This window comes from Streptomyces sp. NPDC046915, from assembly GCF_040644935.1.
Taxonomy (GTDB): domain Bacteria; phylum Actinomycetota; class Actinomycetes; order Streptomycetales; family Streptomycetaceae; genus Streptomyces.
The window spans coordinates 652,380-697,579 of record NZ_JBEYXB010000003.1; the positions used below are offsets into that span (position 1 = coordinate 652,380).

35 protein-coding genes, 2 tRNA genes, 1 pseudogene and 1 riboswitch are annotated in these 45,200 nt (G+C 72.3%); of the genes and pseudogenes, 24 read left to right on the forward strand and 14 right to left on the reverse strand.

Going from position 1 to position 45,200, the window contains the following annotated elements:
• The 6 genes and pseudogenes from ABZ915_RS11210 to ABZ915_RS11235 all read left to right on the forward strand — a co-directional run.
• Positions 1 to 261, forward strand: a pseudogene (locus ABZ915_RS11210) (RNA helicase); the annotation flags it as partial.
• A 130-nt stretch (positions 262 to 391) separates the two neighbouring features.
• Positions 392 to 1,927 (forward strand): amino acid permease, encoded by a 1,536-nt coding sequence (locus tag ABZ915_RS11215; RefSeq protein WP_361799321.1) that lies wholly within the window; start codon positions 392 to 394, stop codon positions 1,925 to 1,927.
• A 98-nt stretch (positions 1,928 to 2,025) separates the two neighbouring features.
• A tRNA-Lys gene (locus ABZ915_RS11220) sits at positions 2,026 to 2,098 on the forward strand.
• A 224-nt stretch (positions 2,099 to 2,322) separates the two neighbouring features.
• Complete coding sequence (locus ABZ915_RS11225) at positions 2,323 to 3,960, forward strand: histidine kinase (RefSeq protein WP_361799324.1); 1,638 nt, start codon at positions 2,323 to 2,325, stop codon at positions 3,958 to 3,960.
• Positions 3,951 to 4,637 (forward strand): response regulator transcription factor, encoded by a 687-nt coding sequence (locus tag ABZ915_RS11230; RefSeq protein ID WP_361799327.1) that lies wholly within the window; start codon positions 3,951 to 3,953, stop codon positions 4,635 to 4,637. The genes ABZ915_RS11225 and ABZ915_RS11230 overlap by 10 nt, the downstream gene beginning before the upstream one ends.
• Positions 4,638 to 4,646: 9 nt before the next feature.
• Entirely contained in the window at positions 4,647 to 5,849 is a 1,203-nt protein-coding gene (locus tag ABZ915_RS11235; RefSeq protein WP_361799330.1) for an acetylhydrolase, read from the forward strand.
• A 46-nt stretch (positions 5,850 to 5,895) separates the two neighbouring features.
• Here the strand turns inward: ABZ915_RS11235 and ABZ915_RS11240 are convergent, their stop codons facing one another.
• The 4 genes from ABZ915_RS11240 to nac all read right to left on the reverse strand — a co-directional run bounded on the left by ABZ915_RS11240 (position 5,896) and on the right by nac (position 9,788).
• The gene (locus ABZ915_RS11240) at positions 5,896 to 6,921 is read right to left on the reverse strand and encodes an L-idonate 5-dehydrogenase (RefSeq protein WP_361799333.1); all 1,026 of its coding nucleotides are present in this window, start codon (positions 6,919 to 6,921) and stop codon (positions 5,896 to 5,898) included.
• A 52-nt stretch (positions 6,922 to 6,973) separates the two neighbouring features.
• A complete protein-coding gene (locus ABZ915_RS11245) occupies positions 6,974 to 7,744 on the reverse strand; it encodes an SDR family oxidoreductase (protein WP_361799336.1) in 771 nt (256 codons plus the stop codon).
• Positions 7,741 to 8,730 carry a D-glycerate dehydrogenase gene (locus ABZ915_RS11250; protein WP_361799339.1) on the reverse strand — a complete coding sequence of 330 codons (990 nt, stop codon included), beginning with the start codon at positions 8,728 to 8,730 and terminating at the stop codon, positions 7,741 to 7,743. The genes ABZ915_RS11245 and ABZ915_RS11250 overlap by 4 nt, the downstream gene beginning before the upstream one ends.
• A gap of 128 nt (positions 8,731 to 8,858) precedes the next feature.
• Positions 8,859 to 9,788, reverse strand: coding sequence for a nitrogen assimilation transcriptional regulator NAC (gene nac, locus ABZ915_RS11255; RefSeq protein WP_361799342.1), 930 nt, complete (start codon positions 9,786 to 9,788; stop codon positions 8,859 to 8,861).
• A 284-nt stretch (positions 9,789 to 10,072) separates the two neighbouring features.
• On the opposite strand from nac, the gene ABZ915_RS11260 reads away from it, so the two are divergent.
• From ABZ915_RS11260 to ABZ915_RS11290, 7 genes are all read left to right on the forward strand, one after another.
• Entirely contained in the window at positions 10,073 to 10,861 is a 789-nt protein-coding gene (locus ABZ915_RS11260; RefSeq protein WP_361799345.1) for a 5-oxoprolinase subunit PxpA, read from the forward strand.
• Positions 10,858 to 11,571 carry an allophanate hydrolase subunit 1 gene (locus ABZ915_RS11265; RefSeq protein ID WP_361799348.1) on the forward strand — a complete coding sequence of 238 codons (714 nt, stop codon included), beginning with the start codon at positions 10,858 to 10,860 and terminating at the stop codon, positions 11,569 to 11,571. Before ABZ915_RS11260 ends, ABZ915_RS11265 begins: the two co-directional genes overlap by 4 nt.
• Entirely contained in the window at positions 11,564 to 12,598 is a 1,035-nt protein-coding gene (locus ABZ915_RS11270; RefSeq protein ID WP_361799351.1) for an allophanate hydrolase, read from the forward strand. The genes ABZ915_RS11265 and ABZ915_RS11270 overlap by 8 nt, the downstream gene beginning before the upstream one ends.
• 102 nt (positions 12,599 to 12,700) lie before the next feature.
• Positions 12,701 to 14,011 (forward strand): MFS transporter, encoded by a 1,311-nt coding sequence (locus tag ABZ915_RS11275; RefSeq protein ID WP_361799354.1) that lies wholly within the window; start codon positions 12,701 to 12,703, stop codon positions 14,009 to 14,011.
• A 42-nt stretch (positions 14,012 to 14,053) separates the two neighbouring features.
• Positions 14,054 to 14,797: an SDR family oxidoreductase gene (locus ABZ915_RS11280; RefSeq protein WP_361799357.1), complete on the forward strand. Its 744-nt coding sequence runs from the start codon at positions 14,054 to 14,056 to the stop codon at positions 14,795 to 14,797.
• 5 nt (positions 14,798 to 14,802) lie between these two features.
• Complete coding sequence (locus tag ABZ915_RS11285) at positions 14,803 to 16,029, forward strand: aspartate transaminase (RefSeq protein WP_361799360.1); 1,227 nt, start codon at positions 14,803 to 14,805, stop codon at positions 16,027 to 16,029.
• A 9-nt stretch (positions 16,030 to 16,038) separates the two neighbouring features.
• Positions 16,039 to 16,713 (forward strand): 4-carboxy-4-hydroxy-2-oxoadipate aldolase/oxaloacetate decarboxylase, encoded by a 675-nt coding sequence (locus ABZ915_RS11290; RefSeq protein ID WP_361799363.1) that lies wholly within the window; start codon positions 16,039 to 16,041, stop codon positions 16,711 to 16,713.
• 270 nt (positions 16,714 to 16,983) lie between these two features.
• On the opposite strand, the gene ABZ915_RS11295 is transcribed toward ABZ915_RS11290, so the two are convergent.
• Positions 16,984 to 17,694 carry a TetR/AcrR family transcriptional regulator gene (locus tag ABZ915_RS11295; protein ID WP_361799365.1) on the reverse strand — a complete coding sequence of 237 codons (711 nt, stop codon included), beginning with the start codon at positions 17,692 to 17,694 and terminating at the stop codon, positions 16,984 to 16,986.
• A gap of 125 nt (positions 17,695 to 17,819) precedes the next feature.
• Between ABZ915_RS11295 and ABZ915_RS11300 the strand changes: the two genes are divergently transcribed.
• Positions 17,820 to 18,440 carry an NAD(P)H-dependent oxidoreductase gene (locus ABZ915_RS11300; protein ID WP_361799368.1) on the forward strand — a complete coding sequence of 207 codons (621 nt, stop codon included), beginning with the start codon at positions 17,820 to 17,822 and terminating at the stop codon, positions 18,438 to 18,440.
• Positions 18,441 to 18,456: 16 nt separating this feature from the next.
• A complete protein-coding gene (locus ABZ915_RS11305; RefSeq protein ID WP_361799371.1) occupies positions 18,457 to 19,875 on the forward strand; it encodes a DHA2 family efflux MFS transporter permease subunit in 1,419 nt (472 codons plus the stop codon).
• Here the strand turns inward: ABZ915_RS11305 and ribA are convergent.
• Both ribA and ABZ915_RS11315 read right to left on the reverse strand, forming a co-directional pair.
• Positions 19,862 to 20,503 (reverse strand): GTP cyclohydrolase II, encoded by a 642-nt coding sequence (gene ribA / locus ABZ915_RS11310; protein ID WP_361799374.1) that lies wholly within the window; start codon positions 20,501 to 20,503, stop codon positions 19,862 to 19,864. The two genes, ABZ915_RS11305 and ribA, sit on opposite strands and share 14 nt — an antisense overlap.
• Before the next feature lie 104 nt (positions 20,504 to 20,607).
• Complete coding sequence (locus ABZ915_RS11315; protein ID WP_361799377.1) at positions 20,608 to 21,123, reverse strand: MarR family transcriptional regulator; 516 nt, start codon at positions 21,121 to 21,123, stop codon at positions 20,608 to 20,610.
• A gap of 89 nt (positions 21,124 to 21,212) precedes the next feature.
• Here ABZ915_RS11315 and ABZ915_RS11320 point away from each other — a divergent pair, with 89 nt between their 5' ends.
• The 4 genes from ABZ915_RS11320 to ABZ915_RS11335 all read left to right on the forward strand — a co-directional run bounded on the left by ABZ915_RS11320 (position 21,213) and on the right by ABZ915_RS11335 (position 25,049).
• Entirely contained in the window at positions 21,213 to 22,343 is a 1,131-nt protein-coding gene (locus tag ABZ915_RS11320) for a dihydrofolate reductase family protein (RefSeq protein ID WP_361799380.1), read from the forward strand.
• Between the two features lie 55 nt (positions 22,344 to 22,398).
• Positions 22,399 to 22,472: transfer RNA gene (locus ABZ915_RS11325), tRNA-Met, on the forward strand.
• Positions 22,473 to 22,792: 320 nt separating this feature from the next.
• Positions 22,793 to 22,959, forward strand: a riboswitch (cyclic di-AMP (ydaO/yuaA leader).
• Between the two features lie 10 nt (positions 22,960 to 22,969).
• Positions 22,970 to 24,001: a M23 family metallopeptidase gene (locus ABZ915_RS11330; protein WP_361799383.1), complete on the forward strand. Its 1,032-nt coding sequence runs from the start codon at positions 22,970 to 22,972 to the stop codon at positions 23,999 to 24,001.
• A gap of 103 nt (positions 24,002 to 24,104) precedes the next feature.
• Entirely contained in the window at positions 24,105 to 25,049 is a 945-nt protein-coding gene (locus tag ABZ915_RS11335; protein ID WP_361799386.1) for an aldo/keto reductase, read from the forward strand.
• A 31-nt stretch (positions 25,050 to 25,080) separates the two neighbouring features.
• Here ABZ915_RS11335 and ABZ915_RS11340 read toward each other — a convergent pair whose 3' ends face one another.
• From ABZ915_RS11340 to ABZ915_RS11355, 4 genes are all read right to left on the reverse strand, one after another.
• Positions 25,081 to 26,424: a PrsW family intramembrane metalloprotease gene (locus ABZ915_RS11340; protein WP_361799389.1), complete on the reverse strand. Its 1,344-nt coding sequence runs from the start codon at positions 26,422 to 26,424 to the stop codon at positions 25,081 to 25,083.
• A 10-nt stretch (positions 26,425 to 26,434) separates the two neighbouring features.
• Entirely contained in the window at positions 26,435 to 27,268 is an 834-nt protein-coding gene (trmB, locus tag ABZ915_RS11345) for a tRNA (guanosine(46)-N7)-methyltransferase TrmB (RefSeq protein WP_361799392.1), read from the reverse strand.
• Between the two features lie 54 nt (positions 27,269 to 27,322).
• Positions 27,323 to 28,546 carry an L-2-hydroxyglutarate oxidase gene (gene lhgO / locus ABZ915_RS11350; RefSeq protein ID WP_361799395.1) on the reverse strand — a complete coding sequence of 408 codons (1,224 nt, stop codon included), beginning with the start codon at positions 28,544 to 28,546 and terminating at the stop codon, positions 27,323 to 27,325.
• Between the two features lie 69 nt (positions 28,547 to 28,615).
• A complete protein-coding gene (locus ABZ915_RS11355; RefSeq protein WP_361799398.1) occupies positions 28,616 to 30,040 on the reverse strand; it encodes an MFS transporter in 1,425 nt (474 codons plus the stop codon).
• A gap of 705 nt (positions 30,041 to 30,745) precedes the next feature.
• Between ABZ915_RS11355 and ABZ915_RS11360 the strand changes: the two genes are divergently transcribed.
• Together ABZ915_RS11360 and ABZ915_RS11365 are read left to right on the forward strand one after the other, a co-directional pair.
• Complete coding sequence (locus ABZ915_RS11360) at positions 30,746 to 32,830, forward strand: asparagine synthase-related protein (protein ID WP_361799401.1); 2,085 nt, start codon at positions 30,746 to 30,748, stop codon at positions 32,828 to 32,830.
• A gap of 210 nt (positions 32,831 to 33,040) precedes the next feature.
• Entirely contained in the window at positions 33,041 to 36,358 is a 3,318-nt protein-coding gene (locus ABZ915_RS11365; protein WP_361799403.1) for a BTAD domain-containing putative transcriptional regulator, read from the forward strand.
• On the opposite strand, the gene ABZ915_RS11370 is transcribed toward ABZ915_RS11365, so the two are convergent.
• Together ABZ915_RS11370 and ABZ915_RS11375 are read right to left on the reverse strand one after the other, a co-directional pair.
• A complete protein-coding gene (locus tag ABZ915_RS11370) occupies positions 36,334 to 38,265 on the reverse strand; it encodes a sigma-70 family RNA polymerase sigma factor (RefSeq protein ID WP_361799406.1) in 1,932 nt (643 codons plus the stop codon). The genes ABZ915_RS11365 and ABZ915_RS11370 overlap by 25 nt on opposite strands.
• A gap of 203 nt (positions 38,266 to 38,468) precedes the next feature.
• On the reverse strand, positions 38,469 to 39,245 hold the full coding sequence (locus tag ABZ915_RS11375) for a helix-turn-helix domain-containing protein (protein WP_361799409.1): 777 nt from the start codon (positions 39,243 to 39,245) through the stop codon (positions 38,469 to 38,471).
• Positions 39,246 to 39,624: 379 nt separating this feature from the next.
• Between ABZ915_RS11375 and ABZ915_RS11380 the strand changes: the two genes are divergently transcribed.
• Positions 39,625 to 41,001, forward strand: coding sequence for an NAD(P)/FAD-dependent oxidoreductase (locus ABZ915_RS11380; RefSeq protein ID WP_361799412.1), 1,377 nt, complete (start codon positions 39,625 to 39,627; stop codon positions 40,999 to 41,001).
• A gap of 130 nt (positions 41,002 to 41,131) precedes the next feature.
• Positions 41,132 to 42,784, forward strand: coding sequence for a SpoIIE family protein phosphatase (locus ABZ915_RS11385; protein WP_361799415.1), 1,653 nt, complete (start codon positions 41,132 to 41,134; stop codon positions 42,782 to 42,784).
• 31 nt (positions 42,785 to 42,815) lie between these two features.
• Here ABZ915_RS11385 and ABZ915_RS11390 read toward each other — a convergent pair whose 3' ends face one another.
• On the reverse strand, positions 42,816 to 44,075 hold the full coding sequence (locus ABZ915_RS11390; RefSeq protein WP_361799536.1) for an MFS transporter: 1,260 nt from the start codon (positions 44,073 to 44,075) through the stop codon (positions 42,816 to 42,818).
• 134 nt (positions 44,076 to 44,209) lie between these two features.
• Between ABZ915_RS11390 and ABZ915_RS11395 the strand changes: the two genes are divergently transcribed.
• Positions 44,210 to 44,764 carry a MarR family transcriptional regulator gene (locus tag ABZ915_RS11395; protein WP_361799418.1) on the forward strand — a complete coding sequence of 185 codons (555 nt, stop codon included), beginning with the start codon at positions 44,210 to 44,212 and terminating at the stop codon, positions 44,762 to 44,764.
• Positions 44,765 to 45,200: the final 436 nt, after the last annotated feature.

Consider the following 45,200-nt stretch of genomic DNA (forward strand, 5'->3'; position numbering starts at 1 on the left):
GAGCGTCGTGACAACGACCGTGGCTTCGAGCGCCGTGACGACGACCGTGGCGGGTTCCGCCGGGACGACCGTCCGGCCCGCCGTGACGAGCGTGGCGGCCACCGCGCCGGCGACCGCCCCTTCAACCGCGACCGCCGCGACGACCGTCCGGGCTTCCGCTCCGGCCACGACCGCCCGTTCGGCCGTCGTGACGACCACCGCGGCACCGGCGGCTCCTTCGGCCGCCGCGAGGACAAGCCCCGCTGGAAGCGCAACGGCTGACGCCGAGTGACATGAGGAAGGGCCCGTACGACTCCGGTCGTACGGGCCCTTCCTCATGAGGGCATCTTTTGGCCACACCGAGTCCTTGAGTGACGCATGTCACGCCTCCGGCGAGGGAATCGCTGGGGGCATGACAGATGACGCGACAGAGAGTGGGCTGTCGGACGAGGAACGGCTTGCCCAGCTCGGCTACACCCAGGTCCTCGCCCGCCGTATGTCGGCGTTCTCCAACTACGCCGTCTCCTTCACGATCATCTCGGTGCTGTCCGGCTGCCTGACCCTCTACCTCTTCGGGATGAACACCGGCGGCCCCGCGGTGATCACCTGGGGCTGGGTGGCGGTCGGCCTGATGACGCTGTTCGTCGGCCTGTCGATGGCCGAAATCTGCTCGGCGTATCCGACGTCCGCGGGCCTGTACTTCTGGGCGCACCGCCTGGCGCCGCCGCGTTCGGCCGCCGCCTGGGCCTGGTTCACCGGCTGGTTCAACGTGCTGGGCCAGGTGGCGGTGACGGCGGGAATCGACTTCGGCGCGGCGTCCTTCCTGGGCGCCTATCTGAACCTCCAGTTCGACTTCGTGGTCACCCCGGGCCGGACGGTCCTGCTCTTCGCCGGGATCCTGCTGCTGCACGGCCTGCTGAACACCTTCGGCGTCCGGATCGTCGCTTTCCTCAACAACGTCAGCGTGTGGTGGCACGTCCTCGGGGTGGCCGTCATCGTCGGCGCGCTGACCTTCGTACCGGACCACCACCAGTCGGCGTCCTTCGTGTTCACGAAGTTCGTCGACAACACCGGCTGGGGCAACGGCCCGTACGTGGTCCTCCTGGGACTCCTGATGGCCCAGTACACCTTCACCGGCTACGACGCCTCCGCCCATATGACGGAGGAGACCCACGACGCGGCGACGGCGGGTCCGAAGGGCATCGTCAGATCGATCTGGACGTCCTGGATAGCGGGCTTCGTCCTCCTGCTGGGCTTCACCTTCGCGATCCAGTCGTACGACAAGGAGCTCGCGTCCTCGACGGGCGCGCCCCCCGCCCAGATCCTCCTCGACGCGCTGGGCGCGACCTCCGGCAAGCTGTTGCTGCTGGTGGTGATCGGCGCCCAGCTGTTCTGCGGCATGGCGTCGGTGACGGCCAACAGCCGCATGATCTACGCCTTCTCCCGTGACGGCGCGCTGCCCTTCTCACACCTCTGGCACACCGTGAGCCCGCGCACCCGCACCCCCGTGGCGGCGGTCTGGTTGGCGACGGCCGGTGCCCTGGTCCTCGGCCTTCCCTACCTGATCAACAACACGGCGTACGCGGCCGTCACCTCGATCGCGGTGATCGGCCTCTACATCGCCTACGTCGTCCCCACCCTGCTGCGGGTCCGCAAGGGCGCCGCCTTCGAGCGGGGCCCCTGGCACCTGGGCCGCTGGTCGCAGCCGGTCGGGATCGTCTCGGTGGTGTGGGTCGGCGTGATCACGGTCCTCTTCATGCTCCCCCAGGTCTCCCCGGTCACCTGGACGAGCTTCAACTACGCCCCGGTCGCCGTCCTGGTCGTCCTCGGCTTCGCGGCGGCCTGGTGGCTGGCCTCGGCCCGCCACTGGTTCCTGAACGCCGACCACGAACGCAACCGGGCCCGCGAGGCATCCCGCGCGGGGGCGCCCGAACCGGTCGATCCCTGACGGTTCCGCCGCGTTTCACCGCCCGACGCGGCCGCGTCGCCGATACCCGATCGGCGACACGGCCTCGTCCGGCTATGCTCGGGGAGGCAACATCGCCTGGGCCCTTAGCTCAATTGGCAGAGCAGTGGACTTTTAATCCATTGGTTGTGGGTTCGAGTCCCACAGGGCCTACCGGTTGCAGGCGGAGGCTGACCCCTCCGACCTGCCGCGCAGCGCTCGATCCGGCTTCGGCCGGCTCGGGCGCTGCAATTGTGTTCGGCTCGGGACTTCCCGTCCTGGGTAGGTGTTTGCCTACCCCAGAAGTAGGTTCCGGCCCATGGCGCCTGCCTTCTCCCTCGCAGCAGCATGATCTCCAGGTCACAGCGTGTGGCCCGGATGACGAGGCGGGGGCTGAGATGTGGCCGATTCCGGTGGGCGGGGCACCCTGGCCGGCGGGCGTGCTCGTGGCGTTGACCGCGGTCTGCGCGGTGCTGGCCTTCAGGGCGGAGCAGGCGCGGGACCGGCCGGGGCGTACCGTGCGACCGGCTGGGCGCTTGGGCCGGCCGGTCGTGGCGGGGCTGGTGGGTGTGGCCGCGTACGGCAGTGTGCCGACCCTGCTGTTCGCCCTGCACAACTCCGCCGGATCGGGCGGCTACATCGTCACCGTGCCGGATCTGGAACCCGACGGGCTGCTCGCGGCGGCGCTGCTGATGGCCGGCCTGCTGGCCACCACGCTGCTCACCCCGGCGAGCGAGCCCAGGCGGTGGGTGCTGCCCGTGGTCGCGGCGGTGACCGGCGAACTGCTGGAATGGACGTACTGGCTCACGCATTCCGCTGCCGGCTATGGGCCGACACTGCTGAACGTCCTGGTGGGCTGCGTGAGCGTCCCGGTACTCGCCGCCCTCGCCGGTGCGGCTCTGTTCCGGCCGGCGAACGGCAGGTCCGTGCGGTCGGCCGGAGCCGGCGCGTCCAGGTCCGGGCGCTGGGCCCTGCTGCTGCCCGCCGTCGTGGTGATGACCGGTGACCTGCTCGGTCTCGATCTGTGGCGGTTCGCGTCACCGGGCACCGGGATCGGGCCGGCAGTGGTGGGTTACCTGGCGGGACTGGCGCTGCTGGCGGCCGTCGTGGCCGGGCTGGTGCGGTGGCCCGGGGTGGCGGCGAACCTGGCTGTCCTCGGGCTGGTGGGGATCGGGGCGTACGACGTCGCCCAGAGCGGGTTCGGACAACACCTGGTGGTGGTACGGAAGTTCGGCTCCCCGTCCGGGTCGGCGCCGACCCTCCCCCTGGAGATCGCCCACCATGCGTCGGTCCTCGGCGGCATCCAGGGGGCGGTGCTGCTGGCCCTCGGGCTGTGGCTGCTGCCGAGGACCGTGCTGGCGGATGCCGGGCGGGTGTTCGGGAAGGGGTCTGACCCGGCGCTGACCCGGCGGGTGCGGGAGCTGACCGAGACGCGGGCCGACGCGGTCAGTTCCGCGGCCGCGGAGCTGCGCAGGATCGAGCGGGACCTGCACGACGGCGCACAGGGACGGCTGGTCACCATCGGGATGAACCTCCGGGTCGCGGAGGAGATGATCCACAGCGATCCGCACGAGGCCGCCGCACTCGTCGTGGAGGCCCGCGTCGCCTCGGCGGCGGCACTGGAGGAACTGCGCGGCCTGATCAGGGGGATGCACCCGCCGATGCTGGCCGACCGGGGCCTCGGGGAGGCGGTCCGGGCCCTCGCACTCGACCTGCCCCTGCCGTGCGAGACCGAGATCGATCTGCCCGAACGGCTCGCCGCCCCGCTGGAGTCGGCCTGCTACTTCGCCGTCGCCGAGGTGGTCACCAACGCCGTCCGGCACGCCTCGGCGCACGGCCTCCAGATCCGCATGGCCCGGACGGACGGGCTGCTGCGCATCGAGGTGGTCGACGACGGGGTGGGCGGCGCGGATCCCACCAGGGGCACCGGGCTGGCCGGGGTGGAGCGACGGCTGGCGGCCTTCGACGGCATCCTGGCGGTCAGCAGCCCGCCCGGCGGGCCGACGATCGTGGTCATGGAGGTGCCGTGCGCGTAGTCGTCGCGGAAGATCTCTTCCTGCTCCGGGAGGGGCTGGTCAGGCTCCTCAAGGCACGTGGGTTCGAGATCGTGGCGGCCACCGACAGCGCGCCGGGCCTGCTCGACGCACTGCTGGAGTTCCGGCCGGACCTCGCGATCGTGGACATCAGGCTGCCGCCCACCCACACCGACGACGGACTCCGTGCGGCGCTGACCGCCCGGGAACGGATACCCGGGCTGCCGATCCTGCTGCTCTCGCAGTACGTCGAGCAGATCTACGCCCAGGAACTGCTGGCCGACCAGGCCGGCGGGGTCGGCTACCTGCTCAAGGACCGGGTGTTCAGCGACGACCAGTTCATCGATGTGATCCGTACGGTCGCCGCGGGCGGCACGGTCATGGACCCCGAAGTGGTCACCAAGCTGCTCGGCCGCCGCGGCCGCGGCGAACGCGAACCGCTCGCCAGGCTCACCGAGCGGGAACGCCAGGTGCTGGAGCTCATGGCCGAGGGACGCTCCAACAGCGCCATCGCGAACCGGCTCTTCATCAGCGAGAAGGCCGTGTCCAAGCACAGCACCAGCATCTTCACCAAGCTGGAGCTCGCCCCCTCCGACGACGACAACCGCCGCGTGCTGGCCGTGCTCGCCCACCTCATGTCCGTGCCGCCGCGTGACGGCCGCATTCCACCGAGCCACTAGGGAGGGTCCGTGGCAGCCGTACCGTTCATGAACCGGGAAGGAATGCCCCGCCGGCGCGTGCTCGCCGCCGCGCTGGCAGTCGGAGCCGCCGCTCCGATCGGCGCCGCACCCCAGGCACGGTCGGCTTCGACCGCCCCGGGCCCGGTGCGGCTCACCCTGCCCGCGCCCACCGGACCGTACCCGGTGGGCACGGTGCCCCTGCACCTCGTCGACACTTCACGTCCCGATCCCGTGGCCGGCCCCGGGCACCACCGGGAGTTGATGGCCGCCGTCTGGTACCCCGCCCGGGGCGTCGAACGGCGTCCGCGGGCCCCCTGGACGTCCCCGGCCGTGGCGCGGGCCCTGCTGACGTCGCTGGGCTTCCCGGCCGATGTCGCGGTGGCGCCGCTCACGGCCGGCCACGAGGGGGCACCGGTGCTGCGAACGGGCCGACGACTGCCCGTCGTCGTGTTCTCGCACGGCGCGCACGATCACCGGGCGGACACCACCATCGTGGTGCAGGAGCTCGCCGGCCACGGGTACGTGGTGGTCACGGTGGACCACACGTACGACGCGTTCAGCGCGTTCCCCGACGGCCGGCTCACGGTCCCGCTCGACCGACCCGCCCTGACCCCGCGGGACTTCGCCACCGACATCCGGTTCGTGCTCGACCGCGTCGAGGACCTCGCGGCCGGGCGCAATCCCGACGCCGGACACCGGCCGCCCCCGGCCGGCCTGCTCGGCGCCCCCGATCCGCGGCGCATCGGCATGTTCGGCTGGTCGAAGGGCGCGACGGCGACGGCCTGGGTGATGAGCGAGGACCGGCGCGTCCGGGCCGGGCTGAGTTTCGACGGACCGATGCAGCCGACGGTCACCACTGACCTGGACCGGCCGTTCATGCTGATGACCGCCGAGAACCCCAGAGCCACGCAGCCGAGCGTCGCCGAGTTCTGGTCCCAGCTGCGGGGATGGCGGCTCAACGTCCAGGCCGAGGGCGCGGTCCACTCGTCGTACTGCGACGGCCAGGTGTTGATCCCACAGCTGGCGCCGGCCGTCGGGATGAGCGACGCGGACCTTCAGGGCTGGATCGGCACTCTCGATCCCGGCCGGGCGGTGCGGATCCAGCAGGCGTACCCGCTCGCCTTCTTCGACCTGCACCTGCGGAACCGGGGGCGGGGGCATCTGCTCGACGGCCCGTGCCCGGCCTTCCCGGAGGTGAAGTTCATCCCGTGAAGCGGCGGACCACATCACTCCACCTGCGCGCCGCGCAGTCTTCAGGTCAGGCGTGTGCCAGGTCCAGCAGGACCTTGGAGGCGACGGTACGGTCGTGGGCGATGTCGAAGGCCGCCCGGGTGTCGGACAGCGCGAAGGTGTGCGTCACGACGGCGTCGACGGGCAGGCCGCCGGCCAACAGTCCGATGGCCTCGTCGAATTCGGTGTCGAAGCGGAAGGCGCCGCGCAGCTCCAGCTCACGGGTGACGGTGATGTTCCCCAGCAACGGCACCTCGCCGGGAGGCAGCAGCCCGAGGAGGACGACCGTGCCGCCCCGGCGGGTCCGCTCCACGCAGGTCCGCAGTCCCGCGGGCGCTCCGGAGGCTTCCACCGCGACGTCGAAGGACGTGTCCCAGGCGTCGTCCTCCGCGCCGACCTGGACGGTACCGGTGGCACCGCAGGCTTTCGCGATCCGCAGGGGCGTTTCCATCAGGTCGCTCACCACGATCCCGGCGGCACCCTCATGGCGCAGGACCGCGGTGACGAGGCAGCCGATCGGTCCGGCGCCGGTCACCAGGACACGCTTGCCGCGTACGTCGCCGGCGCGTCGTACCGCGTGCAGGGCCACGGACAGCGGCTCGGCCAACACCGCGCGCCGCAGGTCGAGGTGCGGCGGCAGGACGCGGATCTGGGCGTCCGGGACGGTGACGTGCTGGGCGAAGCCGCCCTGGACGTGCGGGGTGCGGGCGGCGCTGCCCAGGTAGCGCGTGCCGGCGCACACGTTGCGCCGTCCCGCGCCGCATTCGGCGCACTGGTCGCACGGGGTGGCCGGGTGGACCGCGACCGGGGTGCCGGCGGGCGGCCCGTCCGCACCCGGGCCGAGGGCGGACACATGGCCCACGATCTCGTGGCCCAGCACCATCGGCTCCCGCACGGTGAAGTCACCGACCCGGCCGTGGCGGTAGTAGTGCAGGTCGGATCCGCAGATGCCGCCGAAGGCGACGGCGACGGCCACCTCGCCGGGGCCGGGCGCGGACGGCGTGAACTCCTCCACGCGGAGGTCTCCTGCCGCGTGGATGACGCAGGCGTGCATGGTGGGGCTTCCTTCCGGGATCAGAGGGCTCCGGGGTCAGAGGGCTCCGAGGTCAGAGGACGGAGAGCATGCCACCGTCGACGTACAGGATCTGTCCGTTGACGAAGTCGGAGGCCGGGGACACGAGGAAGACCAGGGCGCCGATGAGGTCCTCGACCCTGCCCCAGCGGCCGGAGGGGGTGCGTCGGCGCACCCAGGCGCTGAACTCCTCGTCGGCGACCAGGGCCGAGGTCAGCTCCGTGTCGAAGTAGCCGGGGCCGATGCCGTTGACCTGGATGCCCAGGGGGCCGAGGTCCGCGCACATGCCCTTGGTGAGCATCTTCAGGCCGCCCTTGGTGGCCGCGTACGGCGCGATGCCGGGCCGGGCCACCTCGCTCTGCAACGAGCAGATGTTCACGATCTTGCCGTGGCCGCGCGCGGCCATGCGCCGGGCGACCTCACGGCCGACGAGGAAGGCGCTGGTGAGGTTGGTGTCGAGCAGTGCGTGCCAGTCCTCGTCGGAGAACTCCAGCAGCGGTCTGCGGTGCTGTGCCCCCGTGTTGTTGACGAGGATGGAGAGCGCGCCCGCCGCCTCCTCGGCGCGGGCGACGCCCGCGGTGACCGCCGCCGGGTCCGTGACGTCGAAGGCAGCGGCGTGGACCCGGTCGCCGTGCACGGCGGCGAGTTCGGCGCGTGTCTTCTCCAGCGCGTCGGCGTCCCGGCCGTTGAGGACGACCGTGCAGCCGGCGTCCAGCAGCCCTGCCGCCAGTGCCTTGCCGATGCCGCGGCTGGAGCCGGTCACCAGGGCGGCCCTGCCCGTGATGTCGAAGGACGGGTGGCTCATGCGGGCACCCCACCGGGAACCGCGGGTGTGCCGGGCAGCGGCGTGCGGGCGGGGCGGCCCGCCAGGACGTCGAGGATGTTGTCGACGGCCAGGTCCACCATCGCGGCGCGGGTGGCCGCGGTGGCCGACCCGATGTGCGGGAGAGTGATCACGTTCGGCTCGGCGACGAGCGGGGAGAGGTCCGCTCCCATCGGTTCCCGCTCGAAGACGTCGAGGCCGGCCGAGTGCAGGGCGCCCCGCCGGACCGCCTCGAGCAGGGCCGCCTCGTCGATCACGCCGCCGCGCGAGGTGCTGACGAGGGTCGCCGACGGCTTCATGGCGGCGAGTTCGCGGTGGGAGATCAGGTGCCGTGTCTCGGCGGTGAGCGGTACGTGCAGCGACACGATGTCCGACTCGGCCAGCAGCGTCTGGAGACCGACCCGTGTCGAGACGGCGTCGTCGGCCGCGTACGGGTCGTGGTGGATCACACGCATGCCGAAGTCCTGGGCCCGCCGGGCCACCGCACGCCCGATCTGCCCGTAGCCGACGAGGCCGAGGGTGGCCCCGTGGACGTCGAGACCCAGGTGGTCGCCCATCCGGAACTGGTCCCAGGCGCCGCGGGCCAGGCTCGCGGCGGCGGCGCCGAGGCGTCGGCGGGCCGCGAGGATCAGGGCGAAGGTGAGGTCGGCGGTGGTCTCCGCCAGGACTCCGGGTGTGTGGGTGACGACGACGCCGCGCTCGGCGGCGGCAGCCCGGTCCACGTTGTCGAAGCCCATGCTCGCCAGCGCGATCACCCGCAGGGACGGGCCGGCGGCGGCCATCAGCGCGGCGTCCACCGCGTCGTTGCCCAGGGCGAGGATGCCGGTGCTGCCGGGGGCGAGGGCGGCGAGATCCCCGGGGCTGGGCTTGTCGGCGCCCGCCCAGGACACCACCTCCGCCTTCTCGGCAAGCCGCCGCAACCCGGAACCCGGCAGGTCCTTCCGGGTGCTGAGCAAGCGAATCGTCATCTGTTTTCTCCAGTAACAGGACAGGTGTATTTCCGGCATCGGTGCCGGAAATTACCCTGTCGGCCGGCCGCAGTTACCTCACGCTAGCCACGGCTCGTACCGGCAACAAATACCAATCCGGTGTGACGCTATTGCTCTTTCTTATCGCTGCTCGGACAGTCGTGAAAGGCCCGTACCAGTTCGAGGAAGACGTTGTGCACGGCCAGCGCCGGTTCGGACAGCGGCTGGTTGTCGGAAGTGACCATGGAAAGCTTCACCTGGATGACCGGGTCCACGATGCGGCGCACGCTCAGGGAGCGCACGTCGAGGATCGCGCGCGCCGCGGAGCCGGGCAGGACCGTGGCGCCGAGCCCGTCCTCCACGGCGTTGACCAGAGTGAGCGCGGACTCGACCTCGCCCACCACGTCCGGTTCCAGCGAGGCATGCTGGAACGCGGCGTCCACCACCTGCCGCACGGTGTGGATCCGGCTGGGCAGCAGCAGCGGCACCCGCTCCAGTTCCCGCAGGCTCACCTCGTCCTCGCGCGGGTCCCGCGTCCCGTCCGGGGCGCCGATCAGGAACAGGTCCTCGGTGCGCAGGTGCTCGAACTGCACGCCGCGCAGCGGTCCCGCACCGTAGATGAACGCCATGTCCATCCGGCCCGTCATGATGGCCTCGCTGATCACCCCGCCGAAGTTCTCGTTGACGTGCAGCAGGATCTCGGGGTACCGCTCGCGCACCCTCTTGAGCAGCGGAAGGGCGAGCGCCGCGCCCAGGCTGTAGGGGGCGAGGCCCACCGAGACACTGCCGGCGGGCGCGCGCCCCGACACCCGGACCGCCGCGTGGGCGAGGTCGACCTGCCTCAGGATCAGCTGGGCGTGGCGGTACAGGGCCCGGCCGGCCTCGGTCGGTGCGACGCCGCGTTTGCTGCGGATCACCAACTGCTGCCCGAACTGCGCCTCCAGGGCGGACAACTGCTGGCTCAGTGCCGGCTGGGCGATGTGCAGGATGTCGGCCGCGCGCGTGATGCTCCCCGCGTCAATGATCTTGATGAACGAGTAGAGACGCCTGGTGTCCACGAGGGGCCTTCCGTCGAGCGGAGTCACATCGTAGGAAGCCCGCGGGGTGGAGCCCAGCCCCAGGACGGCGCGGACGTGGGCGGCGTCATACGAATCCGCGATAACGCCAAACCGAACAGGTATTGGCGGCCCGGTGAGGATTGGATTAAGTTGACCGGAACATCGTCCGAGGAACTGCCCGAAGCCGCCCTTCCCGTCGAATTCGAATTATCGATTCGAATCGTCGACCGGAATGTGCGCCGACGCCACGAATCCATTTCTTCCCGGAGGACGCCTTGATCCATATGGTCGATCTCGTCGCCGATCTCGGCGAGGGCTTCGGGGCCTACACGATGGGCGATGACGAAGCCCTTCTGGAATTGCTCACCTCCGCCAATGTCGCCTGCGGCTTCCACGCCGGCGACCCGCGCATCATGGACGCCACCGTCCGCGCCTGCGTGGCGAACGGCGTGAGCGTCGGCGCCCACCCCAGCTTCCCGGACCTGGTCGGCTTCGGCCGGCGCGCCATGGACCTGACCCCCGAGGAAGTACGCACCGACGTGCTGTACCAGGTCGGCGCCCTCCAGGCGTTCGCCCACGCCCACGGCACCCGTGTGCGGCACGTCGCACCGCACGGCCGGCTGGGCAACCTGGTCGCCGTCCGCGCCGACTACGCGACCGCGGTCGTGGAGGCCGTGGCCTCGCTGGACGACTCCCTGATCGTGCTCGCCCAGGACGGCGAACTCGCCGACGCCGCCCGCACCCGCGGTCTGCGGGTCGCCATCGTCGGGATCGCCGACCGGGCCTACCGGGACGACGGCACCCTCGTGCCCCGCTCCGAACCCGGCGCCGTGATCCACGACGCGGACGAGATCGCCCGCCGCACCCTGCGCATGGTCACCGAGGGCGTCATCAGCAGCGTCGGCGGCAAGGACATACCGGTCGCCTGCGACACGGTGCTGCTGCACGGAGACACCCCCGGCGCCCTCGCGCTGGCCGGACGGATCCGGTCCGAACTCCTCGCCGCGGACGTGCGCATCACCGGCCTCGACGAGGTGTTGAGCGGCGAAGAGCGCCAGAGGCCGCTGACATGAACGCCAACGTCGTGATCTCGGACTGCGGTGACTCCGCGCTGATCGCCAAGGCGGCCGGCCTGGGCACCGAGGAGGCCTGGCAGCTCGTCCACGCCCTGGCGGACGCACTCGACTCCCTCCACATCCCGGGCATCCAGGACGTCGTGCCCACCTACGACACCCTGCTCGTGGAATTCGACTGCGCGGGCACCGACCACGACACCGTACGCGCCATCCTCTGGCACGAGGCCGCGCGGTTCGCCTCGACGGCCCCCCGCTCCCGGGCATCCCGACGATTCGTCGTGCCCGTCGTCTACGGCGGGGAACACGGTCCCGACCTGCCCGAGGTCGCAGCCCAGCTCGGCCTCACCGAGAGCGAGGTCGTCGCTCTGCACAGCGGATCCGACCTCACCGTCCGCTGCCTCGGCGCCCCCGCCGGCGCGCCCATGATGGACGGCCCGCCCTTCCCCGCGCCCGTGCCGCGCCTGGCCTCGCCCCGTGTCCGGGTCGACCCCGGCTGCGTGGCCGTCGCCGGCCGCCAGGCAGTGATCTGCCCCATGCCCTCGCCCGGTGGCTGGCCGCTCCTCGGCCGCACCCCGGTCCGCGTGCTCGACCCGCACGGCGACCCGCTCACCGCCTACCTCCCCGGCGACACCTTCCGGTTCGTCCCCATCACCCCCGACGAGTGGGACGCCCATGCCGGCACCCCCTTGGGGGCCTGCCATGGCTGAGACCCTCACCATCCGCACCCCCGGCCTCACCACCGTGCAGGACCTCGGCCGCACCGGACGCTCCCGCTACGGCCTGCCCGCCAACGGGGCCTGCGACCAGCACTCGGCGCGTGTCGCCAACGTGCTGTGCGGCAACGACGAACGGGCACCGCTGCTGGAGCTCACCGCGCTGGACTTCGCGTGCACCCCGTCCAGCGACATCCTCGTCGCCGTGACCGGAGCGCCCGCCGACGTCACCGTGGGCGGCGTGCCCGCACCGCAGTGGCAACCCGTCCCCGTACGGGCGGGCGACACGATCCGGGTGGGCGACATCCGCGAAGGGCTGCGCGTCTACCTCGCCGTCCTCGGCTCCTTCGAGGCCGACTACCTCCAGGGCAGCTGTGCCCCGGACACCGTCCTCGGCTTCGGGACCGGTCTGGCCGCCGGAACCGAACTGGTCCTGCGCACGGCCTGCCCGCCCCTCGCCCACCCGTTCTCCGGCATCCCGCTGTTCCGACTGCACCCACCCGTCCCGCGTCACTCCGCACCGTGGACGATCGACGTCACCGACGGCCCCGACCGGGCCGACTTCGGCGACACCGCGGCCCGCCTGTACACGGCACCGTTCACCGTCACTGCGCGCAGCAACCACATCGGCCTCCGTCTGGAGGGCCGCGTACCGCGCCGCATCACCCAGGGCGAGATCCTCTCCCGCGGCGTACCCGTCGGAGCCGTCGAGGTGCCGGCCGGGGACGAACTCCTCGTGCTGCACCGCGGGCGCGGCGTCACGGCCGGCTATCCCGTCCTCGCCGTCGTCACCGCCACCGGGCTCTGCGCGCTCGGGCAGGTCAGACCCGGGCAGACCGTCCGCTTCCGCCACCGCACCCTCGACCAGGCGGTCACCGCCCACCGGGCGCAGCGGGGTGCCGTCGAGGCCCTCAAAGAGCGCGTCCGCACCGCGTTCGACACCCTGCACATCCCCGTTCCTGCCCCCGTCCCCCTCCCCATCCCTGTGCCCGTCCCCATCCCCGTCCCCGTCGGCGGCTGACCGCTGTCCCGGTCAGCCGCCCCCCTCGACCACCCCACACCTGGCCGAGAGCACCCCATCCCCGATTGCTCCCTCCCCGCTTGCTCCGAGACAGGAGAAGTCATGAGCACCGTGGCCGCTCAGCCGGTACCCAACACCGTCGACCCCAGAACAGCCCGCAAGATCACGCTCGCCGGATGCATCGGCATCTTCGCCGAGCTCTACGACAACGGCATCTTCGGCTTCATGGCCGGCACGCTCGCCGCCGTCTTCTTCCCCGGCTCCCGCGACGCCGTCCAGCTCGTCTTCCTCGGTTACGCCGTCTCCTTCTTCTTCCGCCCCCTCGGCGGCGTCATCTGCGGCCACCTCGGCGACCGCATCGGCCGCCGGCGCATGCTCGTCTTCGTCATCCTGCTGATCAGCGCCGCGACCGCGGCCATCGGCGTGCTGCCGTCCTACGCGGCCATCGGCGTCGCCGCCCCGGTGACGCTGATCCTGCTGCGCATCGCCCAGGGCTTCTCCGTCGGCGGCGAGGCGTCCGGCGCGATGAGCTTCCTCGCCGAGCACGCCCCGGAGGGCAAGCGCGGCCTGTACACCAGCTACGCGCAGATCGCGTCCTTCCTCTCCCTGCTCACCGGCACCCTGATCGCAGCGGCCATGACCAGCGGACTCGGCGCCGACCGCATGGAGTCCTGGGGCTGGCGCATCCCGTTCCTGCTCGCCGTGCCGCTCGGCATCACCGGCATCTACATCCGCAGGCGCATCAGCGACACGCCCAACTTCACGCGCCTGCGCGAGGAGAACGGCCTGTCCAGGAACCCCCTGAAGGAGGCGTTCTCCTCCGCCGAACACCGCCGGGCCATGCTGCTCGCCCTGTTCATCCCGCTGATGAACGGCTCCGGCTACTACGTCCTGTTCACCTACATGCCCACCTTCATGAGCACCGAGCTGCACTTCGGCAAGGTCCAGGGCCTCCTCGTCACCGCCTCCAGCCTGGTGGCGATCTGCCTGGCCATCCCGTACATGGGCCGGCTGTCCGACCGGATCGGCCGCAAGAAGGTCATCGCCGGCTCCGCGATCGCCATGGCCGTCGTCGGAATCCCCTGTTACCTGCTGATAGGCACCGGCAACGTCGTCCTGGCCATCGTCGGCGCGTGTGTCATGGCCGTCGTCTTCGCGGGCCACACCGGCGTGATCCACGTCCTCCTGGTCGAGCTCTTCCCCACCCGGCTGCGTTACTCCGCCTACGGCCTGGGCTACAACATCTCCTCGGCCCTCTTCGGCGGCACCGCCCCGCTCCTCATGACGTGGCTCATCGCCACCACCGGCAATGTGAACATGCCGGCCTTCTACGCGGTCCTCACCGCCCTCGGCACCCTCGCCGCGGTCTCGGTGGTCAAGGACCGGGCGCACCTCCCGCTGCGCGACGCCTGACCGGCAGCACCCCACCCCACCCCACCCTCAAGGAGCATCAGCATGCCCATCTCCGACTACCGGACCGCCCTCGTCACAGGTGCGTCCACCGGAATCGGAGCCGTCGTCGTCGAGCGCCTCGCCAAGCGGGGCCTCGAAGTCCACGCCGTGGCCCGTAACGCCGAACGCCTCCAGGCACTCGCGGACGCCACCGGGGCCGTCCCGCATCCCGTCGACATCACCGACACCGAGGCCCTGACCAGGACCCTCGAGGGCCTGGACATCGACGTCCTCGTCAACAACGCCGGCGTCTCCCGCACCGGCAACATCCTCAGCGCCGACGAGTTCGCCGTCGACGAGCAGATCGCCGTGAACATCCAGGCCGTCCTGCACCTCGTCCGGCTGCTGATGCCCGGCATGGTCGAGCGGGACCTCGGACACATCGTCAACATCAGTTCCATCGCCGGGGTCTACAACTTCGGCGGCAACACCATCTACCACGCCACCAAGGCCGCCGTGCACACCCTCTCCCGCCAGCTGCGGGTCGACGGTTACGGCCGCCGGGTCCGGGTCACCGAGATCTGCCCCGGCCGCGTGGAGACCGAGATCTTCGGTCGTCTGCTCGGCGACATGGAGGCGGCCCAGCGCCAGTTCTACGACGGCTACGAGTCCCTCAAGCCCGAGGACATCGCCGACAGCATCGAGTTCGCCGTCGACTCGCCGCGGCACGTCAACATCGGCCACATCGAGATCCTGCCCACCTTCCAGGTCCCCGGCGGCCTGAACTTCGAGCGCCGCGAGGGCTGAGCACCATGACCGTCGCCCACACCACAGCGGCCCGGGTGCGCCGCATCAACCCCTCGCCCAGCACGGCCGCCGCCCAACGCGTGCGCGAGCTCAAGAGCCAGGGGCTCACCATCCACGACCTGACCGTCGGCGAACCCGACTTCGACACCCCGGCCCACGTCAAGGCGGCGGCGGTACGGGCGATCGAGGCGGGGGAGACCAAGTACACCCCTGTCAACGGCACTCCCCGACTGCGGGCCGCGGTCATCGACAAGCTCCGCTCCCGGCACGGCCTGCACTACACGGACGCGCAGATCACCGTCGGCGGCGGCGCCAAGCAGGTCATCTTCCTCGCCCTCATGGCGACCCTGGACGAGGGCGACGAGGTCGTCGTGCCCGCCCCGTACTGGGTGTCGTACCCCGACATGGTCCTCGCCAACGACGGCACCCCCGTCGTCGTGCCCTGCTCCGAGACCGACGGCTTCAAGCTCACGCCCGGCGCGCTGCGGGAGGCCCTGACCGACCGCACCCGCTGGGTCGTCCTCAACACCCCCGGCAACCCCACCGGCGCCGCCTACACGACGGACGAACTGCACGCACTCGCCGAGGTGCTGCTGGACAACCCCCGGGTGCGGGTGCTCACCGACGAGATCTACGACGAGATCTGGTACGACGACGGGCGGAGCCGCTCACTGGCCGCCGTCGAACCCCGCCTGGCCGACCGGGTCTTCCTCACCAACGGCGTGTCCAAGACGTACGCGATGACCGGCTGGCGGCTCGGCTACGGAGCCGGCCCCGCCGACCTGGTCTCCGCCGTCAACACCCTCCAGTCGCAGATCTCCTCCTGCCCCTCCTCCGTGAGCCAGGCCGCCGCGGCCGCCGCGCTGACCGGCCCCCAGCACTTCGTCGAAGAGTCGGTCCGGGTCTACCGCGGCCGGCGCGACACCACCACCAAGCTCGTCAACGACATCCCCCACCTGAGCTGCACCGCCCCCGCCGGCGGCTTCTACCTGCTGGTGAACTGCGCCGACGCCATCGGCCTGCGCACCCCGGACGGCGAACGCATCGACAGCGACGAGCAGTTCGCCCGCTACCTGCTGGACAGCCGGCAGGTCGCCGTGATCCACGGCTCCGCCTACGGCGCACCGGGCTACTTCCGCATCTCCTTCGCCACCTCCGCCGACGTCCTCGCCGAGGCCTGCGCCGGCATCGCCGCGGCCTGCGCCGCCCTCACCCCGGCCGTGTCCACCTGAAGGACCCCCATGACCAACATCAGTACGAAGTTCGAGCGCCCCGACCCCGGCCTCGTCGAGCAGCTGAGCGCCTTCTCCGCCGCGACGATCCACGAGGCCCAGGGCCGTCTGGGCGCCCTCGACTCCACCATCAAGCCGGTCGACCACCGTATGAGGCTCTGCGGCCCGGCCTTCACCGTCGTCTGCGCACCGCGCGACAACCTCATGCTCCAGACCGCGATCCACTACGCCCTGCCCGGCGACGTCATCGTCGTCTCGGGCGGTGCCTACGCGGAGGCCGGCTCCTTCGGCGACGTCCTGGCCAACGCGTGCCAGTCGAAGGGACTCGGCGGCCTGATCACCGACACCGGCGTCCGGGACACACAGGAGCTGCGCGCACTCGGCTTTCCCGTCTTCTCCCACAGTGTCTGCATCAAGGGCACCGTCAAGGAGACCGTCGGCCCGCTCTGCGAGCCGGTCACCGTCGGCGGCCAGCTGATCCGGCCCGGCGACGTGGTCAGCGCGGACGCCGACGGCGTGGTGGTCGTCCGGTGCGAGGACCTCGAAGAGGCCATCGCCGCGTCCCGGCGACGCACCGACGCCGAGGCCGGCTTCATCGCCGCGTACCGGTCCGGCAGGACCGTGGCCGAGATCTGCGGCCTGGCGCCGCTCCTTGCCGCGAAGGGCGTGGTGGTCGACGAGTGAGGCGGCGGCGCGAGGGGGCGCACGGCGCGTGGTGTCATGGGCATCCGCCGGTGCTCGCCCTCGTCGACGCGCCCCCTGTGCCGAGCCGGCCCGTGGCGGGGTCCGTGGACCCGCCGGGGTGGGCCTGCCGCTTCTCGTACGCCGGGCCGCGGGTCCTTCACCTGCCGGAGTCGAGTACGCCGCTCACCGAGGTGGATCTGGCCGGGTTGGCGGAGGCGGAGCTCGCGCAGGTGCGGTACCGGCGGCCCGAAGTGCTCGGGCGGTCGCTGTTCAACCGGTGGGGGCGAGCGGACCGGTGGCGGCCCGATAGGCGCGCAGGAAGGCCGCGACACCACCTGTGATCAGGCGGTCCGTCTCCTCCTTGGGCAGCGGCCGGACCCCGTAGTGGGACAGCTGCACGATCGCGTGCGAGGTCAGGGCCGAGAAGTGGGCGCCCGCCAGGGCCGCGTCGCCGTGGACGTCGAGCAGGCCCGCGTCGGCGAGGCCGGTCATCGTCTCGGCCATGGCCTGCCCGACCGGGCGCGGTCCCTCGTCCTGCCATGCCTGGAGGACCTCGGGCGGGACGTGGTCGGCCTCGGCGTGGATGTGGCGGACGAGCGCGAAGTGGTTCGGGTAGTCCGTCATGAGGTCCACGAACGCGCGGGCCAGGGCGACGAGGTCGCGCTCCAGGTCCTCGGGGCGGGGTGGGCGGCCGGGGGCCAGCACCGCGTGGAGACGGGCGAGCTGGGCGTCGCGCACCTCGGTGGAGGTCCAGGTGACGACCGTACGGAAGAGCTGGGCCTTGCCGCCGGGGAAGTGGTTGTAGAGCGTGCGCGTGGAGATGCCGGCCTCGGCGGCGAGCGCGTCCACCGGGGCCCGCGTGTAGCCCTCGCGGCCGAAGACGGTGCAGGACGCGCGCGCGATGGCGATCTGCTTCTCCAGCTTGCGCGGTGGGACCTCGCGCCGCGCCTGTGCCATCCGGTCCTCGTTGCTGTCGGCCACCAGTCGTCTCCCAGCCTCGCGATCCACATCTACAACGCACGTTGTAATTGTTACAACGTGCGTTGTAGTTTACCTGAAGGAGCCGCAGCGGCGGCTCACCTCAAGAGGGATACGAGGGGACACCCATGTCTGCAACCGACAGCACCGACAGCACGGCCACCACCCCGCTGCGCGTCGCCGTCATCGTCGGCAGCGTCCGCGAGGGCCGCCAGGCGAGCGCCGTCGCCGAGTGGTTCCTCGGCACGGCCGCCGGTGACGACGGACTGGAATTCGACGTCGTCGACCTCGCGGACGTCCACCTGCCGCTGGTCATGCCCGGCTGGGGCGGCACACCGGACCCCGAGGCGGTCGCCGCGCTGAAGGACGTCTCGCCGCGGCTGGACGCCGCCGACGCGTTCGTCGTGATCACCCCCGAGTACAACCACAGCTTCCCGGCGGCCCTGAAGAACCTCATCGACTGGCACCACGGCCAGTGGCAGGCCAAGCCGGTCGGCTTCGTGTCGTACGGCGGTCTCGGCGGCGGGCTGCGCGCCGTCGAACAGCTCCGGCTGGTCTTCGCCGAACTGCACGCCGTCACCGTGCGCGACTCCGTCAGCCTGCACGGGCCGTGGTCCGGCCTCGGGGAGGACGGCGCCCCGCGCGACGCGGCCGTCTGCGCCGGTGCGGCCAAGGGAATGCTCGGGCAACTGGCCTGGTGGGGGCGGGCGTTGCGGACGGCCCGCGTCGAACGGCCGTACGCGGCCTGACGGGGGGCCGGGGAACATGAGCGCGACCGGGACCGCCGAGGCGGTGGCCGGGGCGCGAGGTGGCGCGTCCGCCGCCGCGCTCCGCCGCACCGTCACCGTCGTGATCATCGGCTCCGTGATGTCGGTGCTCGACATGACGATCGTCAACGTCGCGATGCGCGGCCTCTCGGAGTCCTTCGGCGCGCCGCTGGAGACGATCCAGTGGACCGCCACCGCGTACACGCTGGCACTCGCCGCGGTCATCCCCACCTCGGGGTGGGCGATGGGCCGGATCGGCGCCAAGCGCACCTACCTGACCGCCCTCGCCCTGTTCACCCTCGGTTCGCTGCTCGCCGCCTGCGCCTGGGACGCCCGCAGCCTCATCGCCTTCCGCGCGGTGCAGGGACTCGGCGGCGGGCTGCTCATGCCCGTCGGGATGGCGATGGTGATGCGGGTCGCGGACCGCGCCCGGCTGGGCCGGGCCATGGGGCTGCTCGGGCTGCCCATCCTGGTCGGCCCCGCGGCCGGGCCGGTCCTCGGCGGCCGGCTCGTCGACGTGGCCTCCTGGCACTGGATCTTCCTGGTGAACCTGCCCGTCGGCGCGCTGGCCCTGATCCTCGCCGGGAAACTGCTCCCGCGGGACCGGCCCGTGCGGGCATCCGCACCACCCGGACTGGACGTCCCGGGCCTGCTGACGCTCTCCCCGGGGCTCGCGCTGCTGCTGTTCGGGCTCGCCCGGGGCGGTGAGCGGGGTGAGTTCACCGCGCCCGGCGCGTTCGCGCCCGCGCTCGCCGGTGCCGTGCTCGTCGCCGCCTTCGTACGACGTGCGCTCACCGCCCGTGCCCCGCTGCTCGACCTGCGGCTGCTGCGCGACCGTACGTTCGCCGCCGGGGCCGCCACGCTCGCGCTGTTCGGCTGCGGCTACTTCGGGTCGATGCTGCTCGGGCCGCTGTACTGGCAGCAGGAGCGGGGCATGACCGCGACGGCCGCCGGGCTGCTGGCCGCACCGGTCGGGCTGGCCGTCGGCACGGCGATGCAGGTCGCCGCGCGGCTGGTCGACCGGGTGTCGCCGCGGCGGCTGATCGCGGCGGGGGTCGTGGTGGGCGCGCTCGGGATGGCGCTGGGGGCGCTCCAGGTCGGTCAGGAGGGGGTGGCGCCCTGGCGGGTGGTCTGCTCGGCCGCGGTGATGGGCGTCGGCTCCGGCATGGTGCTGATGCCGACGATGACGACCGCGACCCGCGAGCTGCCCGGCGACCGGGTGGCCGCCGCCAGCACCGCGCTGAGCATCAACTCCCAGGTGTGGGCCTCGGTGGGCACCGCGCTGCTGTCGGTGGTGCTGGGCACGGTGGGCGCGGACCCGGCGGGGTTCCGGATCGCGTACGCGGTCGCGGCGGGGCTGCTGGCCCTGGCCCTGCTGCCCGCGGTGCTGCTTCCGGGGCGGCTCAGCCCACGCTGAGTTCCGTCAGCTCCGCGAGCGGCAGCGTGTGCTGGGTCTGGAGCACCTTCGCCCGCAGGTAGCGCACGTTGTGGGCGGTGGTGAAGACGCCCGTGGGCACCCGGTCGCGGACGACGAGGCCCAGGCCGCGCAGCTGGTCGGCCTTGTCGGGGTTGTTGGAGAGCAGGTCCAGCTCCTCGATGCCGAGGGCGCGGAGCATCTGGCCGGCCGACGTGTAGTCGCGGGCGTCCTCCGGCAGGCCGAGGGCGGCGTTGGCCTCGTAGGTGTCCAGGCCCTGGTCCTGGAGGGCGTACGCGTCGAGCTTGTTGTAGAGGCCGATGCCGCGGCCCTCCTGGCGGAGGTAGAGCAGGACGCCACCGCGGTCGGCGATGCGCTCGACCGCCTCGCGCAGCTGGGGGCCGCAGTCGCAGCGGGCCGAGCCGAAGACGTCCCCGGTCAGGCACTCGGAGTGCAGGCGGACCAGCGGGACGGTGCCGGGGTCGGGGCGGCCGAGGACGACGGCCACGTGCTCCTGGCCGTCGGTCAGGCCGTGGAAGGTGACCAGTTCGGCGTCGACGCTGTAGCCGTCGTGGAAGCGCAGCGGTACCCGGACGCGGGCGCGCGGGGTGGCGGCGGGGGTGTCGGGCATGCGGGTCTCCGGGGTTCAAGGAGTTTCAGATTTGAAGCAGTTGCCGGGAACCCTACCCCATGCTTTAAATTTGAAGCAACGGATTCGCGGATCTCGTGCGGAGATCACGAACAGGACTTCGGCGACCGGCGCCGCCACGGCACGTCGTCCGGCGCGGACCCCGCCTCCTCGCCCTGGAGCGCGTCGGCGACCGAGCTGAAGATCTCCTCCAGCTGCCGTACCTGTTCGGGGCTGAGGCGGTCGAAGAGGGAGGCCCGTACGGTCGCCACGTGACACGGTGCCGCACGTTCCAGGACGGCCATCCCCTCGTCGGTCAGCGCGGCGATGCTGCCCCGCTTGTCGGACGGGCACCCCTCACGCCGTACCAGGCCGTCCTTCTCCAGCCGGGTCACGGCGTAGGTCAGCCGGCTCCGGGTGATCTTCGACCTCTCCGCGAGGTCGGTCATGCGCAGACTGTGTTCCGGCGCCTCGGAGAGGTTGGCCAGGATGGAGTAGTACAGGTGCGGCATGCCGGTGTCCTGCTGGAGCTGCCGGTCGATCGCGTCCTCCAGGAGCAGGCTGCCGGCGATGTACGCGCGCCAGGCGCGCTGTTCCTCGGGGGTGAGCCAGCGGGTCGTCATGCCACCAGTGTAGGTTTGTTTCAAACTTGAACCAAGACCCCGGGTCCGCCGAGTCCGGCCCTGCCCCGCCTCCCGAAGAGAGCGCGTCGATGCCCCGTCCGTACGTCCTGCTGTCCGCCGCCGTCTCCCTCGACGGCTACCTCGACGACACCGGCCCCGACCGGCTGCTGCTGTCCGGCCCGGCCGACTTCGACCGGGTCGACGAGGTACGGGCGTCCGTCGACGCGATCCTGGTCGGCGCCGGCACCATCCGCGCCGACAACCCGAGGCTGCTGGTCAACTCGGCCGAGCGACGGGCGGCCCGGCTCGCCGCCGGACGGGCGGAGTACCCCCTCAAGGTCACCGTCAGCGGCTCCGGCGACCTGGACCCGGACGCGAACTTCTGGCACACCGGTGGCGAGAAGGTCCTCTACACGACCGACCAGGGCGCCGAGCGGGCCCGCACCCTGGGCATCGCGGCCGACGTCGTCCCGCTGGGCGCGGATCTGGACTGGCCCGCACTGCTCGAACACTTGTACGCAGTGCGCGGGGTGCGCCGCCTGATGGTCGAGGGCGGCGGCATCATCCACACCCAGCTGCTGCGGCAGGGCCTCGCCGACGAGCTCCAGCTCGTCCTGGCCCCCCTCCTCGTCGGCGACCCGGACGCCCCCCGACTCTTCGGGCCCGGGGGCTACCAGGCCGGGCGGCTGCGGCTGCTGGAGACGCGCCGTATCGAGGACGTCGTCCTGATGCGCTACGAGCCGACCGCGCCCGGCACCGGCCCGGCGGCCCTCGCGGCCGACCGCCACTGGCTGCGGATCGCCTGCGAGCTGGCCGCGCTGTGCCCGCCCTCGGAGACGGCGTTCAGCGTCGGAGCGGTGGTGGTGGCCACCGACGGTACGGAACTCGCGCGCGGCCACTCACGCGAGGGGGACGATCCCGTGGTCCACGCGGAGGAGGCGGCGCTGGCCAAGATCCGGCCCGACGACCCGCGGCTGGCCGGCGCCACGGTGTACAGCAGCCTCGAACCCTGCGCCCGGCGGGCCTCCCGGCCGGCGCCGTGCGCCCGGCTGATCCTCGACGCGGGGGTACGCCGGGTGGTCACAGCCTGGCGGGAGCCGGACACGTTCGTCACCGACGCAGACGGGAGCGGGCTGCTGGCGGCCGCGGGTGTGGACGTGGTCGTCCTGCCCGAGTACGAGGAGGCCGCGAAGGCGCCGAACCGGCACCTGCCGGGCTGATCGAAAAGGAGTGTGCGAGTGGTCCCGCGGATGACGTACACTGGTGACACAACGACGCGGGGTGGAGCAGCTCGGTAGCTCGCTGGGCTCATAACCCAGAGGTCGCAGGTTCAAATCCTGTCCCCGCTACTGAAGGCTCAGGGCCGGAATCCAGTACACGGATTCCGGCCCTGAGTGTTTTCCCGGTCCTGAGCGCTTCCTGATCCCGATATCACGCACAGTCATGCACCGGGCGCCCTCCGCTTTGCATATGGGTAACCATCAAAACGTCTGTGACTGCTGAGGTGCCCCGCGCCCGGCTCAACTCGCCCGTTTTTCACCGGTCATCGCCCATAAGTTCTCCTGTGAAAACCATAATGATCAAGCCGAACGGCTTGGAAACTGACAGGTAGGTCTATTAACGTTCGATAACGCAGCGCGGTCGTCCCAGCCGTCACCCGCGACGGCTCCGTGCGCACATGCCGAATCCCGAAAGGGAACCGGGGAACCACCACCTTGGGGTGAATCACGCGAACACCGCCGTGAACTGCTTGAGTTCACGACTGGTATACGCGCGTAGGAGACCTTCCTGCTCCGAACCCGTCAGCTAACCCGGTAGGCGTTACGGAAGGAAGGAGCACGCCCGCGTGGCGTCCAACCCGCCTGCCCCCACAGCCCCGTTCGTGCCGAGCCAGCGCACCGAGACCTTCGGCTACGGCGAGTACCGCACCGACGAGGGCCCCTGGGAGGAGTGGAATCCCACCGAGGACTCCCTCGCCCCGGTACGCGGCCGGCACCGCGTCAGCAAGCAGCGCGGCGGCGGGCTCGCCCGCAGCTCCACCGTTCTGGGCGTCGGCGTGATAGCCGCCGTCGGCGCGGGCGGCATGGCCAGCGCCAACACCGGCAAGCCGCCGGTCCACATCTCCATGCCCGACCTGCCCTCCGTCGGCTCCCTGCTGGGCGACGACGCCGACGGCGCCAAGGCCACCGAGGCCAGCCTGGCCCACGTCGGCGTGGCAACCGCCGACAGCGACCAGGGCGGCACCGACGCCGGCGAGGCCCTGCGCAACCGGATCATGGCGCAGGCCGAGCAGCAGAAGAGCCAGGTCGACGGCAAGGCGACCGCCGCCGCCGTGGCCGCCGCGGAGAAGCAGTCCACCGCCGCGGCCGCCAAGGCGGAGAAGGAAGCCGCCACCGAGGCCGCCGCCGCCAAGGACAAGGCCGAGGCCGTCGCCAAGAAGCAGGCTGAGGCCGACCGCCTCGCCGCCCTGGCCAAGCAGTACACGCTGCCGACCTCCTCGTACACGATCACCGGCACCTTCGGGCAGCCCGGTGCCATGTGGTCCTCCGGCTACCACACCGGCCTGGACTTCGCGGCGCCGACCGGCACGCTCATCAAGGCCATCCACAGCGGCACGATCACCGAGGCGGGCTGGGCCGGCGCCTACGGCTACCGCACCATCCTCACCCTCGACGACGGCACCGAGCTGTGGTTCTGCCACCAGTCCTCGATCAACGTGAAGGTCGGCCAGAAGGTCAGCACCGGTGAGGTCATCGGCCGCGTCGGCGCCACCGGCAACGTCACCGGCCCGCACGTGCACCTCGAGGTCCACCCCGGCGGCCAGGCCACCGGCATCGACCCGATGGCATGGCTGCACAGCAAGGGCCTCACCCCCTGACGCGCCTCTCCGTTCCCCGGCAGCCCTGACGACACCCCCCCGACGTCAGGGCTGCCGGTCCGTCGCGGAATGCGCACCGCCGCCGCGGTGGTTGGATCAAGACATGGCTTCTCTTCGTAAACTCGGCAATTCCGATCTCGAGGTCTTCCCGCTCGCCCTCGGCGGCAACGTCTTCGGCTGGACCGCCGACGAGGCGCAGTCCTTCGCCGTCCTGGACGCCTACACGGCCGCCGGCGGCAACTTCGTCGACACCGCCGACTCCTACTCGGCGTGGGTCGAGGGCAACGAGGGCGGCGAATCGGAGACCGTCATCGGCAACTGGCTGAAGTCCCGTGGCAACCGCTCCGACGTCGTCATCGCGACCAAGGTCAGCCAGCACCCGAAGTACCAGGGCCTGACCGCCGGCAACATCAAAGCCGCGGCCGACGCCTCCCTGCGCCGCCTCGGCACCGACCACATCGACCTGTACTACACCCACTTCGACAAGACCGAGGTCCCGGTCGAGGAGATCATCGGGGCGCTCGACGAGCTCGTCCGGTCGGGCAAGGTGCGCTACATCGCCGCCTCCAACATCACGGCCGAGCGCCTCCAGGCGTCCCTCGACTTCTCCGAGCGCGAGGGCCTCGCCCGGTACGTGGCACTTCAGCCGCACTACAACCTCGTCTCGCGCGACACCTACGAGGGGCCGCTGCGGGACGTGACCGCCCGCGCCGGCCTCGCGGTCGTGCCGTACTACTCACTCGCCTCGGGCTTCCTCACGGGCAAGTACCGGTCCGGTACGACCGTGGACAGCGCGCGGGCCGGCGGTGCGGCGAAGCACCTCCGGACCGAGCGGGGGCAGAAGGTCCTGACGGCCCTGGACGAGATCGCCGCCGCGCACGACACCGCCGTGGCCTCCGTGGCCCTCGCCTGGCTCGCCGCCCGGCCGACGGTGGCGGCCCCCCTCGCCTCGGCCCGCACGGTGGACCAGCTGCCGGCGCTGCTCGGGGCGGCCGAGCTGGAACTCACCGGGGACGAGCTGGCGAGGCTCACCGAGGCGTCGGCGTAACCCGTCCCGCCTTCCCGCCAGTGCCGGGGCACTAGGTCCGGTACGGGTTGTGGGCGGTGTACGGCACCGCCGGATACCCGTAGCCGGGCCCGGGTCCGGGGCCGTGCACATAGCCGTACGCGCCCTGCACCCCGTACACCGGCCAGGGCGTCGGAACCACCGGAGCCGACGCCCGCGCGGCGTACTCCAGCGCGGGCCGCGCGAGCTGCCGCCTGTTCCACAGCTCGGCCAGCAGCTCCCGCTCCCGGACGACGAAGTCGGCCCCCGCCCGCCCGCGCCGCCCCCGGTGCCGCAGGAACGCCAGCGAGGTCGCGTACGCCTCGTACTGCGCCACCGCCCGCGCGGCCGGCTTGCCCCCGTGATGGCGGGCGTAGTCACGGGCCATCCGCCGGGCCCGCATCGAGCCCAGTGCGAACGGCTCGCCCGGCCCCAGCCACCCGGCGAGCACGTACGCCGGAAGCTCCTCCCGCACGGTCCGCAGCTCCCGCTGGCGCGTCCAGATCACCAGCCAGGTCAGCAGCCCGAACGCGGGCAGCATGAAGGTCCCGTACACGGCGAAGAAGCCGTACTCGCCGAAGGCGGAGGAGCCGTTCCACAGCGCGTGCATGCCCATCGCGAGCAGCAGCCCGCCCAGCGGCACCAGCACGCGCCGCACATGCTGCCGGTCGGCGGACAGGGCGGCGATGCCGAAGCCGATGCCGGTCATGACGGTGAACAGGGGGTGCGCGAACGGGGACATGATGACGCGCACGAAGAAGGTCGCGGCGGTCACGGAGGCGATGCCGCGGTCGCCGGTGATCTGGTCGGTGCCGAACGCGGTACCGAGATAGAGGATGTTCTCGGTGAAGGCGAACCCGGTGGCCGTGACCCCGGCTATCACCACCCCGTCCACGATCCCGGTGAAGTCCCGTCTGCGGAAGAGGAAGACGAGCAGGACGGCGGCGGCCTTGGCGGACTCCTCCACGATCGGCGCTATGACCGTCGCGCCGAGGGTGTCGGCGCTGGACGGGTCGGACGTCGTGGCTATCCACTTGGTGGCGAAGCTGTTGGCGACGATGGCTATCAGCGCCGCCGCGCAGGCGCCCCAGGCGAAGGCGAAGACCGTGTTCCGCCAGGGGCCGGGCTCGACCCGGTCCAGCCACCGGAAGGCGGCTATGAGCAGCGGGACGGGCAGCACGGCCAGCCCCAGCCCGACGAGGAACCCTTCCGTACCGGTCTGCTGCCGTACGAGGGCCAGGATGACGAGCCCGGAGAGCGCGAGCAGCATGATCAGCGCTCCGTACCGCACCCACCTGCGCTGCCACCAGTGCGGGTGCCGGAGCACACCGTCGACGGGACCGGCGGGGTGCGTCGGATACGGCGGAAAGGTGGCCACGGCATTGACCCTAACGTCGCTGCTGCTCCCGATGCTGTACGCGGCGGAACAACAGATCATTCACCACATGTCCCTTCTCCAGGCCCTGTCCCTCGAAACGGGTCAGCGGGCGGAAGTCGGGACGCGGCGCGAAACCGCCGTCGGACCGGGTGTTCTCGAAGTCCGGGTGCGCGGTCAGTACTTCCAGCATCTGCTCGGCGTACGGCTCCCAGTCGGTCGCGCAGTGCACGATCGCCCCGGGCCGCAGCCGGGTCGCGGCCAGGCCGAGGAACTCCGGCTGGATCAGCCGCCGCTTGTGGTGCCGCTTCTTCGGCCAGGGATCCGGGAAGTAGACGCGCAGCCCGTCCAGCGAGTCCGGGGTGAGCATCTCGCGCAGCAGGATGATGGCGTCGCCGTTGCCGACCCGGACGTTGGGCAGCCCGTCGCGGTCCGCGATGCCCAGGAGGTTGCCCTGGCCCGGGGTGTGCACGTCCACCGCGAGGATGTTGGTGCAGGGATCCGCGGCGGCCATCTGCGCGGTGGCCTCTCCCATCCCGAACCCGATCTCGAGCACGACCGGGTTGTCGTTCCCGAACAGCTCGGCGAGATCGATGTCCCGCCGCCCGTCGATGTCCAGCCCCCACTTGGGCCACAACCGCTGCAACGCGTCCGCCTGCCCCGCCGTCACCCGGCTCCGCCGCGGCTGGAAACTCCGGATCCGCCGCTCGAAGTGCGACCCCGCGGGATCCGCCTTCGGGCCGTCCGGGAACCGCGGCTCCCCCTTGGCCCGGCTGTGCCGGATGGACACACCGGGGGCGGGACGCGGGGGGCCGGGGGTTTCAGGGGCGTTCAACGAGTCAGACACAGTGAGTCGATTTTACGCGGGGCCGCCCGGACGTCGGACCGAACGGGACGGGGATCACCTCTGCTCCTCCAGCACGGCCAACGCCCGCCGCGCCACCTCCCGCCCGATCGGCAGCGAGGCGGTGGCCGCCGGAGACGGCGCGTTCAGCACATGCACCGCCCGGGGCCCCTCGCGGATCAGGAAGTCGTCCACCAGCGTGCCGTCCCGCAGCACCGCCTGCGCCCGCACCCCGGCGGGGGCCCGTACAAGATCGGCCTCTTCCACCGCGGGCAGCAGCCTGCGTACGGCCTCCGTGAAGGCGGCCTTCGACACCGACCGCCGGAATTCCCCGAGCCCGTACCGCCAGTGCCGCCGGGCGATGGACCACGACCCCGGCCAGGCCAGCGTCCCCGCCGCCTCCCGCGGCCGTACGACCCCCCAGCCGTACCCCTCGCGGGCCAGCGCCGGCACCGCGTTCGGCCCGATGTGCACGCCACCGTCGATCCCGCGCGTGAGATGCACCCCGAGGAACGGGAACGCCGGATCCGGCACCGGGTACACCAGCCCGCGCACCAGTCCCGGACGCGCCAGCTCGTAGTACTCACCCCGGAACGGCACGATCCGCACCCCGGGCTCGTCCCCGGTCAGCCGGGCCACCTCGTCGCAGTACAGCCCGGCGCAGTTCACCAGCACCCGCCCGCGCACGACGTCCCCGCCCGCGGTTCGTACGGCCACCCCGAGCTCCGGCCGCCGGTCGATCCGCTCGACCCGCGCGCCGTACCGGATCTCCGCCCCGGACGCCTCGGCCAGCTGCCGCGCGACGCCGACGAAGTCGCACACGCCCGTCGTCCCGACGTGTATCGCCGCGAGCCCCTGCACCTCCGGCTCGTACTCCGCGATCTGTGCCGCTCCGAGCTCCCGTACCGGTATCCCGTTCTCCCGGCCGCGCTGCACGAGCGCGTGCAGCCGCGGCAGCTCCTCCCGCTCGGTGGCGACGATCAGCTTGCCGGTGACGGCGTGCGCGACGCCGTACTCCGCGCAGAACTTCACCATCTCGGCCGCGCCCCGCACCCCGTACCGCGCCTTCAGGGAGCCGGGCCGGTAGTAGATCCCGCTGTGGATGACCCCGCTGTTGCGCCCCGTCTGGTGCCGGGCCGCTCCCGGCTCCTTCTCCAGCACGGTCACACGGGTGCCGGGCGCCGCGCGCGTGATCGCGTACGCGGTGGACAGCCCGACGATCCCACCACCGATCACGAGCACGTCGCAGTCGTACGCGCTCTCCCGCACCTGCCGCGCCACCTGGCACCACCTCCCGGTTCCGATAGTGCACTGCGCCACTGACAATGCGCTCAAACCCGGGAGACGGGCTCAGGCCGGTGCCATCAGCAGTGGGCGCGCCCGCTCCCGCAATTCCACCACCCGCGGTTCGTCCCCGTACGGCTCCAGCCGGTGCAGGAGATCCTTCACGTACTCGGTGGTGCGCGCCGAGGAGATCCGCCCGGCGACCTCGACCGCCCGCACACCCTGCTCGCAGGCCGCGTCCAGGTTGCCGGACTCCAGTTCGGCGACCGCGGAGACGACGAGCCGGAGCCCGTGCGAGCGCACGAACTCCTCCGTCGGCTTCGACAGCGCCTGCTCGGTGAAGCGGCGGACCTGGCGCGGGGCCTTCAGGTCGCGGTAGCACTCGGCGGCGTCGGCGGCGAACCGGTCGTAGCCGTAGAAGCCGAGCCAGGACGGGTCCTGGTCGCCGTCCCGGGAGCGCTCCAGCCAGCCCTCGGCGGCGCGCAGCGCCCCGCCGGCCGCGGGGGCGTCACCCGCGCGTGCGTGCGCGCGTGCCTCGACCAGGCGGAAGAAGCTCATGGTGCGGGCGGTGGCCAGGCCGCGGTTGCGCTCCAGGGCGGCCTGCGCGAGGTCGACGCCCTCGTCGCCGAAGCCCCGGTACGTCGCCTGGAGCGACATGGAGGCCAGCACATAGCCCCCGAGGGGGACGTCCGCGGCCGCGCGCGCGAGGCGCAGCGCCTGGATGTAGTAGCGCTGGGCGGCCTCCTGCTGGCCGGTGTCGAAGGCCATCCAGCCCGCCAGCCGGGTGAGTTCGGCGGTGGCCCCGAACAGGGCGCGGCCGACCTCGTCCGAGTACGAGCCGAGCAGCAGTGGAGCCGCCTCCACCCTGAGGCACTCGGGCACCATGGACGAACGCCAGTCGCCGCCTCCGTATTTGGAGTCCCAGCGCCTGGCGTCCTCGGCTGCCTCCCGCAGTTTCTGCACATCGCTGTGGCCGACTTTGATCGGTGCGCCGGAGCCCTCGGAGGGGTTCGCGTCCCGCGCGACCGAGCTGTCGGCGGGGGTTATCAGCCAGCGTGAGGCGGGCGTTGCGTATGCGCTCACTGCGAACGATCCGGCCAGCGACTGCCAGATGCCGCCGGCGCCGGCCCGGCGCCCGGCGAGGTCGAGGCGGTACAGTTCCGTGGCCGAGCGCACCGCCTGTCCCACGTCCCTGGGGAAGGCGAGGCCGACTTCGGGGGCGGGATCCGCGTCCGCCAGGCCGATCTCGTGGAGCGGCACCGGGCGGCCGAGCTTCTGGCCGATGGCGGCGGCGATGAGATGCGGCGCGGCACCCTGCGGCACCATGCCCTTCGACACCCAGCGCGCCACCGACGTCTTGTCGTAGCGAAGAGTCAACCCGCGTTGAGCGCCAAGATCGTTGACGCGTCGCGCGAGTCCTGCGTTGCTGATTCCCGCGAGGGCGAGAACGGCGCCGAGTTTTTCGTTCGGCCCGCGTTGCTCCCTGGACATGCGCCACCCCTCGACACAGACGGCTGCCGCGCTGGCATAACCACGCGGCATTCGTAAACCCAGCGTAGTTCGCCGCATCCCAAGCGTTAAGGGGCATTGTTCCGGATGGCGGGATTGTTGCCCGTCCGCGTCCGCCGGCCATGTACGCACCGTGCACGGGCTGTCGCGCCGTGCCCCCGCCGTGTGGCCGTGCGCCCGTCCGTGCGCTCTTCTCCGGCCACCGGGGGAGCGGTTCCATGGGTCACGCGTGGGTCGGCCCGCTGTACTGGATCCAGTGGGCTGGGGGACACCGCCACCTTCATCCCCGCGGGTGGCGGACCGGTCCGGGAGGCGATGCCCGCCTCCCGGACTGTGCGCTGTCCGTGCACTGCGCAGAGCATGTACGGAGCGTGCTCACGCCTGTTCCCGCCGCGCCAGATTGGCTGAAAATCGACCCCCCTCTTTTGGGTGCGTTCACCGCTCTTACCACGGGAGTTGAGGGCGCGAAGGGCGTTTTCGGGTAGCGTTTCGGGGGCGCATTCGAGTCGCAACGGCCGTGCGCCATACCGGCGTCGACTTCTGTTCGACTTCCGCACGAGTGCACGCGCGTGGGCGTGCCGACGGCATCCAAGGCGGTGCCGCCGCCCCTCGGGGGCGCGTTCTTCATGGCAGCATGGGACCCGGTTCGTACGGTGCACTGGTTGTCCACAGCCTGTGGAGGCGTCCATGCGGTGGTTGGTGGGATGGAGCAGCACCGCCACGGGCGCCGCCGGAACAGGCTCCGCCGGTGCCGTCGGGGACGACGGCGAGACCGTGCACCCGATCGGCTCCCAACTCCTGTGGGGCGACCCGGATCCGCTGTGGGCGGTCGGCGACTGGCGCCCGGACGAGGTGCGGGTGGTGAAGGCCGACGCCCAGAACCGGATCGCCGTCCTGGGCACCTGCGGGGCCTCCGACGAGGAGCTGCGGCTCGGCCTGTTCACCGCGCGCGGGGGCGCACTCCGGCATCTGACGACCTGGCCCGGCAGCTACACGGCCGTCGTCCAGGTCGGCCGCCGCGTCACCGTCTGCGGCGACCTCGCGGGCGCCCGGCCGGTGTTCTACACACCCTGGGCGGGCGGTACGGCCTATGCGACGGCCGCGCTGCCGCTCGCCGACCTCATCGAGGCCAACCTCGACTTCGGCCACCTCGCGGCCCTGCTCGCCGCCCCGGACGTACCGGCCGCCCTGTACGACTCCACGCCGTACGACGGCGTGCGGCGCGTTCCGCCGGGGCATGCGCTCATCCTGCGCGCCGGTTCGCGTGAGATCGCCGGGTACGAGCCGGTCGCCTCCCTCGCGGTGGCGGCGCCGTCGGCCGATCCCGACCGCGCCGTGGACGCGGTGCGCGACGCGCTCGTGGACGCCGTCCGCGCCCGCCTCTCCGCGCCCCGGCACGTCCCCGGCGCCGACATCGACCCCGGTCCCGTCCCCGGCATGGGGCCCGCCGAACGACGGGCCGCGCGCGGGATGCCCGTGCCCGGGATCGGCGCCGACCTGTCCGGCGGCCCGGCCTCCGGCACCCTCGCCCTGCTGGCCGCCGGGCTGCCCGGCATGCCGGGTACGGTCCTCGGGCACGGCACGGGCGCCGGGGAGCGCCTGCTGGCCGTCACCTTCAACGACCTGGCCGTGGGCGGCCGGGAGGCGGAACTGGAGCGCGCGGGGACGCTCGCGGCCAACCCGCGCCTGCACCACGTGGTGGTGACCGGCGGCGAGGAGGTCCTGCCGTACGCCGACCTGGAGGGACCCCTCACCGACGAACCGGGACCCTCCCTGATCACGGCCGCCCGCCACCGCGCGCGCCTGGCCGCCGGCAGCGCGGACCACTTCACCGGACACGGCGCCCGCCAGGTCCTGGACGCGCACCCCGCCCGCCTGGCGGACCTGCTGATGGACCGCAAACGGCGCCACCTGGTACGGCCGGTCGCCGCGCTGGCCAAGGCGGACGGCTCGGTGATGGTCCCCGCGCGCGTGTACAGCGCGGCGCGGCGGCTGGCCCGGATGCCGTACCGCACCGGCGTGGAGGCGCTCGCCGAGCGGCTGCTGCGCCGCCGCTTCGAGGAACCCGGAGGCGCGGTCGGAGCGTCCCTCGCGGCGCTCACCTGGGCCAGACCCGGGCCGGCGGCACGCTGGCTGACCGGAGAGGCACTCGCTGAAGTATCGGTTCTGCTCCAGGGGGCGGTGAACCGCTCCGGCGTGGGTCCCGGCCAGCGTCCCGGCGACCACCGCGCGCGTGCCGCACTGGCCCGCTACGCCGCGGACATCCGCGTCCTCGAACAGGCCGCCGAGATCCGCTTCCAGCGCCTGCACGCCCCCTTCCTCGACAACCAGGTCGTCCGCGCCTGCCGCGACCTCCCCGAGGCCCTCCGCGTCCAGCCCGGAGCACGCGCCGACATCCTGCGCACGGTCCTGAAGGGCACCGGTATCACCGACCTCCCGCCCGGCTGGGGCGCCCCCTCCCACGCCTCCTCGGCCGCCGCCACCCGCACGGGGCTGAGGGTCGCCGCCGACTCCCTCGTCTCCCTCTTCGCCACCCCGCTGCTCGCCGAGGCCGGCCTGGTCGAGGCCCGTGTCGTCCGCAAGGCCCTGCGCGGCGCGGCGGCCGGCGAACCCCTCCCGCTGGACGGCCTCGCCGACCTCGTCTCCCTGGAACTGTGGCTGCGCCGCCTGCTGTCCCGCCGGGGCACCTGCTGGACGGGCACACCGGCACGCGCGCGTGCCGTGCCCTCCGGGATCACACCGCGACGGGGGGCATTGGCCTCGGGTGGGTGAGCGGGGCTTGCGGATGAGTTCTGGGTGAGGGTGAGTGGGGCTTGCCGTCCCTGGAGGCCGCGCCCCCAGACCCCCATCGGCCTGAACGGCCTCGTCCTCGAACTCCCCCAGAGGGGGCACCCCCAGACGGGCTGAGACACACGCACCCGACGCATCCGACGGCGGCCAAACTCCCGTGCCACGCCGCCGCGCCCCAGCCACAATGACCTGATGCGGTACAGAATCCTGGGCGTAACCCAAGCGACGGACGACCAGGGCACCCCCCTGCCCCTCGGCGGTCAGCGTCTGCGTGCCCTTCTCACCGCTCTGGCCCTGCGCCCCGACCGCACCACCACCCCCGACACCCTGATCGGCGAGGTCTGGGCGGGCGACCCGCCCCAGGACGCCCCAGCCGCCCTCCAGGCCCTGGTCGGCCGGCTCCGCCGTGCCGCCGGCAAGCACACCGTCGTCTCCGAACCCGGCGGCTACCGCCTCACGGCGACGCGGGAGGACATCGACCTCTTCGTCTTCGAACGCATGGTCCGCGAAGGCACCGCCGCCCTGGACCGCGACGACCCGGCCACCGCCTCCCGCGTCCTGACCGACGCCCTCGCCCTGTGGCGCGGCCCCGCCCTGGCCGACCTCCCCGACCGCACCGCCGCCACCCGCCCGGAGGCCCTCCGCCTGGAGGCGACCCGCGGCCGGGCCGACGCGGCGCTGCGACTCGGCCGCGCCCACGCCGTCGTACCGGAGCTGACGGAGCTGACCACGGCCCACCCGTACGACGAACCGCTGCGCGCCCTCCTCATCCGCGCCCTGCGGGACACGGGCCGCACCGCCGACGCGCTCGCCGCGTACGAGTCCGCCCGCCGCACCCTCGCCGACGCCCTCGGCACCGACCCCGGCCCGGAACTCCAGGCCCTGCACACCTCGTTGCTCAACCAGGAGCCGGCACCGCCACCACTGCCGGTGCCGGCACCGGCGGCCCCGCCCCGCCGCACCGGCAACCTCCGCCCCCGCCTCACCTCCTTCGTCGGGCGGGAACCCGAACTCGAGGCCGTTCGTTCCGACCTGTACAGGGGCCGTCTAGTCACCCTCACCGGACCGGGCGGCTCGGGAAAGACCCGTCTCGCCGAGGAGGCCGCCGCCGGCCATCCGCAGGCGTGGCTGGTCGAGCTGGCCCCGCTCGACCGGCCGGAGGCGGTCCCCGGCGCGGTGGTCAGCGCCCTCGGTCTGCGCGAGACCGTGCTCATGACCAACGACCTGGTGGCCGCCCATGACGACCCGGTCGCCCTGCTCGTCGAGTACTGCGCCCCGCGCAGCCAGCTCCTGATCCTCGACAACTGCGAACACGTCATCGGCGCGGCCGCCCACCTCGCCGAGACACTGCTCACCCGCTGCCCGGAGCTCACGATCCTCGCCACCAGCCGTGAACCCCTGGGCGTCCCCGGGGAGTCGGTGCGCCCGGTCGAACCCCTCGTCCCCGAGCAGGCGCACCGCCTCTTCACGGAGCGCGCGGCGGCCGTCCGCCCCGACGCCGCCACCGTGCTGAAGGACACCGCGGCCGTGGACGAGATCTGCCGCCGCCTGGACGGCCTGCCGCTCGCCATCGAGCTGGCCGCGGCCCGGCTCAGGCTGCTGACGCCCCGGCAGATCGCCGATCGCCTCGACGACCGCTTCCGCCTCCTCACCTCCGGGAGCCGCACGGTCCTGCCCCGCCAGCAGACCCTGCGCGCGGTCGTCGACTGGTCCTGGGAACTGCTCGACGAGCGGGAGCGGACGGTCCTGCGCGAGGTGTCGGTGTTCGCCGGCGGCTGGGACCTCGCGGCGGCGGAGGCCGTGTGCACCGGACCGGCGGCGGACCTGATCGGCGCGCTCGTCGACAAGTCCCTGATCGTGGCGGCCCCATGCGAGCGCGACGGCCCCGCCCACGACAGCGGCATGCGGTACCGCATGCTGGAGACCATCCACGAGTACGCCGCCGAGCGCGCCGCCGAGCTTCCCGAACCGCGCGCGGCGGCCGAGCTGCGGCACGGCGCGTGGGTGCGCGCGCTGGTCGAGAAGGCCGATCCGCTGCTGCGGTCCGGGGAGCAGCTGCCGTGGATCTACCGCCTGGAGACCGAGCTCGACAACATCCGCGCGGCCCTCGACCGCGCGGTCCGCACCGGCGACGAGGCGCGGGCCGGTGCGCTCGTCCTCGGCATGGGCTGGTTCTGGTGGCTGCGGAACTACCGCCAGGAGTCCGTGGCATGGGTGCAGCGCGTCCTGCACCTGGGTGCGGCCCTGGACACCGCCCCCGAGGGAACCTCGCCGGAGGAACTGCTCGCCCTGGCCGAATCCGCCGACCCGGTGGGTGCCCTGCTCGAAGCCCCGGACGGGGAGAAAGGGCATCCCCGGCACGCCCTGCGCATGGACCTGCGGATGCTGCACCTCTTCCTGACGTCCGAGTCCGCCTCCCGGGGCCTCGCGGTGGACGAACGGGCCCCCGCCTACATCGCCCGGGTGCAGGACGCCTTCCAGGACGGCGGCCCGCACGCCGCCCGGATGCCCGGCCTCCTCTGGCCGATGACCGCCTACTACCTGGGCGGACCGGTCGACCTGCGGCCCCTCATGGACGTGGTGGTCGCCAACTGCCGTCAGTACGGCGGCGACTGGGAGATCGGCGCCGTCCTGATGTTCCGCACGCACATGGTCGTGGACTCGCCCGGCAACCTGCTGGGCGTGGACGACGACCTGGCCGAGCTGCGCGTGCTCAGCCGGCGGGCCGGGGACCGCTGGATGCTGGCACAGGTGTGCAGCGCGGCCGGCGAGGCGGCCATGGCGCGCGGCCGGTTCGAGGACGCCGGGAGCGAGTACGAGGAGGCGCTGCGGCTCGCCTACGAGGTCGGCGCGTACGCCGAGGCACCGTTCCTCCTCGCCCGGCTCGCCGAGATCGCCTACCGCTCCGGGGACCATGAGCGTGCGCAGACCGGCCTGAACGAGGCGAACATGGCGGCCGACCGGTACGGGGTGGCGGACGCCCGGGCCTTCATCCTGCTGCTGCGGGCGCACTTCGCGCAGCACGAGGGGGACATCTCCCACGCGCGCGACCTGTGGGAGGCGGCCCGCGCGGCGACCGGGCAGGGCACGCCCCCGCCGCAGTTCATGGCGGGGCTGCACGCGACGGACGCCCTCATCACCGCCGCCGAGTCCGGCCCCGCGCGAGGGCTGCCGATCATCGCGGGCGCCCTGCGGGAGGCCACGGAGCAGCGGTGCGCCGAGTCGATCACGGCGGTGCTCGTGGACATCGCGGCGGACCTGCTGGCCCGGATGGGCGACCTGGCGATCGCGGTCCGGCTGTTCGCCACGGGTGAGCACTGGCGTGGCGGCCATCCGCGCTCCGAGCCGGAGCACACCCGGGCCGAGGAGATCAACACCACCGCGCGCGCCACCCTGCCCGGCGACCGCTACACGGCGGAGCGGGCCCGCGGCGCCACCTTCACCGTGGACGACGTGCTGCGCGAGCTGGACCAGGAGATCGACCGCTACCGGCAGGTGAACCGCGCCTGAGCCCAGTCCGCGAGCGCGGCGGAGTCCAGGGCATGGCGCGGCTCGACCACCAGCCGTACCGTCCGGTGCCCGGCCAGGTTCACATGGACCGGGACGGCCGGGTCACCGCCCTCGACCACGCCGGACTTCCACAGCCGGACGCCGTCCGCGTAGACCGAGAAGGAGACCTCGCCGAGCCCCAGCGTCAGGTCGTCGACGCCGACCAGCGCGTCGTAGGCGGAACAGGAGCGGTTGAGGTCCACGGTGACGGAGGACTCGCCGTGGACGGTCACGCCGTGCGCGTACCACTTCCCCGCGACCGTCACGCCGTAGCGCTGCCACACCCAGCTGCTGTCGGCGATCCGCATCTCGGGCGCCGTGCCGTCGCCGGTGACGTCGTACCGCAGCTCGCTCCACTGGTAGACGACCGGCGTCGGCGGGGGAGTGGGCGTGGGGGTCGGTGTCGGGGTCGCCGGCGGCGTGGGCCGTGTCGGTTCGGGGGCGGGGGCCGGTCCGGTGCCCGGGGCGGTGGGGGACGCGGCCGGGGCCGGTCCGCTGCTCGGGCCGCGGGCGGGCGTGGGTGCGGGAGTCGGGGCGAGCGCCGCAGGGCTCGCCGCCGGTTTGGGCGCGGCGGCGGGGCGGGCGGGCGCGGGTTCCTTCTTCGGGGGCGCGGGGGTGGGCGACTCGGGCTCGGGCCGGACCGCCGGGGCGGACGGTGAGGGTGCGGCCGTCTGTCTGACCGGCTCGTCATGGTGGACCAGGGCGAGCGCCACGGCGGCCACCCCGACCGCGACCACCCCGGCCGCGATACCGGCCTTCACCGGCGCACCCAGCCCCTCCGCGGCAGCCGCCCCGCCACCGCCCGCACCGGCCCCACCGGACGAGCCGCCCGCGACGGCGGCCGCGCCCGCGGCGCCCACCCCCGCACCACCGGCGATGATCCCGAGCGCCTTGGCATACCCGGCGGCACCGAACCAGCCGATGACCGCGACCGGCACGACGGCGGGGATGCCGCCGGCGACCTCCTCGATCTGAGCGGCCGCCAGCCGGCACCGGGCGCACTCCTCCAGATGCTTGCGCAATCCCCGCTCGGCACGGGTGCGCAGCCTGCGCCGGGCGTAGGTCCCGAGCTGGTCGGCGTACCGGGCGCACCCCTCGTCGTCGGTGAGAGCCGCGCTGACATGGGCCTGGAGGTAGGCCTGCTTCAAGCCCTCACGGGCGCGGCTGGCGAGCACACGCGTGCCGTTGGCGTCCAGCCCGAACAGCGTGGCGACCTGGCTGGGCGACTCGTCCTCCACCTCGGTGTGCCACAGCACGGCCTGCCAGCGCTCCGGCAGCGAGCGGAACGCCCGCATGGCCAGGGACTGCTCGGCCTCGTGCATCGCGCGCACATCGGCGCCCAGGCCCAGCGTGCCGTCGTCCTCCGGGGCCCGCGCGGACTGCGCGGACTGCGCGGCGAACACCGCGAAGTCGTCGACGAGTTGCTCGCGCCGGGAGGATTTCGTCCACTGCGCGGCGACGCGCCGGACGGCGGTGAGCAGATAGGCGCGTACCGCGTACTCGGGTCCCGAACCGCCCCGCACCGCCTGAAGCATGCGGGCGAAGACCTCGGCGGTCAGATCGTCCGCGGTGTGGGCGTCACGGCAGCAGGTCCGGGCATAGCGGCGCACCGAGTCCGCGTGCCGCCGGTACAGCTCCTCGTACGCGCTGTCGTCGCCCCCGCGCATCCGCCCGATCAGCTCGCCGTCGGACCGCGACCGGGTCCGCGGCGGCAGGACACCGCCCTCGCGCTGGGCCGGCACGCCGCCCTCGGCCGCGTCGGGCGGCATGTGCGCCGGGCCGCCCTGGCTCGGCACCTGCGGGGAGGTCAGCCCGCCGGTCTCCGCGTCACCGTCACCGAGTGACCCGTCCCGCCCGTCACCACTCATCGCGCAAAGCCCCCGCCACCAGCCCAGCCCAGACCGACCCGATCACCCGGTCAGAGTGCCACACTGGCTTTTGTTCAGGACCGCGCTTTCACGGACAATCCACTCGTCCGAGCGGACTTCCGGCGAGCGGTGCGGGAACTCACCCGGACGGGGAAGGCTCGAGGAACCCGCCCCGCCCGGATGCGATCAACTCCCCTGGTCCATCACACCGGACGGGACCGCAGCCCCTCCAGCAGGATGTCCAGCAGCCGTGCCGAGGCCGCCGCCTGCTGCGCCGCGTCCGGCAGCGAGGGCGCCGCCGTCGCGATCACCAGCAGCACGTCCGAGACCGACACGTCCGGCCGCAGCTCACCCGCCGCGCGGGCCCGCTCCACGAGCTGACCCACCACGTCGAGCAGCGCCGCCGCCCCCGCGTCGTCCTCGGGCACCACCGCCGGCTGCTCGGACACCAGCCGCAGCTCACCGTTGCCCGGCTGCGTCCGCTGCTGCGGCACGCGCGGCTCCTCGGCCACGACGTCGTCGCCGTCCTCCGAGACGCCGACCCGCAGCACCTGCGGCGGCAGCAGCCGCCCCGCACCCGAGGCCACCGACGTGCGCAGGAAGCGCGACAACGCCGACCACGGCTCGTCCTCCTGACCGAGCGCCGCACGCGCCTGGTCGGTCAGCCGGGAGGTCTCCTCCTCGGCTATCCGCCGCACCAGGACGTCCTTGCTCGGAAAGCGCCGGTACACCGTGCCGACGCCGACCCGCGCGCGCCGCGCCACGTCCTCCATCGGCGCGCCGTAACCCAGCTCGCCGAAGACCTCGCGCGCCGCACGCAGCACGTGCTCCAGATTGCGCTGTGCGTCCACCCGCAGCGGCGTCGTCCGCGGACCGTCCCCGCGTCCGTTGCCCGCCGCCGCGCTCATCACTCCGCCCACCGCCGCGCCACTAGGCGCGATGGCGGACGCGGATGCCCAATGAGTGTCCTGAATATGCATGGTTGTTCCCCCGGTTAATGACGTCTCCCCCCGGAGACTCTCCCCGCCACTGATTCCGGAGTGCGCGGAACAGGCGCCGTTCCCCGACCGGGACCGCCCGTCGCGGACCCGTTCGACCACATCCTCTACACCCCGTCGACACGAACATAGTTGAGAGGCTGTCAATTCAGAAGGGGCAGGTTCCGCACGGAGCGCCCCCCGATCGGAGTACGGAGCACATACGTCCCGATTCCGCCCCCTCGCGCACTCCCGTCCGCCCCCGCTGACCTGGTCCCTTTCGTCCTGATCCGCCGAACCGGCCAAGCCCGCGCACGCCCGCGCGCCGGTCACACAATTTGCCGGGCCTGTGGACAAACAACAGCGCCGGGTGCGTCATGGGATGGTGAAGGAACGTGCGCGCATTCTCGTTGTCGGCGGCGGCTACGTCGGGATGTACACGGCCCTGCGCCTTCAGCGGAAGCTGAAGCGGGAGCTCAGGCAGGGTGCCGTCGACATCACTGTCGTCACTCCCGACCCCTACATGACGTACCAGCCGTTCCTTCCCGAAGCGGCCGCCGGTCTGATTTCCCCTCGTCACGTCGTCGTACCGCTGCGTCGCGTACTGGACCAGTGCCACATCGTCGTCGGCGAGGTGACGTCCATCGACCACGCGGCACGCACCGCCACCCTCACCACGCTCGCGACCGAGGAGGGCGGCCCCACCGAACACCTGGCCTACGACGAACTCGTCCTCGCCCCCGGCTCGATCTCCCGCACGCTCCCCATCCCCGGCCTCGCCGAGCACGGCATCGGGTTCAAGACCGTCGAGGAAGCCATCGGCCTGCGCAACCACGTCATCGAGCAGCTGGACATCGCCTCCTCCACCCGCGACCCGGCCATCCGCGACGCCGCCCTCACCTACGTCTTCGTCGGCGGCGGCTACGCCGGCGTCGAGGCCCTCGCCGAACTCGAGGACATGGCCCGCTACGCCACCCGCTACTACCACAACGTCCAGCCCCAGGACCTGAAGTGGATCCTCGTCGAGGCCTCCGACCGCATCCTGCCCGAGGTCGGCGAGGAGATGGGCCGCTACACCGTCACCGAACTGCGCCGCCGGGGCATCCAGGTCCTGCTGGAGACCCGCCTCGACTCCTGCGCCGACCGCGTCGCCGTACTCAGCGACGGCCAGCGCTTCCCGACCCGCACGGTCGTGTGGACCGCCGGCGTCAAACCCAGCCCCCTGCTCGCCGCCACCGACCTGCCCCTGAACGAACGCGGCCGGCTCAGGTGCACCCCACAGCTGGCCGTCGACGGCACCGACCACGCCTGGGCCGCCGGCGACGCAGCGGCCGTCCCCGACGTCACCGCCGCCCAACCCGGCACCGAGACCGCCCCCAACGCCCAGCACGCCGTCCGCCAGGCCAAGACCCTCGGCGACAACATCGTCCACACACTGCGCGGCGAACCCCTCCAGACGTACGCGCACGCATACGTCGGCTCCGTCGCCTCCCTCGGCCTCCACAAGGGCGTCGCCCAGGTCTACGGACGCAAGCTGAAGGGCTACCCTGCCTGGTTCATGCACCGCGTCTACCACCTCAGCCGAGTGCCCACCTTCAACCGCAAGGCCCGCGTGCTCGCCGAGTGGACCCTCGCCGGGCTCTTCAAACGGGAGATCGTCTCCCTCGGATCCCTCGAACACCCCCGTGCGGAGTTCGAACTGGCGGCCGGTGGAAAGCCTCCTCACAGCCCCACGGACAACCCGAAGGGGTCGTCCTGACCGGACTCAGGAACTCCCTGGCCCACCCCGGCGTCTGACGGATGTCGCCGCGGACGGCCACCTGTCAGACTTCCCCACGACCTCCGACGGGCACCCGCCCGCCCTCAGCACCCACGAGGCTTTCCCCACTGTGAACTTCACGCGCTGGAGCGCCCGGCTCCCCGGAACGCAGCGCCGCGCCGCAGCGCGGACCGAGCACGCGGTCTCCCCGGACCGGCGGGGAGAAGGCTCCGTGCCCGCGGCCCGCGCCGAACAGCCGGCCGACGGCACAGCACCCGTACCCGCCGTCGACGAACTGCCCGCGCGCGAGGTCCTCGACCGCGTCCCGGCCCTCGTCGCCCTGGTGCACGGCCCCGACCACCGCATCGCCTACCTCAACGACGCCTACACCGCCGCCTTCGGCGCCCGCAACCTGGGCAAGCCCGCCTGCGAAGGCCTCCCGGAACTGGCCGAACTGGGCCTGCTGCCCCTCCTCGACCAGGTCCTGCGCAGCGGCAGACCCCGAACGCTCAAGTCCCGCAAGGCCGTCGACGGCCGCTCCTACACCTTCACCTGCACACCCGTCGCCGAGAACGCGGACCGCGACGGCGGCGGCGCCGTACTGGTCTTCGCCACCGACGTCACCGACCACGCCGAGGCCGCCGCCCGCCTGCGCGCCAGCGAACGCCGCCAGCGCGAGACGGCCGTGACCCTCCAGCGCTCCCTGCTCCCCCAGGAACTGGAACAGCCCGACGACCTCCGCATCGCCGCCACCTACCAGCCCGGCGGCACGGAGGCCGCGGTCGGCGGCGACTGGTACGACGTGATCACCCTCGGCGGCGGACGCACCGCACTTGTCATCGGCGACGTCATGGGCCGAGGCGTGCGGGCCGCCGCGGTCATGGGCCAGCTCCGTACGGCCGTCCGCGCGTACGCCCGCCTCGACCTCCCCCCGCACGAGATCCTCCAGCTCCTCGACGGCCTCGCCGCCGAGATCGACGCCAACCAGATCGCCACGTGCGTGTACGCCATCCACGACCCGAACGAGGGCCGGCTGGTGTACGCGTCCGCAGGCCACCTCCCGATCCTCGTCCGCGACGAGACCGGCACCGTCCAGCGCGCCGACGAACCGACCGGCCCGCCGCTCGGCACCGGCGGCTGGATGCACGCCTCCGGCTCGGTGCCGCTGAGCCCCGGCTCCACGGCGGTCCTCTACACGGACGGCCTGGTGGAACGGCGTAACGAGGACCTCGACGAGGGCATCGCCGCCCTCGAACGCGCCCTCGCCGGCGCGACCGGCAGCCCCCAGGTCATCTGCGACCGCCTCGTCCGCTCGGCCGGCGTCACCGCCGACCACGACGACGACGTGGCCGTCCTCGTCCTCCAGCACCCCGCCCGCACGGGCCCCGACGGCGACCTCTTCCGCAACGCCGCCCTGGAACTCCTCGGCGGCGTGGAAGCGGCCCCACGCGCGCGTGCGTTCGCCTCCGGTGTGCTGACCAGCTGGCGCTTCCCGAGCGACCTCCACGACCTCGGCGTCCTCGCCGCGTCCGAGCTGGTCGCCAACTCCCTCCAGCACGGCACCCCGCCCATGCGGCTCCGGCTCCGCCGCACCGACCGCCGCCTGATCATCGAGGTCACGGACGGCGACGACCACCTCCCGCGCCGCCGCCGCGCGGAACCGGGCGACGAATCGGGCCGGGGCATCGCCATCGTGGCGACGATCGCCTCCAACTGGGGATCCAGAAGGACACCGGGCGGAGGCAAGGCGGTGTGGTGCGAGTTCGTGCTGCCGAGGAGCTAGTGCCGCGACAGGCCCCGGTGGGCCCCGCCGCCTACGCGGTCAAGGACTCCGCCGGAGCCCCGCCCCGGGCGACGACCCGGCTCTTCGCAGCGGTCCACGGGTGATCCTGGGCGCTGGTGAGCCGTCGCCCCAGCCGCAGCGCCAGGAAGGTGATCCCCAGCGAGAACAGCAGGAAGGTCACGATGTACGGACCGGCCAGCGCGGCCCCCAGCGGCCCGCCCACCGCCGGCCCCACGGCCAGCGCCAGCTGCTTCACCAGAGCGAAAGCCGAGTTGTACTGCCCGGCCATGCCCTCCGGCGCCAGATCCGCCACCAGCGGGGCGACCGTCGGCGACAGCATCGCCTCACCCAGCCCGAACAGGGCGTACGTCGCCACGAACGCGGCGGTCGCCATCTCCCGGCTGCCGTGCCCGAGACCCGCGTACCCCGCCGTGAGCCAGGCCACGGCCCAGATCAGACCCACGCCCGCGATCACCCGCGACCGTCGGCTCCGCTCGACGAACTTCAGCACGGCGAACTGCGCGACGACGATCATCAGCGTGTTGGCGGCCAGCGCCGAACCGAGCGCGGAGGTGGATATCCCCGCCGCCTCGACGCCGTACGCACTCAGCCCCGACTCGAACTGCCCGTAGCAGGCGAAGAACAGCACGAAGCCCAGCACACACAGCTGCACCATCGCCCGGTTCCCGAGCAGCTGCTTCCAGTTGCCCTTCGCCGACCCGGTGGGCGCCCCCTCGATCCGCGGCGAGTGCGGCATCCGCACGGTCGACAGCATCACGACCAGCAGCAGGAACATCGCCGCCTCGATCGCGAACAGCAGGGTGAAGGACGAGACCCGGGTCGTGTCGACCAGATGGCCACCGATCAGGCCACCGATGCCCAGCCCCAGGTTCTGCAGGAAGAACTGCGTCGCGAACGCCCGCGACCGCGTGTCCGCCGTCGAGCAGTCGACGATCATCGTCGCCAGCGCCGGCTGCATCACGGCCTGCCCGGCCCCCAGCGCCGCCGCCGACAGCAGTACGGCCACCGCGCTGCCCGCCAGTCCCAGGCTCAGCGCCCCCAGTGCGGCCATGACCAGGGCGGCGAGCAGGACCGGAAGCGGGCCGCGCCGCACGATCGCCCGACCGGCGAACGGCAGCACGATCAGCGCGGCCACGGCGAAGACCGCGAGGACGAGCCCCGCCGTCATGGCCCCCAGCCCCCGCACCTGCGCCACATAGACGTACAGGTAGGGGACGGTGAAGCCGAGCCCGAACGCGCTGAGTGCGTTGCCCACGTGGATCCGGCGCATCGCTGCGCCCATCGCCCTGGTCACGTTCACCTCTCTCACGAGTTAGGTATGAAGACTTAGAAGCTAAAGTTCGAAGCTAAAGAGTACATACCCAAGGACTTAAAGGCAAAGGCGCCGCGTGCCATACTGCGGCCATGGCCGACACCACCGGCGGCGTCAGCAACGAGCCGACACTCGACGAGCAGATCGCCGCCTACCAGCGCGAGTTCCAGGACCTCGACCCTCAGGTGGAGCAGATCGTCTCGGCGCTGTCCCGTCTGAACCGCCGGATGAACGTCGCCTACGGCCGTCAGACCGCCGCCCTGGGGATCAGCAACGCCGAGTGGGAGGTCCTCAAGGCCCTCGTCCTCTCCGGCATCCCCTACCGCCTGGGCCCCAGCGACCTCGCCAAGCGGCTCGGCCTCACGCCGGCCGCCATGACCCACCGGATCGACCGCATGGTCGCCGAGGGTCTGGTCACCCGGGAGAGGGACGAGTCCAACCGCGTCCGCGTCATCGTGGAACTGACCCCCGACGGCCGGGAGAAGTGGCTCGAGGCCATGCGCCTGGCCTCCGTCTTCGAGGAGGACCTGCTCCAGGACCTCTCCCCCGGGGACCGGGCCGCCCTCGGCGAGGTCCTGACCAGGCTGCTTCGCCGGGTGGAACAGGACCAGCCGGACGCCGGCGGCCGCCTGAGCGACCTCGACTGAAGTCGACTGGACCGCCTGCGCCGGGGTCGCTTGACAGTGCCCCGCCCGATCCGTAAAGTTCTTCGGGTTGCCACGGAGCCGTAACGGTTCTGCGACAGCACCTCCGCCGCCACGAGCGGCACCCTCAAACTTCAGCACGATCTCCCGACGGGGTTGATTTCGGCGTGCCCGAATTCAATTCGAATAGGAGCGCGGCGGCCCGATTGGGAATCGCCGAGCGGATCCGCTAAGGTTTGAGACGTCGGAACGGCCCAACAGCCGGGATGACAACCCCTTCTGACTGGGAATCAGACGCCGCGAGGATCTGATAGAGTCGGAAACGCCGGAAAGGGAAACGCGAGAGCGGAAACCTGGAAAGCACCGAGGAAATCGGATCGAGAAAAGATCTGATAGAGTCGGAAACGCAAGACCGAAGGGAAGCGCCCGGAGGAAAGCC

Coding starts and splice junctions, on each gene's coding strand:
- ABZ915_RS11290 (WP_361799363.1), top strand. CDS start 16,039: ATGACCAACATCAGTACGAAGTTCGAGCGCCCCGACCCCGGCCTCGTC.
- ABZ915_RS11375 (WP_361799409.1), bottom strand. CDS start 39,245: ATGCATATTCAGGACACTCATTGGGCATCCGCGTCCGCCATCGCGCCT.
- ABZ915_RS11315 (WP_361799377.1), bottom strand. CDS start 21,123: ATGACGACCCGCTGGCTCACCCCCGAGGAACAGCGCGCCTGGCGCGCG.
- ribA (WP_361799374.1), bottom strand. CDS start 20,503: ATGCCCGACACCCCCGCCGCCACCCCGCGCGCCCGCGTCCGGGTACCG.
- ABZ915_RS11265 (WP_361799348.1), top strand. CDS start 10,858: ATGAACGCCAACGTCGTGATCTCGGACTGCGGTGACTCCGCGCTGATC.
- ABZ915_RS11365 (WP_361799403.1), top strand. CDS start 33,041: ATGCGGTACAGAATCCTGGGCGTAACCCAAGCGACGGACGACCAGGGC.
- ABZ915_RS11395 (WP_361799418.1), top strand. CDS start 44,210: ATGGCCGACACCACCGGCGGCGTCAGCAACGAGCCGACACTCGACGAG.
- ABZ915_RS11250 (WP_361799339.1), bottom strand. CDS start 8,730: ATGACGATTCGCTTGCTCAGCACCCGGAAGGACCTGCCGGGTTCCGGG.
- ABZ915_RS11380 (WP_361799412.1), top strand. CDS start 39,625: ATGGTGAAGGAACGTGCGCGCATTCTCGTTGTCGGCGGCGGCTACGTC.
- ABZ915_RS11335 (WP_361799386.1), top strand. CDS start 24,105: ATGGCTTCTCTTCGTAAACTCGGCAATTCCGATCTCGAGGTCTTCCCG.
- ABZ915_RS11225 (WP_361799324.1), top strand. CDS start 2,323: ATGTGGCCGATTCCGGTGGGCGGGGCACCCTGGCCGGCGGGCGTGCTC.
- ABZ915_RS11300 (WP_361799368.1), top strand. CDS start 17,820: ATGTCTGCAACCGACAGCACCGACAGCACGGCCACCACCCCGCTGCGC.
- ABZ915_RS11215 (WP_361799321.1), top strand. CDS start 392: ATGACAGATGACGCGACAGAGAGTGGGCTGTCGGACGAGGAACGGCTT.
- ABZ915_RS11305 (WP_361799371.1), top strand. CDS start 18,457: ATGAGCGCGACCGGGACCGCCGAGGCGGTGGCCGGGGCGCGAGGTGGC.
- ABZ915_RS11355 (WP_361799398.1), bottom strand. CDS start 30,040: ATGTCCAGGGAGCAACGCGGGCCGAACGAAAAACTCGGCGCCGTTCTC.
- ABZ915_RS11270 (WP_361799351.1), top strand. CDS start 11,564: ATGGCTGAGACCCTCACCATCCGCACCCCCGGCCTCACCACCGTGCAG.
- ABZ915_RS11245 (WP_361799336.1), bottom strand. CDS start 7,744: ATGAGCCACCCGTCCTTCGACATCACGGGCAGGGCCGCCCTGGTGACC.
- ABZ915_RS11240 (WP_361799333.1), bottom strand. CDS start 6,921: ATGCACGCCTGCGTCATCCACGCGGCAGGAGACCTCCGCGTGGAGGAG.
- ABZ915_RS11390 (WP_361799536.1), bottom strand. CDS start 44,075: ATGCGCCGGATCCACGTGGGCAACGCACTCAGCGCGTTCGGGCTCGGC.
- ABZ915_RS11280 (WP_361799357.1), top strand. CDS start 14,054: ATGCCCATCTCCGACTACCGGACCGCCCTCGTCACAGGTGCGTCCACC.
- ABZ915_RS11260 (WP_361799345.1), top strand. CDS start 10,073: ATGGTCGATCTCGTCGCCGATCTCGGCGAGGGCTTCGGGGCCTACACG.
- ABZ915_RS11275 (WP_361799354.1), top strand. CDS start 12,701: ATGAGCACCGTGGCCGCTCAGCCGGTACCCAACACCGTCGACCCCAGA.
- ABZ915_RS11320 (WP_361799380.1), top strand. CDS start 21,213: ATGCCCCGTCCGTACGTCCTGCTGTCCGCCGCCGTCTCCCTCGACGGC.
- ABZ915_RS11370 (WP_361799406.1), bottom strand. CDS start 38,265: ATGAGTGGTGACGGGCGGGACGGGTCACTCGGTGACGGTGACGCGGAG.
- ABZ915_RS11285 (WP_361799360.1), top strand. CDS start 14,803: ATGACCGTCGCCCACACCACAGCGGCCCGGGTGCGCCGCATCAACCCC.
- ABZ915_RS11360 (WP_361799401.1), top strand. CDS start 30,746: ATGCGGTGGTTGGTGGGATGGAGCAGCACCGCCACGGGCGCCGCCGGA.